The 57,064-nt window shown below is 60.4% G+C and carries 53 protein-coding genes, 1 tRNA gene and 1 pseudogene (1 of these 55 cut by a window edge); 29 read left to right on the top strand and 26 right to left on the bottom strand.

All coding sequences use genetic code 11. From position 1 onward, the window contains the following. Both cimA and rarD read left to right on the top strand, forming a co-directional pair. A protein-coding gene (gene cimA / locus QD409_RS19000) for a citramalate synthase (RefSeq protein ID WP_092851512.1) crosses the window boundary here: on the top strand, nt 1-931 show its 3' portion. Its footprint begins 686 nt before the window's first position; the window shows 931 of its 1,617 coding nt (coding positions 687-1,617); the start codon falls outside the window, past its left edge; it ends in the stop codon at nt 929-931. 108 nt (nt 932-1,039) lie between these two features. Beyond that, nucleotides 1,040-1,951, top strand: a complete 912-nt coding sequence (gene rarD, locus QD409_RS18995; protein ID WP_092851509.1) for an EamA family transporter RarD — start codon at nt 1,040-1,042, stop codon at nt 1,949-1,951. Between the two features lie 131 nt (nt 1,952-2,082). On the opposite strand, the gene QD409_RS18990 is transcribed toward rarD, so the two are convergent. Next, nucleotides 2,083-2,706 carry a TIGR00730 family Rossman fold protein gene (locus QD409_RS18990; RefSeq protein ID WP_092851641.1) on the bottom strand — a complete coding sequence of 208 codons (624 nt, stop codon included), beginning with the start codon at nt 2,704-2,706 and terminating at the stop codon, nt 2,083-2,085. 155 nt (nt 2,707-2,861) lie between these two features. On the opposite strand from QD409_RS18990, the gene QD409_RS18985 reads away from it, so the two are divergent. The 6 genes from QD409_RS18985 (at nt 2,862) to QD409_RS18960 (ending at nt 10,168) form a co-directional block, all read left to right on the top strand. Next, entirely contained in the window at nt 2,862-4,877 is a 2,016-nt protein-coding gene (locus QD409_RS18985; protein ID WP_430763353.1) for a LysM peptidoglycan-binding domain-containing protein, read from the top strand. A 212-nt stretch (nt 4,878-5,089) separates the two neighbouring features. Next, complete coding sequence (locus QD409_RS18980) at nt 5,090-6,976, top strand: ABCB family ABC transporter ATP-binding protein/permease (RefSeq protein WP_092851503.1); 1,887 nt, start codon at nt 5,090-5,092, stop codon at nt 6,974-6,976. Nucleotides 6,977-7,111: 135 nt separating this feature from the next. After that, nucleotides 7,112-7,810, top strand: coding sequence for an acid phosphatase (locus tag QD409_RS18975; protein ID WP_092851501.1), 699 nt, complete (start codon nt 7,112-7,114; stop codon nt 7,808-7,810). Nucleotides 7,811-8,116: 306 nt separating this feature from the next. After that, the gene (locus QD409_RS18970) at nt 8,117-8,815 is read left to right on the top strand and encodes a phosphatidylserine decarboxylase (protein ID WP_092851499.1); all 699 of its coding nucleotides are present in this window, start codon (nt 8,117-8,119) and stop codon (nt 8,813-8,815) included. Nucleotides 8,816-8,835: 20 nt separating this feature from the next. Further along, on the top strand, nt 8,836-9,696 hold the full coding sequence (gene pssA, locus QD409_RS18965) for a CDP-diacylglycerol--serine O-phosphatidyltransferase (RefSeq protein WP_092851498.1): 861 nt from the start codon (nt 8,836-8,838) through the stop codon (nt 9,694-9,696). A 328-nt stretch (nt 9,697-10,024) separates the two neighbouring features. Then, entirely contained in the window at nt 10,025-10,168 is a 144-nt protein-coding gene (locus QD409_RS18960) for a hypothetical protein (RefSeq protein ID WP_167668007.1), read from the top strand. Nucleotides 10,169-10,246: 78 nt separating this feature from the next. Here QD409_RS18960 and QD409_RS18955 read toward each other — a convergent pair whose 3' ends face one another. Together QD409_RS18955 and QD409_RS18950 are read right to left on the bottom strand one after the other, a co-directional pair. Then, nucleotides 10,247-11,011: an SOS response-associated peptidase gene (locus tag QD409_RS18955; RefSeq protein WP_092851497.1), complete on the bottom strand. Its 765-nt coding sequence runs from the start codon at nt 11,009-11,011 to the stop codon at nt 10,247-10,249. A gap of 43 nt (nt 11,012-11,054) precedes the next feature. Continuing rightward, the gene (locus QD409_RS18950; protein ID WP_092851494.1) at nt 11,055-11,375 is read right to left on the bottom strand and encodes a YnfA family protein; all 321 of its coding nucleotides are present in this window, start codon (nt 11,373-11,375) and stop codon (nt 11,055-11,057) included. A 160-nt stretch (nt 11,376-11,535) separates the two neighbouring features. On the opposite strand from QD409_RS18950, the gene QD409_RS18945 reads away from it, so the two are divergent. From QD409_RS18945 to QD409_RS18915, 7 genes are all read left to right on the top strand, one after another. Then, nucleotides 11,536-11,949 (top strand): NUDIX hydrolase, encoded by a 414-nt coding sequence (locus QD409_RS18945; protein ID WP_092851488.1) that lies wholly within the window; start codon nt 11,536-11,538, stop codon nt 11,947-11,949. 101 nt (nt 11,950-12,050) lie between these two features. Beyond that, entirely contained in the window at nt 12,051-12,485 is a 435-nt protein-coding gene (locus tag QD409_RS18940) for a TIGR02301 family protein (protein WP_092851639.1), read from the top strand. 104 nt (nt 12,486-12,589) lie between these two features. Then, nucleotides 12,590-12,847, top strand: coding sequence for a hypothetical protein (locus QD409_RS18935; RefSeq protein WP_092851483.1), 258 nt, complete (start codon nt 12,590-12,592; stop codon nt 12,845-12,847). A 16-nt stretch (nt 12,848-12,863) separates the two neighbouring features. Further along, nucleotides 12,864-13,622 (top strand): hypothetical protein, encoded by a 759-nt coding sequence (locus tag QD409_RS18930; protein WP_092851478.1) that lies wholly within the window; start codon nt 12,864-12,866, stop codon nt 13,620-13,622. A 177-nt stretch (nt 13,623-13,799) separates the two neighbouring features. After that, nucleotides 13,800-14,639, top strand: coding sequence for a YgfZ/GcvT domain-containing protein (locus QD409_RS18925; RefSeq protein WP_092851476.1), 840 nt, complete (start codon nt 13,800-13,802; stop codon nt 14,637-14,639). Beyond that, nucleotides 14,636-15,253: a YfbR-like 5'-deoxynucleotidase gene (locus QD409_RS18920; RefSeq protein ID WP_092851474.1), complete on the top strand. Its 618-nt coding sequence runs from the start codon at nt 14,636-14,638 to the stop codon at nt 15,251-15,253. The genes QD409_RS18925 and QD409_RS18920 overlap by 4 nt, the downstream gene beginning before the upstream one ends. Beyond that, on the top strand, nt 15,250-15,783 hold the full coding sequence (locus tag QD409_RS18915; protein ID WP_092851469.1) for a tyrosine phosphatase family protein: 534 nt from the start codon (nt 15,250-15,252) through the stop codon (nt 15,781-15,783). The genes QD409_RS18920 and QD409_RS18915 overlap by 4 nt, the downstream gene beginning before the upstream one ends. Before the next feature lie 61 nt (nt 15,784-15,844). On the opposite strand, the gene QD409_RS18910 is transcribed toward QD409_RS18915, so the two are convergent. From QD409_RS18910 to QD409_RS18900, 3 genes are all read right to left on the bottom strand, one after another. After that, nucleotides 15,845-16,471: an EF-hand domain-containing protein gene (locus QD409_RS18910; protein WP_245298043.1), complete on the bottom strand. Its 627-nt coding sequence runs from the start codon at nt 16,469-16,471 to the stop codon at nt 15,845-15,847. Between the two features lie 260 nt (nt 16,472-16,731). Beyond that, on the bottom strand, nt 16,732-17,241 hold the full coding sequence (locus QD409_RS18905) for a superoxide dismutase family protein (protein WP_092851461.1): 510 nt from the start codon (nt 17,239-17,241) through the stop codon (nt 16,732-16,734). Between the two features lie 148 nt (nt 17,242-17,389). Continuing rightward, nucleotides 17,390-17,716 (bottom strand): hypothetical protein, encoded by a 327-nt coding sequence (locus QD409_RS18900; RefSeq protein WP_092851456.1) that lies wholly within the window; start codon nt 17,714-17,716, stop codon nt 17,390-17,392. 294 nt (nt 17,717-18,010) lie between these two features. Here QD409_RS18900 and QD409_RS18895 point away from each other — a divergent pair, with 294 nt between their 5' ends. The 5 genes from QD409_RS18895 to QD409_RS18875 all read left to right on the top strand — a co-directional run bounded on the left by QD409_RS18895 (nt 18,011) and on the right by QD409_RS18875 (nt 26,484). Then, nucleotides 18,011-20,782, top strand: coding sequence for a DUF2339 domain-containing protein (locus QD409_RS18895; RefSeq protein ID WP_092851453.1), 2,772 nt, complete (start codon nt 18,011-18,013; stop codon nt 20,780-20,782). 68 nt (nt 20,783-20,850) lie between these two features. Then, nucleotides 20,851-21,504, top strand: coding sequence for an HD domain-containing protein (locus tag QD409_RS18890; protein ID WP_430763352.1), 654 nt, complete (start codon nt 20,851-20,853; stop codon nt 21,502-21,504). 9 nt (nt 21,505-21,513) lie between these two features. Next, nucleotides 21,514-22,362 (top strand): MOSC domain-containing protein, encoded by an 849-nt coding sequence (locus tag QD409_RS18885; RefSeq protein ID WP_092851451.1) that lies wholly within the window; start codon nt 21,514-21,516, stop codon nt 22,360-22,362. A gap of 122 nt (nt 22,363-22,484) precedes the next feature. Further along, on the top strand, nt 22,485-25,730 hold the full coding sequence (locus QD409_RS18880) for an adenylate/guanylate cyclase domain-containing protein (protein WP_092851450.1): 3,246 nt from the start codon (nt 22,485-22,487) through the stop codon (nt 25,728-25,730). A 73-nt stretch (nt 25,731-25,803) separates the two neighbouring features. Beyond that, on the top strand, nt 25,804-26,484 hold the full coding sequence (locus QD409_RS18875; RefSeq protein WP_092851448.1) for a peroxiredoxin-like family protein: 681 nt from the start codon (nt 25,804-25,806) through the stop codon (nt 26,482-26,484). 73 nt (nt 26,485-26,557) lie between these two features. On the opposite strand, the gene recO is transcribed toward QD409_RS18875, so the two are convergent. The 11 genes and pseudogenes from recO to rpoZ all read right to left on the bottom strand — a co-directional run bounded on the left by recO (nt 26,558) and on the right by rpoZ (nt 35,958). Then, the gene (recO, locus tag QD409_RS18870) at nt 26,558-27,337 is read right to left on the bottom strand and encodes a DNA repair protein RecO (protein WP_092851445.1); all 780 of its coding nucleotides are present in this window, start codon (nt 27,335-27,337) and stop codon (nt 26,558-26,560) included. A 60-nt stretch (nt 27,338-27,397) separates the two neighbouring features. Continuing rightward, the gene (locus tag QD409_RS18865) at nt 27,398-27,853 is read right to left on the bottom strand and encodes a response regulator (RefSeq protein WP_245298041.1); all 456 of its coding nucleotides are present in this window, start codon (nt 27,851-27,853) and stop codon (nt 27,398-27,400) included. A gap of 261 nt (nt 27,854-28,114) precedes the next feature. Continuing rightward, nucleotides 28,115-28,843: pseudogene (locus QD409_RS18860) on the bottom strand (Crp/Fnr family transcriptional regulator); the annotation flags it as partial. Nucleotides 28,844-28,928: 85 nt separating this feature from the next. After that, the gene (gene era, locus QD409_RS18855) at nt 28,929-29,873 is read right to left on the bottom strand and encodes a GTPase Era (protein ID WP_092851443.1); all 945 of its coding nucleotides are present in this window, start codon (nt 29,871-29,873) and stop codon (nt 28,929-28,931) included. Nucleotides 29,874-30,058: 185 nt separating this feature from the next. After that, the gene (rnc, locus tag QD409_RS18850; RefSeq protein ID WP_092851440.1) at nt 30,059-30,778 is read right to left on the bottom strand and encodes a ribonuclease III; all 720 of its coding nucleotides are present in this window, start codon (nt 30,776-30,778) and stop codon (nt 30,059-30,061) included. Beyond that, entirely contained in the window at nt 30,775-31,521 is a 747-nt protein-coding gene (lepB, locus tag QD409_RS18845) for a signal peptidase I (RefSeq protein ID WP_092851435.1), read from the bottom strand. Before lepB ends, rnc begins: the two co-directional genes overlap by 4 nt. Nucleotides 31,522-31,636: 115 nt before the next feature. Next, a complete protein-coding gene (gene acpS, locus QD409_RS18840; RefSeq protein ID WP_092851430.1) occupies nt 31,637-32,041 on the bottom strand; it encodes a holo-ACP synthase in 405 nt (134 codons plus the stop codon). A gap of 39 nt (nt 32,042-32,080) precedes the next feature. Continuing rightward, nucleotides 32,081-32,671, bottom strand: a complete 591-nt coding sequence (locus QD409_RS18835; RefSeq protein WP_092851429.1) for a DUF2062 domain-containing protein — start codon at nt 32,669-32,671, stop codon at nt 32,081-32,083. 220 nt (nt 32,672-32,891) lie between these two features. Beyond that, complete coding sequence (locus QD409_RS18830) at nt 32,892-33,041, bottom strand: DUF3563 family protein (RefSeq protein WP_081615336.1); 150 nt, start codon at nt 33,039-33,041, stop codon at nt 32,892-32,894. A gap of 192 nt (nt 33,042-33,233) precedes the next feature. Beyond that, nucleotides 33,234-35,456, bottom strand: a complete 2,223-nt coding sequence (locus QD409_RS18825; protein WP_092851427.1) for a RelA/SpoT family protein — start codon at nt 35,454-35,456, stop codon at nt 33,234-33,236. 100 nt (nt 35,457-35,556) lie between these two features. Next, a complete protein-coding gene (gene rpoZ / locus QD409_RS18820; protein WP_092851424.1) occupies nt 35,557-35,958 on the bottom strand; it encodes a DNA-directed RNA polymerase subunit omega in 402 nt (133 codons plus the stop codon). A gap of 311 nt (nt 35,959-36,269) precedes the next feature. Here rpoZ and QD409_RS18815 point away from each other — a divergent pair, with 311 nt between their 5' ends. Then, complete coding sequence (locus QD409_RS18815; protein ID WP_092851418.1) at nt 36,270-36,854, top strand: NYN domain-containing protein; 585 nt, start codon at nt 36,270-36,272, stop codon at nt 36,852-36,854. Between the two features lie 133 nt (nt 36,855-36,987). Here QD409_RS18815 and smpB read toward each other — a convergent pair whose 3' ends face one another. Both smpB and dapA read right to left on the bottom strand, forming a co-directional pair. Then, nucleotides 36,988-37,467, bottom strand: coding sequence for an SsrA-binding protein SmpB (gene smpB, locus QD409_RS18810; RefSeq protein WP_092851412.1), 480 nt, complete (start codon nt 37,465-37,467; stop codon nt 36,988-36,990). 133 nt (nt 37,468-37,600) lie between these two features. Continuing rightward, nucleotides 37,601-38,485, bottom strand: coding sequence for a 4-hydroxy-tetrahydrodipicolinate synthase (dapA, locus tag QD409_RS18805; RefSeq protein ID WP_092851407.1), 885 nt, complete (start codon nt 38,483-38,485; stop codon nt 37,601-37,603). A 331-nt stretch (nt 38,486-38,816) separates the two neighbouring features. Between dapA and QD409_RS18800 the strand changes: the two genes are divergently transcribed. Both QD409_RS18800 and QD409_RS18795 read left to right on the top strand, forming a co-directional pair. Beyond that, nucleotides 38,817-40,757, top strand: a complete 1,941-nt coding sequence (locus QD409_RS18800) for a lytic transglycosylase domain-containing protein (RefSeq protein ID WP_430763379.1) — start codon at nt 38,817-38,819, stop codon at nt 40,755-40,757. 81 nt (nt 40,758-40,838) lie between these two features. Further along, nucleotides 40,839-41,732, top strand: a complete 894-nt coding sequence (locus QD409_RS18795) for an alpha/beta fold hydrolase (protein ID WP_092851399.1) — start codon at nt 40,839-40,841, stop codon at nt 41,730-41,732. Between the two features lie 125 nt (nt 41,733-41,857). On the opposite strand, the gene QD409_RS18790 is transcribed toward QD409_RS18795, so the two are convergent. The 3 genes from QD409_RS18790 to QD409_RS18780 form a co-directional block, all read right to left on the bottom strand. Next, nucleotides 41,858-42,946, bottom strand: coding sequence for a porin (locus QD409_RS18790; RefSeq protein WP_092851396.1), 1,089 nt, complete (start codon nt 42,944-42,946; stop codon nt 41,858-41,860). Between the two features lie 454 nt (nt 42,947-43,400). After that, nucleotides 43,401-44,462 carry a porin gene (locus QD409_RS18785; RefSeq protein ID WP_092851391.1) on the bottom strand — a complete coding sequence of 354 codons (1,062 nt, stop codon included), beginning with the start codon at nt 44,460-44,462 and terminating at the stop codon, nt 43,401-43,403. A 490-nt stretch (nt 44,463-44,952) separates the two neighbouring features. Continuing rightward, nucleotides 44,953-45,876 carry a LysR family transcriptional regulator gene (locus QD409_RS18780; RefSeq protein WP_092851386.1) on the bottom strand — a complete coding sequence of 308 codons (924 nt, stop codon included), beginning with the start codon at nt 45,874-45,876 and terminating at the stop codon, nt 44,953-44,955. A 74-nt stretch (nt 45,877-45,950) separates the two neighbouring features. On the opposite strand from QD409_RS18780, the gene QD409_RS18775 reads away from it, so the two are divergent. Continuing rightward, entirely contained in the window at nt 45,951-46,913 is a 963-nt protein-coding gene (locus tag QD409_RS18775; protein WP_245298040.1) for an NAD-dependent epimerase/dehydratase family protein, read from the top strand. A gap of 130 nt (nt 46,914-47,043) precedes the next feature. On the opposite strand, the gene QD409_RS18770 is transcribed toward QD409_RS18775, so the two are convergent. The 3 genes from QD409_RS18770 to QD409_RS18760 all read right to left on the bottom strand — a co-directional run bounded on the left by QD409_RS18770 (nt 47,044) and on the right by QD409_RS18760 (nt 49,774). Continuing rightward, nucleotides 47,044-47,133 (bottom strand) — tRNA-Ser (locus QD409_RS18770). Between the two features lie 105 nt (nt 47,134-47,238). After that, complete coding sequence (locus QD409_RS18765; RefSeq protein ID WP_092851631.1) at nt 47,239-48,456, bottom strand: NAD(P)/FAD-dependent oxidoreductase; 1,218 nt, start codon at nt 48,454-48,456, stop codon at nt 47,239-47,241. A 202-nt stretch (nt 48,457-48,658) separates the two neighbouring features. Continuing rightward, nucleotides 48,659-49,774, bottom strand: coding sequence for a Gfo/Idh/MocA family protein (locus tag QD409_RS18760; RefSeq protein ID WP_092851384.1), 1,116 nt, complete (start codon nt 49,772-49,774; stop codon nt 48,659-48,661). A gap of 228 nt (nt 49,775-50,002) precedes the next feature. Between QD409_RS18760 and QD409_RS18755 the strand changes: the two genes are divergently transcribed. From QD409_RS18755 to iolB, 5 genes are all read left to right on the top strand, one after another. Next, entirely contained in the window at nt 50,003-50,875 is an 873-nt protein-coding gene (locus QD409_RS18755; protein WP_092851383.1) for a MurR/RpiR family transcriptional regulator, read from the top strand. Between the two features lie 176 nt (nt 50,876-51,051). Continuing rightward, nucleotides 51,052-52,986: a bifunctional 5-dehydro-2-deoxygluconokinase/5-dehydro-2-deoxyphosphogluconate aldolase gene (locus tag QD409_RS18750; RefSeq protein ID WP_092851381.1), complete on the top strand. Its 1,935-nt coding sequence runs from the start codon at nt 51,052-51,054 to the stop codon at nt 52,984-52,986. Between the two features lie 89 nt (nt 52,987-53,075). Beyond that, the gene (iolD, locus tag QD409_RS18745; RefSeq protein WP_092851379.1) at nt 53,076-54,926 is read left to right on the top strand and encodes a 3D-(3,5/4)-trihydroxycyclohexane-1,2-dione acylhydrolase (decyclizing); all 1,851 of its coding nucleotides are present in this window, start codon (nt 53,076-53,078) and stop codon (nt 54,924-54,926) included. 67 nt (nt 54,927-54,993) lie between these two features. After that, nucleotides 54,994-55,911, top strand: a complete 918-nt coding sequence (iolE, locus tag QD409_RS18740; RefSeq protein ID WP_092851377.1) for a myo-inosose-2 dehydratase — start codon at nt 54,994-54,996, stop codon at nt 55,909-55,911. 72 nt (nt 55,912-55,983) lie between these two features. Further along, on the top strand, nt 55,984-56,781 hold the full coding sequence (gene iolB / locus QD409_RS18735) for a 5-deoxy-glucuronate isomerase (protein WP_092851375.1): 798 nt from the start codon (nt 55,984-55,986) through the stop codon (nt 56,779-56,781). Between the two features lie 16 nt (nt 56,782-56,797). Here iolB and QD409_RS18730 read toward each other — a convergent pair. After that, nucleotides 56,798-57,064 (bottom strand): hypothetical protein (locus QD409_RS18730; RefSeq protein ID WP_430763380.1); only part of this gene is annotated, 267 nt, incomplete at its 5' end.

Here is a 57,064-nt window from a genome sequence, read left to right as displayed (position 1 = left end):
CCAGGGCACGCTGAACGGCATCGGCGAACGCTGCGGCAATGCCAACCTGATCACGCTGATCCCGACGCTGGCGTTGAAGCGGGCCTATAGCGAACGCTTCGAAACGACGATCGATACCGAGCGGCTGGTGGGCTTGACCGGCCTTTCGCACGCCTTTGACGAGTTGCTGAACCGCTCGCCCGACCACCAGGCGCCCTATGTCGGCGCATCCGCCTTCGCGACCAAGGCCGGCATTCATGCGTCTGCGCTGCTCAAGGACCCCCGCACATACGAGCATGTGACGCCGGAAAGCGTCGGTAATTTCCGTAAGGTCATGGTTTCCGACCAAGGCGGAAAGTCGAACTTCATCAACGCGCTGAAGCGGCGCGGCATCGAGGTCGGCAAGGACGATCCCAAGCTCGATCAGCTCATCCAGATCGTCAAGGAGCGCGAAGCGACGGGCTATGCCTATGAAGGCGCGGATGCGAGCTTCGAGCTGCTGGCGCGCCGCACGCTCGGCACCATCCCCGAATTCTTTGCGATCGACGGCTTCCGCGTCATGGTCGAGCGCCGCTTCGATTCCCATGGCCGGGTGAAGATCGTCTCGGAAGCGGTGGTCAAGATCATCATCGACGGCCAGACCATCATGTCGGTTGCCGAAGGGGATGGCCCGGTCAACGCGCTCGACCTGGCGCTGCGCAAGAATTTCGGCAAGTACCAGCACGAGATCGACGATCTGGAACTGGCCGACTTCAAGGTGCGCATCCTCAACGGCGGCACCGAGGCCATAACCCGCGTCCTTATCGAGTCCACCGATAGCGACGGCGTGCGCTGGTGGACGGTCGGCGTGTCCGAAAACATCATCGATGCGTCGTTCCAGGCGCTGATGGATTCCGTCATCTACAAGCTGATGAAGAACCGGCATATGGCGGGCAAGATCGCGGCGGAGTGATCCGCCGGCTATCAAAAAGCTTGACGATGCCGTCAAGGAAATGAATTGGCCATGCGACGCGCGTTGGAGTAATCCCGTCTCAAATAACAAGGAATGACGGGAAAATTCATGGCCACCGATGCGGTCACACCGGAAATCAAGAACAACGACGGCATCCGTGGCTTCGGCTACGCGATGACGGCCTACCTCTTCTGGGGTATCCTGCCGCTCTACATGAAAGCCCTGGCGCATATTCCGGCCATGGAAGTCATCGCTCACCGCATCTTCTGGTCCGTCCCGGTTGCCGGCGCCGTGCTGCTGGCCCTTGGCGGCATGCGTGACGTGAGGGCGGCGTTTCGCAATCCGCGCACGATTGCCATGGCGTCGCTGACCGCGACGCTCGTCACGATCAATTGGGGAACCTATGTCTGGGCGATCGGCGCCGGACATTCACTGGATGCGGCGCTCGGCTACTTCATCAATCCGCTGTTCAGCATCGCGCTCGGCGCCCTACTCCTGAAGGAAAGACTGGCGCCGGTGCAGATCGTCGCGATCGGCCTTGCCGCGGTTGCGGTCGTCATCCTGACCATCAAAGCCGGCACCCTGCCCTGGGTCGCGCTGTCGCTGACCTTCTCCTGGGGCTTCTACGCCTTTTTCCGCAAGACACTGCCCGTCGGCGCCAATCAGGGCTTCTTCATCGAGGTGCTGCTGCTCTGCATTCCCGCAACGCTCTATATCATCTACCTGGAGATGCGCGGCGAAGGCCATCTGTATCAGACCGGCCTGTCGGATACCGCCCTTCTCCTTGGCTGCGGGCTGGTGACGGCGCTGCCGCTGATGATTTTTGCGAACGGCGCAAAGCTCCTCAGATTGTCGACCATCGGCATCATGCAGTACATCGTGCCGACGATGGTCTTCCTGATTGCCGTCTTCCTGTTCAAGGAACCCTTCGGATCGACGCAGATGATCGCTTTTTCGCTGATCTGGGCCGGGCTCGTGCTCTACAGCTGGTCGATGCTGCGTCAGAGCAAAGACCGCTAACGGACCGATATGGTTATCAAATCGCTAAAGCGCATCGCGATCTTTCAGAGTCGCTTCGCGCGCTCGGCTGTTTAGTTCTGCACATGTCGTTATCGCAAGACCGCTGCACGGTTCTGCGCGACATGTATTAATCAGAGTTTGGAAATGACGGCTTCTTCGCCGCCGCGGTCGCCGCGCGCCTCAGCGGCGTGCTTGCGGATGGCCGGGATGATATCGTCCACCTTGTCGATGACCAGCGGCTGGACGCGATGGGCCGTGTGAACAAAGCCCTCTTCCGTCATGTGACGGATGAGTTCCATCATCGGGTCCCAGAAGCCGTTGATATTGGCGAAGACCATCGGCTTCTCATGACGGCCGAGTTGACCCCAGGTCATGATCTCGACGATCTCCTCCAGCGTGCCGATGCCGCCCGGCATCGCCACGAAAGCATCTGCGCGCTCGAACATGCCGTGTTTGCGCGCATGCATATCAGGCGTTATGATGAGCTCGTCCAATTGACCGAGCGAATGGCGCGTCGCTTCCATATCGACGAGAAACTCCGGGATGATGCCGGTGACCTGGCCGCCATGTGAGAGCACGCCGCTTGCGACAGCGCCCATGATGCCCTTGGTCCCGCCGCCATAGATCAGGCGCAAGCCGTTCTCGGCTATGCTTTTGCCCAGCTCGCGGCCGGCAGCCATGTAGGAAGAATCGCGCCCCGGCCTTGAGCCGCAATAAACGCAGATGGATCGAATTGGCGCAGAATCGTCAGTCATGAAAGCAAACAACTATGCTGCAGATGCTCAGTCAAGAATTTTCGAAGGAAAACTTGTGCCCGAACATGCGAAAATGGCTGAGAAAGCTTGTAAAAGCAGGCGAAATCGCTAGCAATTTCAGGAGTTGCGACGACTGCGCCGCGTGGAGATGAATGATGATGAAGAACCGTGCCGGTTGGCTGGCTCTGTTGGTGTTGGTAATTGCCACCGTGTTGATGGTCTTTTTCGTGATGCCGCGCATCAACGGCAGCAAGAACCCGATCGGCGATGTCGTCAATCAAGCCGGCAATACGGTGAAAAACACCATCGAGGAGAATGCGCAGAAGGCTGGCGAGACGGCGCAGAAGTCGACCCAGGCAACGCAGAATGCCGTATCGAATGCGGTCAATACCGCTGATCTTGCCAAGAAGCTGACCGATCTGACCGGCGCGGCGGCAACATCGCTCGTCGATCTCAAGGCGCTGTTCAAGGATGGCAGCACGCCGAGCCAGGATGTTTTCGCGGCCGCGAAGACGAAGGCGATCACGGCACTGCAATCGATCGCCGCCTTTGCGCTTCCCGAGGGAACCGATGCCACGGCAACGGGCCTCGTGAAGAAGGTGCAGGACGGCGCAGGCAAGGCGCTTGCCATTGTTCAATCCCTGCCCGACAACGCAGCCGACGCAAGCAGCGCGATCGACAAGGCATTGGCGGCGCTGACCGGCCAAACGGCACCGCAGACCGCGGCAGCAAGGTCTTCCATCCCTTCATTTGACGTGCTGCGCGTGGAACCGAACGGCTCCACCGTGATTGCCGGCACGGCCGAACCGAATGCCAAGCTTGAGATCGTCGACGGCGAAAAGGTCGTTACCACGATCAAGGTCGGCCCCAGCGGCGACTTCGCTGCCGTGCTCGACAACCCTTTGCCGCCCGGCGATCATGAGCTGGTGCTGCGCGCCACCGGCAAGGACGGCAAGGTCGTCAACTCCGAGGATGTCGCCACCATCTCGGTGCCGAAAGACGATTCCACACAGCTTCTTGCCATGGTCTCGAAGCCGGGCGCTGCGAGCCGCATCATTGCCGCGCCCTCGGCCAAGCAGAGCCGCGTAACCTCCGCTGAAGAGAACGCACCGGCAGCCAACGCTCAGGGCAATGCTGCATCGGCCTCCGACGCCAAGACGCAGCAACAGGGTTCAGTCGTTGCATCCGCAAACCCTGCCGTCACTACGAAGACGGACGAACAGCCGGAAGTCATGGTCAATGCCGTTGAAATCGAAGGAGACCATATCTTCGTCGCCGGCACCACGAGGCCGAATGCCACTGTACGCGGCTATGCCGACGACAAGCTGATCGGTGAGGCCGCTGCCGGCGCAGACGGCCATTTCGTCGTCGACGGCGTGATGCCTCTCAGCGTTGGCGACCACAAGATCCGCGTCGACGTGCTCGATGATGCAGGAAAGGTCATCGTGCGCGCCAACGTCAACTTCACGCGTCCGGAGGGCAACCAGGTGACGGTTGCCGCGCAGACGCCGGCCGCCAACGCGCAAACGCAATCGGCATCAGCGAACATGGTGCCGCTGGACGAAGGCGAACTTGCCAAGCTGAGGGAAAGTGCCGGCAGGGCCTTCGCGCTGCTGAAGGGTCTCTTCACCGACGGCAAACAGCCGAATGCGGAACAGCTTGCCGCCGCCCGGTCCGGCACCGAAATCGCGCTGAAATCGCTTTCGGAGTTCCGCCCGTCGATCAATGCGACTGCCGAGCTGAAGAAGGCCGCGGCCGACGCCGGAAGGGCTGCCGCCAAGGCGCTGAGCGCGCTGCAGGCTCTGCCGAGGGATGCAAAATCGGTCGGAGCTGCACTGCCTGGCCTCGAAGAATTGATCGCGGCGGTCACCGCGCCAGCACAGCCGAACACGGAGGTCTCGTCCAAGGATAACGCCCCGAAGACGCTGGAGCAGGCGCCGCTGGCGCGGGATGCCAATGCGGTGATCATCCGTCGCGGCGATACGCTCTGGCAGATTTCACGCCGCATCTATGGCGCCGGCGTGCGCTACACGACGATCTATCTTGCCAACGAGGACAAGATCAACAATCCGGACCGAATCCTGCCTGGACAGGTGTTCGGCCTGCCAAAGGACGCGCTGCCGAATGCCGAGGAGCTGCACCGCAAGCGGCTTTCGGGCGAACACCTCTAGGCTGCACACCATTCCTCGATAAGATTATGCACCGGCCGGGCGCGACCAACGCCTGGCCGATGCTTTTATGCGGGATAAAAATAGTATAAGCGTCGCACAACCCTCATCGCCTTCACGCAACGGCCGTACCTCTATGCGTGGAGGCTTTTCCAGCCGGACCAACCCAGCGGGTGTCAACGCCCGGCTGCCTCTATTATTCGCCGGAGACGGACATGGCAGAGCCCAAGAAAACCATATCGGCGGATTCCAGCAATCCCTTGAACACGATCGTCAATCTCTGGCCGTATATGTGGCCCGCCGGCCGTATGGACCTGAAGATGCGGGTCGTCTGGGCGACCGTCTTCCTGCTGGTCTCGAAATTCTTCCTGCTTCTGGTCCCCTATTTCTTCAAATGGTCCGTCGACGCGCTGAACGGCAAGCTCGACATGCAGGGCATCCTGCCGGCCTTCATGGTCGGCGCCATCGCCTTGATCGTCGCCACGAACCTCACCCGCCTGATCCAGCTCGGCCTCAACCAGCTTCGCGATGCGCTCTTTGCAAGTGTCGGCCAGCACGCGGTTCGCCAGCTCGCCTATCGGACCTTCGTGCACATGCACGAACTGTCCCTGCGCTTCCATCTGGAGCGCAAGACCGGCGGCCTCTCGCGCATCATCGAGCGCGGCACCAAGGGCATCGAGACGATCGTCCGCTTCACCATCCTCAACACCTTTCCGACCTTCATCGAATTCCTGCTGACCGCCATCATCTTCTGGCGCGGCTATGGCTTCTCCTACCTCGCAGTGACGGCCGTCACGGTCTGGCTCTACATCTGGTTCACCGTGAAGGCGAGCGACTGGCGCATTTCCATCCGCCGCACGATGAACAACAGCGACACCGACGCCAATACCAAGGCGATCGATTCGCTCCTGAACTTCGAGACGGTCAAATATTTCGGCAATGAAGAGATGGAAGCCAAGCGCTTCGATCAATCGATGGCGCGCTATGAGAAGGCCGCCACCAGCGTCTGGACCTCGCTCGGCTGGCTGAACTTCGGCCAGGGCGTGATCTTCGGCCTCGGCACCACAGTCATGCTGGTCATCTCCGGCTGGTCCGTCCTCAACGGTCACCAGACCGTCGGCGACTTCGTCTTCATCAATGCCATGCTGCTGCAGCTCTCCGTACCACTGAACTTCATCGGTTTCGTCTACCGCGAAATCCGCCAGGGCCTGACTGATATCGAAGAGATGTTCGACCTGCTGGAAGTGAAGCCCGAAGTGGTCGACGCACCCGACGCCAAGCAACTTGTCATCGGCAACGGCGCCATTTCTTTCAAGGACGTGCACTTCGCCTATGATCCGGCCCGGCCGATCCTGAAGGGCATTTCCTTCGAAGTCCCAGCCGGTAAGACGGTTGCCGTCGTAGGCCCGTCGGGGGCGGGAAAATCGACCCTCTCGCGCCTCCTCTATCGCTTCTACGACGTGCAGAGCGGCACGATTACCATCGACGATCAGGATCTGCGCACAGTGACGCAGAAAAGTCTGCGCAAGGTGATCGGCATGGTGCCGCAGGATACTGTGCTCTTCAACGACACCATCGCCTACAATATCCGCTACGGCCGGCCGGGCGCGAGCGAGGGCGAGGTAACGGCCGCAGCCGAGATCGCGCAGATCAGCGAGTTCATCCGCCATCTGCCCGAGGGTTTCGAAACGAAAGTCGGGGAGCGTGGCCTCAAGCTGTCAGGCGGTGAGAAGCAGCGCGTCGCGATCGCCCGAACCGTTCTGAAAGCTCCGCCGGTGCTGATCCTCGACGAGGCGACATCGGCACTGGACACGACAACCGAGCGCGAAATACAGGCGGCTCTCGACATCGTTTCCAAGAACCGCACGACGCTGGTCATCGCCCATCGCCTTTCGACCGTGATCGGCGCCGACGAGATCATCGTGCTGAAAAGCGGCGTGATCGCCGAACGCGGCACGCATGCGAACCTGCTTGCGCAGAACGGGCTTTACGCATCCATGTGGAACCGTCAGCGTGAGGCAACGCAGGCCGAAGAGCATCTGAAGCAGGTACGCGAAAACGACGATCTCGGCGTGGTCAACCGGCTGGCGCCCGCAAACTGAGCAGCGGCGGCATTTTCGACGCCGTGCACGGTTCTTGCGGGCAGATGTTGCGCAGAAGCGTTGTGCACTTCAACTGTCACGAGCTTGAGATAACAGCTTGATAGGTACGGGTTTCACTTAAAAGGGAGCCCCGAAATGCGCACTTTTGCCAAAGCTTTAAGCCTATTGCTCGTCGTCGGCCTCGCCTCGCCGGTTTTCGCCGAGGATGCCAAGCCCTTCAGCGACTCCAAGGAGATCAATCTCCTCAATCTGCTGCCGCCGCCGCCCGCCAATGATTCGGCGCAGATGAAGGCCGAGCTGGGCGAAATCCTGACGATCCAGGTCACCCGCACCCCGGAAATGGCGGCACGCGCCGTTGCCGATGCGGAAGAGAATGTCTGGCGCTTCTCCGATGTCATCGACAATCCAAAGTTCACCAAGGAAAGCCTGCCGAAGTTCTCGGCATTCTTCGATCGCGTCGTCGAGACCGAAGGCGCAGTAGTCGATCCGGCCAAGGATGTCTGGAAGCGCCCGCGTCCGCATCTCTACAGTGATCTCGTAAAGCCGATCGTTCCGCTCTCCAAGTCCGGCTCGTACCCGTCCGGCCACACCACGGTCGGCACGCTGATGGGCGTCGTGTTGGCGAACATGGTGCCGGAGAAGCGTACCGCCATCATGGCTCGCGCATGGGAATACGGCCATAACCGTATCGTCGGCGGCATCCACTATGCATCCGACATCGAAGCCGGTCGCATCGCCGGCATGGTCATCGCTGAAACCATCACCACGCATGACGACTACAAGACCGAATACGAAGGCGCCAAGGCTGAATTGCGCGCCGCCCTCGGTCTCTGATTCCATCCGGTTATTGCGGAATATGAAAGGCCGCCGCCTCATCGGCGGCCTTTCTGTTGCACCCTGCCGGAATTCCGGTGGACTACGCCTCTGAAAACCGAAGATCGTTGACATCCTGTGCCTGCGCGGATTGCGCTGGGGGCGAGCATGCGAGAGCATTGCCCATGACGGCGTTTGCCTGTAGTCACGCTCGTCTGGTAATCAGAGCAAGACCGCTTATCTTGTTCTCATCTTTTGATTGGCAGCGTCTCGCTCGGCAACCGAGGTTCGGTTTTCGCGAGAATGCCCTAACGGAGTAGGCTGTAGATGAGCTTGTTCAACAGCGTGCGCAACGTCATCGTTCCAGTGCATAAGGAAGGCTATCCCTTCGTCGCAGGTTTCTTCGTCGCTTCGCTGGTGCTCGGCTGGATCTTCAAGCCGCTCTTCTGGATCGGCCTGATCCTCACACTCTGGTGTGCCTATTTCTTCCGCGATCCCGAGCGCATGACGCCGCAAGACGATGATCTGGCGATCTCGCCGGCCGACGGCAAGGTTTCCGGCGTGCAGATGGTCACGCCGCCGGCGGAGCTCAACCTCGGCAGCCAGCCGATGCTGCGCATCTCGGTTTTCATGAACGTGTTCGATTGCCATGTGAACCGCTCGCCGATGCGCGGACGCATCACCAACATCGCCTACCGCCAGGGCAGCTTCCTCAATGCGGAGCTGGACAAGGCCAGCGAGCAGAACGAGCGCAACGGCCTCGTCATCGAGACGAAGCATGGCGAGATCGGCGTTGTGCAGATCGCCGGGCTCGTCGCGCGCCGCATCCTCTGCTTCGTCAACCCGAACGAGCCGCTTGACGCCGGCGAGCGCATCGGCCTGATCCGCTTCGGCTCGCGCCTCGATATCTTCCTGCCGGAAGGCGCGTCGCCGCGCGTTACCATCGGCCAGCGCGCGATCGCCGGCGAAACCGTCATTGCCGAATTCGGCTCGGCAAAGGGCCCAACCGTTAGCCGCCGCAGCTGACCCCTAGGAACACGAGCGAGATGAAGACGCCTTTTCCGCCTTTCGAGCCGCATGGACCCAATGACGAAGCGCGCGGGCCGCGCCTCCGGGAAATCCCGCTGCGGCTGATCGTGCCGAACATGATCACCGTGCTGGCGATCTGCGCGGGATTGACGGGTATTCGCCTCGCTTTCGAAAGCCGCTACGAGCTTGCCGTCGCGGCCGTGCTCGTCGCAGCCTTCCTCGACGGCATCGACGGGCGCGTCGCGCGGCTGATGAAGGCCACCTCGAAATTCGGCGCGCAGATGGATTCGCTCGCCGATATCGTCAATTTCGGTGTCGCTCCGGCGCTGGTGGTCTACGTCTTCCTGCTCGACCAGGCCCGCTCGCTCGGATGGATTGCCGCATTGATCTACACGATCGCGGCTGGCCTGCGGCTCGCCCGCTTCAACGTCATGGCCGAGCGGGAGCACAAGGCTTCCTGGCAGTCGGAATATTTCGTCGGCGTGCCGGCGCCAGCCGGTGCCATGCTGGTGCTGCTGCCGGTCTATCTCGGCTTTCTCGGGCTGACGCCGGACCGCACCTTCGCCTATTGGGGTGCCGCCTACACGGTTCTTATCGGCTTTCTGCTGGTGAGCCGCCTCCCCGTCTGGTCCGGCAAATCGGAAGGCAACGGTGTACGGCGCGACCTGGTTCTGCCCATCATGCTTGGCGTCGTCGTCTATGTCGCGCTGCTGATGAGCTACACCTGGCATGTCATGGTCGTGACCGTCGCCGCCTATCTTTTGTCCCTGCCGTTCGGCGCACGCTCCTGGGCGAAGAAATATGGCACCTACACCATCAACGGCCCTGCCGACCCCAATGTCGACGATTCCAACGACGACATCGGTCGGCACATCTAAGGCCGGCTTATCTCGTGCTATTCGACAGGCTCCCGGCTGCATCGTCCCGCTGCAACCGCAAGTCTGTAAGTCTCCCTTATCAATTAGGGACATGACGATGAGCTGTCGGCCGAATGACAAGCCGCTTCCGCCCGGATTTTTTAGCAGATTCAAACGTTGCGGCAGTGCGTATTCTACACGAGGTTTCGGTGCTAATCTCTCGAAATATGGTCGTTGTTTACAAAAGCTGATTGGAAAACGCCTTCGATTTGTCATGATTTACGACAAAAAGCACTGTTCGACAGTGAATCGAAAAGTGCTCCCGCAGGAGCATGGTGAGGAGTAAATCATGACGCAGAAGAAAGAAACGGCGGCACAACCGCAGGCAAAAATCGACCCCAGCAAACACTATCGCCCTCTGGGCCTGAAAGCCGTTCTGGCGGCTCATCTGATGCTGAAGTCCAAGCCGCCGCTCAAGAAGAAACTCGCCTAAATCCGAGGGCGCTGGCCGGCTGTACGGCAGCTGAGGCGCCCACAATCGCATCGATGCCGGCCGCCGGATGGCGGTTGCTCAGAGAAGGCTTAGCTGGCCGTCGTCTGGTTCTGCTTTCTTCGACGGTTTCCTGAGAGGCTCGATCGCTACCGGTGTCTGCAGATCCGGCCCCATGTTAGCGACCTTGTTAACGCGATCCGAGACCGGGATCGCCTCGAAAAAATCTTCCTGTACCGGTGCCATCAGATCGAGGACCTCGCGCGGCTCCTGGGTCTTGCAATCGAGCCAGCGCGCAAAATCTTCCGGCTGGATGACGACTGGCATGCGATCGTGAATGGATCGGATCGCGCTATTTGCCGCAGTCGTCAGGATCGCCCCCGTATCGACTTCAGAACCGTCTGCCGACGACCAGGTCTCCATCAGTCCGGCAAAGGCGATGACGCCGCCTCGACGCGGACGGATCCAATAGGCCTGCGGCTTCTCGCCGCTTTCTTTCGATGGCCTGTGCCATTCGTAAAAGCCTGATGCCGGAATAAGAATGCGGCGGTGGCGCATGGCGGCGCGGAAGGACGCCTTGCCGATCGCCGTTTCGGCACGCGCATTGATCAGAAGCGGAAACTCCTTCGGATCCTTCACCCAGGACGGCGTGAAGCCCCAACGCACCAGAAGGGCGCGGCGATCCGGCAGGTTACTGCCGGGCTGCTGCCGGTCGCCGGATATGACAACAAGGATCGGCTGCGTCGGTGCGATATTATAGCGCGCGGGAAAGCCGTCACGCAGCAGGACGCCGAGTGCTTCTCCCACATAGTCCGCCGTCGATGTCAGAGCAAAGCGTCCACACATGGGGCTTGTTTTGCACCGGTAAAGCGCCGGGTCAAGCGGAAGCTCAGCCGCGTGGGCCAAAGAGAATGACGGCCGCTCCAACCAGGCAGATGGCGGCGCCGGAGATATCCCAACGATCCGGCAATCGCCCTTCCGCCAGCCAGAGCCAGAGGATCGAGGCAACGATATAGACGCCGCCATAGGCAGCAAACGTGCGCCCGGCCGCCTCGCTCGGCACCAGTGCCAGCAGCCATGCAAAGAGCGCCAGTGAGATCAGGCCGGGCGCCAGCCACCAGATCGGCTTTGCCAGTCGGAGCCAGGCCCAGAAGGCGAAGCAGCCGGCAATTTCGGCCAGGGCCGCAAGAGCATATAGTCCGTAGATCATCCAGGCGCCCGCCCATTCGGCGCATACGAATCGCCGTTCCGTCGGCAGCGAGTTAAGGGGCTTTCCCGGAGGACAGCAAGGGTCGTTTCCTGTAGAGATCGTGAACCGATGGCTTCATGTCATTACCTTCCAGTCTCATCATGCGAATGCGAAACGACCGATGAATTCCATTCCCCGCCCCGCCTCCTCCGCCATTCTCGAACGCGATGGCCGCTTTCTATTGGTCTTGCGCAGCAATCCGCCATCGGCCGACATGTATGCTTTTCCGGGCGGCAGGGCGGAAGCGGGCGAAACGCCTGCGGAAGCGGCACTTCGAGAATTCGAGGAAGAAACCGGCATAAGGGCGCGCAATCCGCGCCTGTTCGAGACCTATGATTTGCGGTCCCATGCAGCAGATGGAACACTCACGAGCCATTTCCTGCTCTCGGTCTTCCTGGTCGACGCCGAAAGGGACGCTGTCGCGGTGGCGGCCGACGATGCCGCCGAGATCGGCTGGTATTCGCTGGAGGAGATTCGCGCCCTGCCCGTGCCAGCCAGCGTACTCGAATGCGTGGAGAGAATTGCCGCCGCCTGAACGGCGGCCGGGCGGCCATATTAACGATACCGGACAATAACGAGGTGAAAAGCAGGCCTGGTGCCTTGTTCCCGTCATGCTTGTCCGGTCAACATGGTTACATGATTCATAACCACCTAGGCCGACCGCTTCTGACTTGCATCGCGCTGGCCACCGCTTTTCCGGCGGTCGCACAGCCGGCTGCGACCACAGTGCAAGTACAGACGCCCAGCACCACGGACGCCGAACGACCGACGCCTTATGATGAGAGGCTTTCACGCCTCGCCGAAATTCTGGGCTCGATCGATTATCTGCGCAATCTCTGCAGCCCGGCGCGGGAGGACGGATGGCGCGGCGATATGCAGCAATTGCTCGACACCGAGACGAAGGGCGAGCCGAAGCGCAAGGAGAAGCTGACCGCCGCGTTCAACCGTGGGTATAGGTCGTTTGCGTCGGTTTATGCAAATTGCACGCGTCAGGCTCTCGTCGCCGAAGAGCGATACCGTAACGAAGGTGCAACACTGGCTACAGAAATCACCGCGCGCTTTGGAAATTAACGGTTTATTAACCCCTTTTCGTACCGAGCCGTGTCGTTTTAGGAAAAGGCTGATAAAGTTGTTAAGCAAGTGGTAAGGACATGAACGTCTCGAGGAAAGAAGCAATGGAAACCAGCCTGAATGAAATCGACGACATGATCGTCCATGAAAAGATGCAGGCAGCGCTGGAATACCAGAACGAAGCTTGGGCCGACGGCATGGCTGATGGTATCGAGCCCGAAATCATTGCCGATGCTGCGATTGCTCACGCGATTCGCGAGACGATTCGCAATCGAGGCGAACAGGGAGCGGAAGCCTTGCTTGAATCGCTTCGCGAACGCATGCTCGCCGGCGAGTTTTCTCCGACCCGAACCCTGCAATAGAAAACAGAGATTGCTCATGCGTATCTTCCCAGGCAATGAGTTCCGCTGTTCCATTGCCTCGCTTGCCGCTGCAGCTCTGCTTTTGAGCGGCACCGCCTTGCCGCTGCCAGCCCTCGCCTTCTCCGAGCTCAATCCTCCGGCGCAGCTGCCGGGCGCCGCCGGTACATCCGGCCAGCAAAAGAACGCCAAGCCTGTCGAGCAGGCGCTGGAAGCGCCTGCCAACAACGCGCTGCCGATGCCGGATCCGCTGATCAACAAGCAAGCCAGCCAGAACGGTGGCGATGCGTCGAGTGCAAACAAATCGGTCGAATTCCTCTTCGACATCGACAAGGCGCCGGAGCCGGTCAAGAAGCTCCGCGCGGCGATCGTCGAGGCTGCGGCTTCGGGCGATCTCGAGCGCCTACGTCCGCTGATGAACGTCGGTGCCGGCCTGAAGCAGACTCAGGTCACCGCCGACGACCCCGGTGAGGATCCGATCAAGACCCTCCATGATCTCTCGGGCGATCCGGACGGCATCGAAATCCTGTCCATCCTGCTCGATATCATGTCGACGGGCTTTGCCCATGTCGGCCAGGGCACGCCAGACGAAATGTATGTCTGGCCCTATTTCGCCCAGAAGGACATCAAGACGCTCTCCACGCCGGAGAAGGTCGACCTGATGCGCATCGTGACGGCGGGCGATTATGCCGACATGCTGGAATTTGGCGGCTATAATTTTTATCGCGTCGGCATCACACCGGACGGCCGATGGAAATTCTTTACCTCGGGCGAATGATCCAGCCGGGGAACTTGCGGTTCTGCGCCGCAGGCCCTACCTCTTGATGATGAAGCATGTCGCGCAAAAGTGCGCAGCGGTTTTGCGGCAACGACATGCGCAAAATCAAGAGCTTAAAGCGCACGTAGCGAATCTGGAAGATCGCGGCGCGCTTTAAGCCAAATCAGCGGATCCAACATGCCAGCCGTATTCCTGAAAAATCGCTCCTTCATCCGCATTGCCGGCGCGGAAGCGGAGGCGTTTCTGCACAATCTTATCACCACCGACCTCGTCTCGCTCGAGACGGACCAAGTGCGCCCCGGTGCATTGCTGACGCCGCAGGGCAAGATCCTGTTTGACTTCATGATCCGGCGAGACGACCCGGGCTTTCTGATCGAGACCGATGCGACACTGCAAGATGGCCTGTTGAAGCGCCTGACCATGTATCGGCTGCGCGCCAAGGTCGACTTTAGCGTCGAGGATGTTCAGGGCGTTACGGTGGCATGGGCCGACGAAGTGGGCGAAGGCCCACGCGACAGCCGTTTCCTCAAGGCCGACATCGCGCTGACGCGCACGCCTGGCCAACATGGTCAAGATGCAGAAGCGCTTTACGACGAACTGCGTATTGCCAACGGCGTCGCCATTTCCGGCCGCGATTTCGTGCTGCAGGATGCATTTCCGCATGATGTGATGATGGATCTCAACGGCGGGCTGGGCTTCCGCAAGGGCTGCTATATCGGCCAGGAAGTGGTTTCCCGCATGCATCATCGCGGCACGGCGCGCAGGCGCGTCGTCATCGTCGATGGCACCGCGGATCTGCCCGTTTCCGGGACCGAGCTGACCGCCGGCGGCAAGCCGATGGGGTCGCTGGGATCGACCGCCGGCCGCAAGGGCCTTGCCGTTATCCGTATCGATCGCGCAGGCGAAGCCATTGCGACGGGAACGCCGATCCTGGCTGGCGGGGTCGAGGTCTCGGTGTCGCTGCCCGCATGGTCCGGCCTCACCTTCCCCGCCCCCGCCGATGAGGCTTCGGCATGAACTCGGCCAAGACGCCGCGCGCCTGGCAGCGCATGTTGTCCGGGCGCAGGCTCGATCTGCTGGACCCATCGCCGCTCGACGTCGAGATCGGCGACATCGCGCACGGGCTTGCCCGCGTCGCGCGCTGGAATGGTCAAACCTCGGGCGATCACGCCTTCTCCGTCGCGCAGCATAGCCTTGTCGTGGAGGCTATCTTTCGCCATCTCAATCCGTCCAGCCCGGATGAGTGGCTCGCCGCGCTGCTGCATGATGCGCCGGAATATGTGATCGGCGACATGATTTCGCCGTTCAAGTCCGTCGTCGGTGGTGGCTATAAAGAGGTGGAGAAGCGGCTCGAAGCAGCGATCTATCGTCGCTTTGCCCTGCCGCCGCATTGCGCGCCGCAATTAAAGGACAGGATCAAGAAGGCAGATACGGTCTCTGCCTATTTCGAGGCGACGTTGCTTGCCGGCTTCACGCCGGAAGAAGGACGCAAATTCTTCGGCCAGCCCCGCGACATCACCCGGGAGATGCTGCCGATCGATCCCGTGCCGGCGGTCGAGGCGCAGCGATTGTTCCTACAGCGCTTCGAGGAGATCGAGGCCGAGCGTGCGGCAATGAGGGTCGGTGCGTGACTGATATCGTGATATCGCCACTGGCGCGCATCGCCGAGATGGCCGTTCGCCATGGTGCACGCGAAATGATCAGCCTGATGGCCAAGGAGCAGGCTTTTCATCGACCTGCCGTCATCAAGGCGGACCGGCACCTGCTGCTCAGCATGAACGACATCAGCTTTGCAGGCACCGGCGATCTCATCGCTCCCCAGGAGACGCATGTCCGCGCGATCATCAATTTTGCGACGCAGTGGGATCGTACATCGCCTCTGCTGATCCATTGCTGGATGGGGGTTTCGCGCTCGCCGGCCGCAGCACTGATCGCTGCTCTTGCCGTTCATCCGGAACAGGATGACCTAGCCCTCGTTCGCCGCCTGCGCGCGGCTTCCCCCTTCGCAACGCCAAATACCCGGCTGATCGCGATCGGAGATGACATGCTTGGACGCAATGGCCGGCTTGTCGCGGCGCTCAAAGAGATCGGCCGTGGTGCGGATGCTGACGGCAATGCGCCATTCGTGCTGCCATTGGCAGAACTGAGCAATACGCCATAAACAAAACGGAGGCCGGTTTGTGCAGCCTCCGTTCGTTTCACGACAATCGGTTGCCCGCGGGTCAGGCGGAGACGCCGCCCGACTGCTCAGGGTCGTACTGACCATAGGTATTCTGATAGAGGGCCGACGGATTCTGCATTTCGCTCAGCAAAACGTCCAGCGCTTGGTTCTGGGCTGCCGTATCCGAATTCGCATTGCTGCTATCCGACGATGGTTCCAAAGACAGCATGTCGGCGGCAGAGGCGTCCGATGATTTGAGCGCATCGAGACCCCCCGCGAACTGATCCTTGGTCAGCGAGCCGGAGTTTTGCCTATCGATGCTCTTGAAGAGGTTCTCCGCATCGCTTTCGCTCATGTCCTTCGGCCGTCCGGCGACGAACTCACTCTGCGTGATCTTGCCATCCTGATTGGTATCGAGGCGGGCGAATAGTTGATCCATCGGCGACTGATCCGTAGAGCTGCTCGACGTCGAAGAGCCCGATTGGCCGGCTTGCTGCATCTGCAGCAGCATCGACGCCAGGTTGCCGGAGAAAATGTCCGTGGCGCTTGGATCGCTGCTGCTGTCACTGTCCTCATCCTTGAGAAGGCTTGCCGACAGAAGGCCCGATTGAGCGGCCTGCTGCAATTCCTGAGCATCCACAACGCCGTCCTGGTTCTTGTCAAGCGGACTGTACGAGGCAGCCGTCATGCTGCTTCCAATTGAAGAAACGCCACTCATCCAAATCTCCTAAGCAAACGCCATTGGCGTGTTCGACTGCCCCCCGACACGCTTAGTCATCTGCCGCGAGAATAGGTCGATTTGGCCGGGCTGAGATAGATGGGTGTTAATTCATCATTAACCATAATTGACAGGCATCGAATCCCATTGCTGGTGGGCGCCCACTGCGCGGAAACAACCGGCACTTGGCACAGCCTCGCGCAAGGATTCGAATCGCCTGTTGGTTGGGCCTACTGGATGACCGCACACGCCAGACGCTTGCCGGCGCCGCCGACCGGCTGGCTGCGATAATCATCCGATTCTTCATGGATCATCAGCGTGCGGCCACGGATACCGTTCTTGCCGTTGAGCGATACCAAGCCGTTGAATACCTGGGCCCGCAGCTTTCCATCCTGATCGACATACTGGTTGGGCATGTCGCCCGCATGCGGTCCCTTTGCGGCGAGAAAGCCGTGCTCAGCCTTCGTCGGATTGAAATGCCCGCCGGCGGATTCGAAGCCATGCGTATGGTCGCACCGGCTGCTTTCGTGGATATGAAACGCGACCCAGCGATTGGCCGGCAGACCCGAGACTTCCATCTCGATCAGCACGCCCGACTTGCCCTCGGTCAGGGTCGCCCGCCCTGCCTGCTTGCCGTCAAGCCCGACGAAATCGGCGGTCGCCGTCCTCTGGTCTTGAGCCGCCGCAGGCATGGCCGCAGCTAGAGCAAGAATTGCAGCCATCATCATCGTCCGCCTCATGGAACGGTACTCCCTCTTTGGTGATCACTGTCCAACGCATTGCGGGCATGAGTGTTCCGCCGAGAGGAAAATGAATTGCATCAAACAGATAAAGCGACCCACCGTCGTCCGGCAGGTCGCTGAAACAATCCGACGAAACCAGCTATTGTCAGGCCGCGATGCTACCCACGTCGTACTGGCCGTAGGTGCTGTTGTAGGCATCCATCGGCGAGAACAAATCCGTATGGAGTTCCGGCAGCTTGGCTCTGGAGGCGACATCGGCGCTGGGCAATTGCATGAGCTTGGCCATCAGGTCGCTCATGGCGCTGCTTGAACTATCCGAAGTGCTATTGTCGGCATTCTCCTGGAGAATGCCGGGACGCTCGCCAGCCTCACGCTCCTGACCGCTGAGCAGACCGTCCCCATTGGCATCGAGGCGCGAAAGCGTGCCGCGATAGGGATAAGAGCTATTGGATATGGAAGATACATGGGACATTCAAATCTCCTTTGGAAGGAGCCGCCTCATGCGACGTCGTTTGCCCTCAATACATTCAGGACTGGACCATGAGCCCTTGATAAGCTGCTTCGCTCTATCAGTAAATACGAATTGTTAATGAGTATTAACTATAATTTTCAAAAGGTAAATCGGAACCAGCTAATACCTCGTCGGCTCGGCTTTGCCGTATTGCTCGGTATAATCCACTGGAATCATAGGCGAATTTGACTGCTAACCCTTACCGTTCAGTCCAATTGGTATATTGTGCGGACGATTGCTCACGGAGAGGCCTTGATGGAACTGCTGCCGCTTGTCGTCGTGATCGCCGGCATTTTCATACTGCGGGGATACAACCAGCGGATAAAAAGGCTGGAGGCTCGCGTTCAAGAGCTGCAGAATGTCATCGCGGGCAAGGTGCTTCCGGCAGATATGGCCGAATCGATTCCCGCGGAAAGGCCGCAAACGAGTGATGCTCTGCTGCACGCTGAGCACGACGACGAGACACCGATAGCCGAAGCCGCAATCCCAGGCCCCTCTCGGGTCGATATCGAAGAGGCTGATATCGCCGCACGCGGCACGGCTGACATGTTCACCGATGGCGGCCCGGATATCGCAACGCCGGCAGTGATGAAGCCGAAAGAAAGCCTGGAAAGCACGATCGGCGCACGCTGGGCGGTGTGGGTCGGTGGCATCGCGCTGGCCCTCGGCGGCATCTTCATGGTCAAATATTCGATCGAGAGCGGTCTGTTGAGCCCAGGCGTCCGGCTGGTGCTTGCGGCGATCTTCGGCCTGATCCTCGTTGCCGCGGGCGAAGTCATCCGCCGCCGTTCGGCGCCTGTTTCCGGCAGTGCCTTTCAAAATGCGATGGTTCCCGGTGTGCTGACGGCCGCCGGCGTCGTCGCGCTATTCGGCTCGACCTACGCAGCGCATGGCATCTACGGCTTCATCGGGCCTGCCACGGCTTTCGTTCTCCTCGCGCTGATCTCGCTTGCTACTCTTGCCCTGTCGCTCTTGCATGGACAGGCGCTGGCGGGCCTCGGCCTGCTTGCCTCCATGGTCACCCCCGCCCTGATCGCATCGACGGCACCGCGACCCTGGATCCTCTTCGGCTACCTCGTCCTGACATGGCTCGCAACGCTGCTTGCGTCACGGCTGCGTCGCTGGCTGATTGCGCCGTCGCTTGCCAATGCGCTGCTCAGCCTTTGGCCCCTGCTCTACATCTCTTACAGCTCGGTCGTCGATTTCACGCCGGTTACGCTTTCGATGCTCGCCATGATCGGCGGCACCATCTTCCTTTGGCCCGGGCGCTACCAGGCTGCCGCGAAGGCGGTAGATGACGCGACAACCGGGCCGGAGACCAATCCGCTCCAACTTCGGAGCGCCGGTGGCTGGGGCGCTTTCCTTGCCCGACCGCCGCTGGGCATGACACTGACGGCAACGATCGGCGCCCTTGTCGTGTCTCTCTCCTTGCTGGCCGACAGCCTCCGCTATGGCTATCCCATCGTCGACGCCGTGTTCATGTTCGCGGCGATCGTCGCGGTAGTGGCCGCCTTCGGCGCGGGCCGGCTGCATGCGGCCTGGGCGGCGATCCTGTCTGCCGTTATCGCGGTCGTCGGCGTCGGCGGTCTCATGACGAACTGGATCTATGGCCTCGATCCCAGCATCGTCGATGCGATGGCGGCGATGCAGAGCGTAGTTCTCTATGAAGTGCTCGGCCTCGGAGCAATCTTCGTGCTGATCGGCACCTTCTTTCTTCAGCGGTATGCAGAGGGCGAGAAACCCTTTGCCGCGCTTTGGGGCCTGATCATGGTCGTCGTACCGCTGGCGATCGCCGCAATCAGTTTCGTCAATTTCGGCAACTGGACGCTCGACTGGCTGCATGGTCTCTATGGCCTCGGCCTGGGTATCGCGCTGATGGCGCTTGCCGAATGGCAATATCGCCGCTCGGGCGACGGCTGGAACCTGCCGACCAACATTCTCGCCGCCGCCTCCTTCGCGGCCATGGTCTTCGCTCTGCATGTGCTTGCGCATCATGCCGTGCCCACCATATTGCTGCCGGTCCTCGGCATTGCCTATCTGTCGATGGGGAGTGCACGCGATTGGCCGGTCCTGCCGTGGACAATGGTCGCTGCGTTGATCATCGCCATGGGGCGCATCGCCTGGCAGCCGACCATCGTCGATCCGTCCGAGCTCGGCAGGATACCGGTCTTCAATATGCTGCTTGCAGGCTACGGCATTCCGGCAGCCCTCGCCGCAGCGGCAGCTTTCATGGTCCGCCAATCTCCTAGTATCCGGCTGCGCAGCGCACTCCAGGCATTGGCCTCCTTCCTCGTCCTGCTGACGATCGCCATTCTGGTGCGCCATGCCATGAATGGCGGCGTCCTGAACGACGCTGTCCCGACGCTCGGCGAGCAATCGATCTATACCCTGCTGGCTATCGGCGCCTCCGCGACGCTCATGGCCCTCGACCTTAGCGCCGCGAGCCCCCTCTTCCGCTATGGCAGCATGGTGCTCGGCACGCTCTCGGTCATCATGATCCTGACACTGCATCTGCTGGGACTGAACCCGTTCATCACGGGCGAAAGCACCGGCCGGATCCCGTTGTTCAACCTGCTGTTGCTGGGGTATCTCGTGCCTGCCGCCGCCTATGGCGGACTGGCGCTTTTCGCGCGCAACCGGCGGCCCCTGCCCTATGTCGCCATGCTGGCCGTTGCCGGCGCGATCATGGCCTTTGCCTGGGCGACGCTGACGGTGCGCCGCTTCTGGCAAGGGGAGTACATTCCCTTCTGGAACGACTTCATCCAGGGCGAGCTCTATTCCTATTCCGTCGTCTGGCTGCTGATCGGTATCGCCCTTCTCGGGCTTGGCGCCCGTTTTGAAGCGCGGAGCCTGCGCATCGCCTCGGCGGTGCTGGTCTTCATCGCCGTCGTCAAGGCTTTCCTGATCGATATGGCAAACCTCGAAGGCTTCCTGCGCGCCCTCTCCTTCATCGGCCTCGGCGCCGTCCTGATCGGTATCGGTCTGTTCTATCAGAAGATCCTGACGCGCAAGAAAGCCACGGAATGATTGCGGCGAATCCTTTCGCCCGGTAGGAGAAAGCTCTGCCGACAGATCATTCCGGAGCGAGTGCGACAATGGACACCAACAGGATGGCGCGAGCCTTTGCCCCGTTCGAAACGCTGGCTGCGGATCTCATTCCGCACGCTGCCGATGGCGATGATGGTTCGCACGATATCGCCCATATCCTCCGGGTTTTCAGGAATGCCATGGCCATTCAAGCCGCGGAGGGCGGCAATGCCCGAATTCTCGCGGCCGCCGTGCTGCTGCATGATTGCGTTGCCGTGGAAAAGAATTCGCCGCATCGCGCGCAGGCCTCGCGGCTGGCTGCGGAGAAAGCATCGGGCATTCTACAGGAACTCGGTTGGGCGGATGAGGATATTGCGGCGGCCGCGCATGCGATCACCACGCACAGCTTCTCCGCCAATCTTCCGCCCGAAACCCTGGAAGCGAAGATGTTGCAGGACGCCGACCGGCTGGATGCGATCGGCATGGTCGGCGCGGCGCGCTGCTTCTATATTGCCGGCCGCCTCGGTTCCGGTCTCTACGATCCCTTCGATCCGCTTGCGTCCGAGCGGCCGCTCGACGACAAGCGCTTCGCCATTGACCATTTCGAGACAAAGCTGTTCAAACTGGCGGACGGTTTCCAGACCGAGACCGGACGCAAGTTTGCCGAAGCGCGCCACGACCGGCTGAAGACCGTGCTGGCAATGTTCATCGACGAAATCTGAGGGCTATCCATGCGCGTCAGCGATCTTTTCATCTACCCGCTCAAGAGCGCACGCGGCATCGCCATTCCGTCGGCTGCCATCGACGCCTTTGGTCTGGCCGGCGATCGCCGAGCCATGCTGGTCGATCCTTCCGGTCAGTTCATCACCCAGCGTGAATTGCAGGCGCTGGCGCAGATCGATATCGAGCCCGGCCCTTCCTATCTGCGCCTGAAGATGGAGGGCAAGCCCGACATCATCGTGCCGCCGCCGCATCCCGACAACCGCATGGATGTCGTCGTGTGGAAATCCGAGGTCAGCGCCTCCGTTGCCGATGAGGAGACCAACAAGGCCCTGTCCGGCTGGCTTGGCCGTGAGGTCAGGATGGTTTTCTTCGACAGGCTAGCCAAGCGCCTCGCGAGCCCGGAATGGGCGGGAGAGGATTCGACCGTCACCTTCGTCGACGGCTATCAGATCCTCGTCACCACAACCGGCTCGCTGAAGGCGCTCAACGCCAATCTCGCCGCTCATGGCGAAGGCGCTGTCGGCATGGAGCGCTTCCGGCCCAATATCGTCATCGATATCGATGAGGATTGGCCGGAGGACCGCTGGGCGGCAATTGAGGTCGGAGGCATCCGCCTCGATCTGGTCAAGCCCTGCTCGCGCTGCATCATGACGACACAGGACCAGAAGACCGGCTCGCGCGACGTGCCGAATCCGATGCTGGCCATGGGCCGCATCCGCATGTCGGCGGACCGTCGCGTTCCCGGCCCGCTCTTCGGCTGGAACGCGGTGCCGCGCGGCGATGGCTCGGTCAAGATCGGCGATACGGTCACCGTGCTCGAGGAACGGCCGGAGGGCTGGGCTCTCAAGCGGCGCTAGTCGTTCCGCCGTTTGTTTAGCTTGCGGACCTAACGCAGCAGGCGCATGCTTATCGCTCATTTTGAACCCGTCGGTTGCGGCTAAGATAGCCATGGCGCACGGGCTTTGGCGAGGTGCGTCCGATGGAGTGCGCCGGCTGCGGTTTCGATATTCAGAGCGGCTTTGCTTTCTGTCCGCGATGCGGGGCAAGGCAGCCTATCGCTTGCGCCGCATGCGGCTATCCCCGCCAGCCTGATTTTGCCTTCTGTCCCCAATGCGGCGCCGCGATTTCCGACAAAGTCCTACCCGCTGCCAAGCCCAACATCGAGACTACACCGACAAAATCTGACGGCGATGCCGACCGGCGGCCGGTAACCGTGCTTTTTGCGGATCTCTGCGGCTTCACGACATTGAGCGAGCAGATCGATCCGGAAGTCATGCGGGTGTTGCAGAACGACTTGTTCGAGGAAATGACGCAGGCCGTCGAGGCTTATGGCGGCTTCGTCGACAAGTTCGTCGGCGATGCGCTGCTGGCTCTGTTCGGCGCGCCGGTTGCTCATGAAGACGATCCGGTGCGGGCACTGAACGCAGCACTCGATATGATCGATCGGGCGACGCGGGTGGGCGAGCGCTGGCAACCCCGTGCCGGCGTGCCGCTGCGTCTGCATGTCGGCATCAACAGCGGCCCCGTCGTCACCGGCGGCTTCGGTGCCGTCAGCACAAAATCCTATTCCGTGACCGGCGACACGGTGAATACTGCCCAACGCCTGCAATCCATGGCAGGCGAAAACGATATTCTCGTCGGGCCGCTGACCTATCGCCTTACCCGCCATGCCTTCGCCTTCGAAAATCTCGGCGCCCAAGCCTTACGCGGCAAAAGCGGCAATGTGCTTGTCCATCGGCTGACGGGACCGCTGGAAGCGCCGCATACGGCACGCGGCCTCGAGAGTTTCGGCCTTCAGGCACCGATGATCGGACGGGATACGGAATTGTCGCGACTGCTGGCCTGCCTCGACCTTGCCTGCGACGGTGCGGCACAACTCGTCCGCCTCATCGGCGACGCAGGTATCGGCAAGTCGCGGCTGGTCAACGAGTTCATTAGAATTGCCGGCAATGCGGAGCGCTTTCAGGGTCTTGCCATCCGCAAAGCGACCTGCTCGCCTCTCGGCGAACAGTCTTATGGGACGCTTGCCGCGGTCGTGCGCAGTGCCTACGGCATTGGCGAGCGCGACAATCTCGACAGGACACGGCAATTGCTGGCGACGGGGTTCCGCGCGCTCGATCTCACGCAGGAAGATGTCGACGGGCTTTTGCCGCTCTTTCTGCATGTCCTCGGTCTCGGCGATCCGAGCGGAGCGCTGCGGCACATCGAGCCGGAGCAATTGCGCCGGCAGATCTTCTATGCGGTGCGCACCGTCTTCGAGCGGCGGCTGGCGCAAGGTCCGCTGCTGCTTGTCATCGAGGATCTGCATTGGGCTGATGCCGCCTCGCTGGAAGTGCTTCGCTTCATGATGGATCGGCTGGAGCGCAGCCGGCTGATGCTACTTGCGATCTACCGGCCGACATCGCAGATCGATCCGCTGGACTCCAACCGCGTCAGCGTTACCGTGCAGCGTCTCGGTCCGCTCATCGCAGCCGACGGGCAGAAGCTGCTCGCTGCCTTTTTCGGCGGGAGCCATGGCAAGCTGCCGGCCGCGATGGGTAAGCGCATCCTTGATCGTGCCGGTGGCAATCCGCTCTTCATCGAAGAGATCCTTCGGGGATTGATCGACATGGGCAGATTGCACAATGACGGCCTGCGTTGGGAAATCGCGGCGGAAGAGACGGATGTCGATATTCCGGTCAATCTGCAGGCCCTATTGCTCGCCCGTGTCGATCGTCTTCCGCAGGAGATCAGACGGCTGGCGCAGGAGGCGGCGGTGGTCGGCCCGAAGTTCGACACCGCTCTACTGCGCAGTGTCGTCACCGAACCGGCTGCCATCGACGCCGCGTTGGACTATCTCTGCGATGCCGATATCATCGAGGAATTACGCGGGCCGGATGCCGGTGCTTCTCCCACCTACCGCTTCAGCCAGTCCTTGCTGCACGACGTCATCTACCATAATCTCCTGCTGCAACGGCGCATGGAGCTGCATCACCGGATCGGCCGGGTTCTGGAACGCCAATATGGCGCGGTGCCGGACCGGCCCGAGCATCTGGCGCAACTCGGCCATCACTTCAGCCTGACCACCGAGAAGACGAAGGGGGCCGCCTATCTGATGGCGGCCGGCGATCTCGCACGCAAGACCTACGCCAATGACGACGCGATGCGCCTTTACCGCCAGGCGCTCGCAGCCTTCGAAAACGAGCCGGAGGTGGCACCGGAACAATTGGCGCTGCTGGAGCGTCTGGGCGATCTCTGCGGCCCCGCCGGCCGCCGCGACGCCGCGTTGAACCATTATCAGCGAGCGCTAGCGATCTATCGCACAGGAGACGATCGGATCGCGACAGCGAGGATATTGCGCAAAATCGGCCGGCTGCATCTCGAGGCGGGGCGTCGCGATCAAGCGGAGGCGCATTGCGCCGAGGCGGAAGCCATGATTGCAACGATCGATGCGCCGGTCGAACACGCGCATCTCCTGCAGGAGCGCGGCCATCTTGCCTTCCGCATGGGCGACCAGGCGGCAGCAGCAGAATGGGCGACGCAGGCCCTACAACGCCTGCAAACGCTCCCCCTTGACGGAACGACCGAGTCCGGACGAGAGGCGGCGCGCGCCATGGCGGAGGCCCTGAACACCAAGGGCGTAGCGCTTGCGCGGCTTGGCCGCCGCCGCGATGCCGTGCAGGAAGTGGAGCACAGCCTCACCGTCGCCGAAAAGGCCGATCTCCAAAGTGCCGCCTGTCGCGCCTATTCCAATCTCGGCGTGCTCTACACTATTGTGGATCCAGCCAACGCCATCAGGATCTGCCGGCGCGGGCTGGAGGTCGCGACCCGCATCGGCGATCTCGGCTTCCAGGCGCGTCTCCTCGCCAACCTCGCCGTTTCCTGCTGTACCTTTACCGACCGCTGCGCCGCCGAGGGTGTGCCGGCAGCCGAGAAAGCGGTGGAAATAGACCGGGCGCTCGATCAGCGCGACCACCTTTCAGTCCCCTTGATCGTTCTCGGCCAGATCCATCAATGTCACGGGCAGCCGAAGCTCGCGCGCAAATATTATGAAGAAGCCCTTGAGGTTGCGAAGGAAATCGATGAACCGCAACTGCTGTTTCCATGCTATGATGGCTTGGCGACACTAAGCCTGGAACATGACGACCTGGCCGAGGCGGAGCGATTCTTCACGCTGGCGCAGGATGTATGCGTGCGCCACAACCTCGATCCAGGCACGCTCGTCGTCTTGCCGTTTCTCGACTGACTGTCCTCGTTGTGACGGTCGCCGGAGATCTGTTGGGAGAACCAATTCAAGCACATAAAGGGAGGAACGAAACATGCAGGAGAACCACACCGAAAGACCATTGCAGCCGGGAGATCGCGCGCCGAATGTCGTGCTGGATGCGATCACTCGCCAGGGCAAGATCGCCATCGACGATTTTCGCGGCCAGAGGCCGGTGCTTGTGGGATTGTTTCGAGGACTGCATTGTCCCTTCTGCCGCCGTCAGATCGCCGCGATGTCCGAACTCACGGGTGCCCTGCAGGAGAAAGGCATCGACAGCCTGACCGTCGTCAACACACCGATCGAACGCGCCCGGCTTTACTTTCGGTACCATCCGCTTCCCAATCTGCTGGCCGCTTCCGATCCGGAGCGGGTATCGCACAGGGCCTTCGGCCTGCCGAATGTCCAGTTCACCGAGGATGAGACCGACTGGCCGCGTAAGGTCGGCATAAGTGCCGTGCGGTCGATGCGCCTCGACATGCCGGGCGAACTTCCCCAGCCTATGGATCCGATGACAGCGATGGAGTTCCTCGACAAGGCGGACGGCTATGAAATCACGGAGGACGACAAACATATGGTTGCCACAGGCGAAGGCCAGCTCGTCGGCGAATTCCTGCTCGATCGGGATGGCGTCATCCGCTGGTGCTTCACCGAGGCCGAAGAGGCCGGTCGTCATATGTTCGGCATTCCCGCCCCACGGGAGGTGATGTCGGCGGCGTCGAACATGGCTGTTTGAAGCGAGCGGTCTTTCCGCTTGGAATCATGCCTTGAGCATGATCTTGCCCGCTGCGCACTTACGGGATCATGCTCTATATTTTGGCGGCAGCGGCCGGCCGCTCCTGCGGCATTTCCAGGGATGCCGCATTCAACGCTTTCAATGCCGCCTGAATAAAGCCATCGCGCGCCGCGGCGATCTGAATGCCGCGAGGCTCGTAGACATGGCGATGCAGGAAGAAGCCCGTCAGCCGGAAGGCCGCTGAAAGGCTTTCGCTATCGGCCGCGACCACGGCTCCGGCCACAAGGAAAGGCGGCAAGGCCAACATCTTGTCGGCCCATGGCGCACCCGCCGCACGGCAGACGGCCCGCCCGGTCTTTGGCGAGACGAATGCAAGGTCTTCGCGTATGCCTGTCGCCGCACACTCGGTCAGGTCGAGGCCGAAGCCGAGATCGTTCAGCACGGCGAGTTCGAAGCGCACGAAGAGTTCACCGGCATCCGCCGGGTTCTGCAGATTTTCAAGGATGACATCGAGCGCATCGTAAAGATGCGGGTGCGGATCGCGCTCCGGCAGCAGCCGCAGAAGCGCGCCCATTGCCTGCACGCCATAGACAGCAGTCGCAGTCTCCATCAGCCGCGCCGCTCGCAGCGCGACTGGCTCCATACGGAATTCGCCAAGATGCTCATGCAGCCTCGCACGCCAGGTCACCTCGACCAGATTGCCGGCCTGCAGCACCGGTTGCATGGAGCGAGATCGCCCTCCTCGCACCATGCCCATATGCCGGCCCCGCGCCCGCGTCATCACCTCGGCGATGACGCTGGTTTCTCCAAGGCGCTTGACGCCCAAGATGATCGCGTGGTCCTGCCACTGCATCGGCTGGTCTGCCTCAAGAGGATTGTCGCGATTCGAGTTTAGGACAAATGGCAGCGGCTGTCACATGGCTGAGGATTTGCCGGCCTCCGCCAGCGCCTGAACAAAGAGGCGCATGGACTGCTCGTCGAAAGGCTTGTTCAAAAGCGGCACATGCTGCAGGTCCGGCGGGAAATCGAGTGTGTCGGGGTAGCCGCTGACGAAGCCGAAGGCGATGCCCCGATCCATCAGCAGACGGGCAAAGCCAAAGCTTGTCGACTCCCCGAGATTGACGTCCAGCATCGCAAAATCATAGTTATCGGAATGAATGGCGTTGACCGCCTGTTCCAGATTCGAGGCGATCTCGACTTGCCCAATCCCGACAAGACGCAGTATTTCCTCCGCCTCCATCGCAATAATGAGATTGTCTTCGAGAATTAGGACCCGTTGAAACGTCATTTCAACGCCATCCATGCATGCGTGCGCCGAGCGGTGCGCTCCATTAAGAAATTCCACATCTATCCCTCCGGCGCCGATCATCGGCCCGTATTGAATGGATGGTTTTCTCCCATCCGTTCTGGCTCGGTCTGCTATGACATGACTTCGCCGACAACCCGCTTCGCACTTTTTACAATGCGGGACTATGGGCTCGTCATCGTGCTCCCATCGCTTTTGCCGCCGGGGTTAGTAAAGGGTGAAACTGGTCGAAAAGTGACGGCAATAGTAATCTAAGCTGATACAGTTGAGGCCGATATTAAAAAAAGACATGTCGCCGGTAACAATAATTGTCATCAAATGAAGGGGGCGCTTGCCCGAATCAAGTCCGTCCCAGCCCGCCATATCTGCGAGACCTTTCGCATCCAGAACGCCGCAACCGCGCTCCTGCCAGAGAATCAGTCCTCGGTCAGCCAACTTTTTCAATGTCTTATTGGTATGAACGACGGAGAGACCGAGCGTATCGGCAACATGCCGCTGCGTGATCGGAATGATCTTGCTGCCTTTGAGCAGGCGAAGTGCGCTGGCGCGCTGATAGAGATAGGCAATGAGATAGGTTGCCCGTTCGTGAGCCGATCGGCGCTCGATGCTCATCTAATATCCGTTCTTCGCGCGCCGCAATCCAAGTGAGGTCGAATGCAAGTGACGGATAGGAATTGTAAAGCGTCATCAATTCCGTGCGCTCGAAAACGCAGAGCAAAACCGGCGAGAGCGCTTCCGTCGAATGACGCATCTCCCCCATGATCGAGCCTTGCAACCCGATCAGATCGCCAGGCATCACATAGTTCAGAACCTGCCGGCGGCCGTCCTCAAGCGTCTTATAGCGAAAGCCCCAGCGGGACAGGATGGTGAAGAGATGGGCGCTATGTGCACCCTCGAGGAAGATCGTGGCGCTGCATCGACAAGCAGCTCGCCCTTCTAGAAACCGCTGACGAAATTGAGCTCATCGCGTTCGAATTCCCGGAAATGCGGGAGAGATCGCAACGGACATTGCTCGCATGGCGGTCGCGACGCATACGTCGCCGCTTTCGCCATGAAACGCTCCACTGAGTTGCATCAGCTCAGGCAATGTGCCCGATAAACTGTTGCAATATAAAGCATTCAGCGAAGCGAAGTTCCATCAGCGAGGGAAGTCGAGGCCCATTTCCCGGAAGCGCTCGGGATCGTCTCCCCAATTCTCGCGTACCTTGACGAAGAGAAAGAGATGCACAGGCTGCTCCAATATCTCGGAGAGCTCCTTGCGCGATGCGGTCGAGATCGATTTGATCGCCTCACCGCCCTTGCCCAGCGCAATCTTCTTCTGGCTCTCGCGCTCGACATAGATGACCTGCTCGATCCGAACGGAGCCATCCTTGCGCTCTTCCCACTTTTCCGTCTCGACATGCGAGGAATATGGAAGTTCCTGATGCAGGCGCAGGAACAGCTTTTCGCGCGTGATTTCGGCGGCGAGCTGCCGCATCGGCAGATCGGAGATCTGGTCTTCGGGATAATACCAGGGGCCTTCCGGCAAGGTCTTTGCCAGATAATCCATGACGTCGTCGCAGCCGGAGCCGTTCTCGGCTGAGATCATGAAGGTCTGGTCGAAGGCGACCTTCTCATTGGCAGCGGCGGCGAGCGCGAGCAGATCCTCGCGGCGAACGCGGTCGATCTTGTTGAGGACGAGGATTTTCGGCTGCGGGACTTCCTTCAGCCCTTCCAGGATGGCTTCGGCATCACCGCGCAAACCACGCTCGCTATCGATGAGCAGCATGATGAGATCGGCATCCTTGGCGCCGCCCCAGGCAGAGGTCACCATGGCGCGGTCGAGCCGGCGGCGCGGCTTGAAGATGCCGGGCGTATCCATGAAAACGATCTGCGCATTGTTGTGGATGGCGATGCCGCGGACGATTGCGCGCGTCGTCTGCACCTTGTGGCTGACGATCGAAACCTTGGCACCCACGAGCCGGTTGACCAAGGTCGACTTGCCGGCGTTGGTCGGGCCGATGAGAGCCACGAAGCCGGAATGCGTCGGGCCGATATGTTCAACCGCACCATCATCGGCGGGCGTATCTTGCTGATTGGTCATCTTTTCCGTCGTTTCTAGAGCCTTTCCGCTTTTCTTCGAATCGCGAAAAAACTCTATCTTCTTGTTTCTTTACGCATTCCGGATGGAAACCGCTGCGCCCTTTTCCTGGAAATGCTCTGTTCTTGTTCTTTCCGCATTCCGGACGGAAAACCGCTACGCACTTTTCCTGGAAATGCTCTAGGCAGTCATTTCTCAGTCGACTGAGACTGCCATACACCTTCGCGCTCCAAAATCCGCGTCGCCGCCACCTGTTCGGCCGCACGCTTGGAGCGTTCAATTCCTGTTTCGGGCGCGGTTCCCGCCACTTCCACGGTCACCGTGAAGCGGGGATCATGATCCGGTCCGCTGCGATCATCAACCCTGTAGACCGGGGTGACGCCGAATTTCGCATGCGCCCATTCCTGCAATTCCGTCTTCGCGTCGCGCCTTGCGCCATCGGGCCGAACCGCCCGACGCTCCCAATAACGCAGAATGAAGGTGCGGGCCACTTCGAGGCCGCCATCCAGATAAAGGGCTGCGATCAGGCTTTCGACGACATCGGCGCGCACGTTGAGCATGCGCTTGCCGGTCAGCTTCTTCACGTCGGCGCCGGTACGGATATAAAGATGCAGCTGCATCTCGTCGGCGACCTCGGCGCAGGTCTCGGCGCTGACCAGCTGGTTCAATCGGACGGAAAGCTCCCCTTCGGTCGCCGTCCCGAAGGTCCGGAACAGAAGTTCGGCGATGCACAGGCCGAGAACCCGGTCGCCGAGAAACTCCAGTCGTTCGTAATTGCTCGTCTTGTGCGTGCGGGCGCTGGCGTGCGTCAGCGCCCAATGGAGACGATCCTTCTCGGCGAACTCGTGGCCTATCACAGCTTCAAGCTTAGCACGATCCGCCTGCGAGAGGGCCTGCACTTTCGTCATTCGACAACCTTGAAGAGGCGATCCCAACGCATGTTGGTCGGCCATTTCCAGATTTCCCGGAACGACGTATCGTGACCGAGCGAGAAGAAGATGACGCTGGCGCGACCGATCAGGTTCTCAGCCGGCACATAACCGACATCGAAACGGCTGTCGTCGGAATTGTCGCGGTTGTCGCCCATCATGAAATAATGTCCCGCCGGAACAACATATTCCTGCGTGTTGTCGCCGCGCGAATTCGGCGAAAGATCCAGCGTGTCGTAGACCTTGCCGGTGTCCGCCAACCGCTCGCTATAGACCGGGATGTGATCGCCCGGCTCCTGGCTGTAATCCGACGAGAAGGTGCCATGTGGCTCGCGCGGGACGGCCTGGCCGTTGATATAGAGAATATCGTTCTTCACCTGGATGCGATCGCCAGGCAGGCCCATGACGCGCTTGATGTAGTCGACATCGGGATTCGGCGGGAAGCGGAAGACGACGACGTCGCCGCGCTTCGGCTCGCTGCTGAAGATGCGGCCGCTGAAGAGGTTCGGCGAGAACGGCAGCGAGTACTTCGAGTAGCCATAGGCGAACTTATTGACGAAGATATAGTCGCCGACAAGAAGCGTCGGCATCATCGAGCCGGACGGAATGGTGAATGGCTGAAAGAGAACGGTGCGGATGACCATGGCCAGGACGAGCGCCTGAACGATGACCTTGATGTTCTCCCACAGGGCGTTCTGCTGTTTAACGGCTTTCTCGGACACGCAGTCTTGTTCCTTTTTCGCACCCCACCGGCGCAACTTGCATTGAGGCACTCTCTACTCGCTTCATATCACGGCGGCAATGGCACTGGCGCCAAAAGCAACATCTAGCAGCGATTCAACCCTCTATCGGCAGCGCCTCAATGATTACGAAGGCCTGAGCAAGAGGGAAATCATCCGTTATCGTCAAATGAATGGCGGCACGATGATTTTTGGGCAGCATGGCAGCCAGCCTTTCGGCCGCGCCACCGGTCAATTGCATGGTGGGCTTGCCGCTCGGTAGATTGACGACGCCCATGTCGCGCCAGAAGACGCCCTGCGCCAATCCGGTGCCCAAAGCCTTGGAGCAGGCCTCCTTGGCGGCAAAGCGCTTGGCATAGGATGCCGCCTTGTTCTTGCGCCGCTCGGACTTGGCACGTTCTATGTCGGTGAAACAGCGCTCGGTGAAGCGAGCGCCGAAACGCTCCATCGTCTTTTCGACGCGGCGGATGTCGATGAGATCGCTACCAATACCGATGATCATGATACGGCCCTCCCGGCGGCCTGGACGATGTCAGGCTCGTCAGACGCTCGACGCGTTGTCGGCAAGCGCCATGCGCTCACGCGCGCGCTCCATCAGCCGTTCCTTGCGGCGCGTTTTGAAAGTCTTCACGCCGTAATAGGTGAGCGCATAGACGATGACGCCTGAGACAATCGCCGGCGGAATACCGCCGATCAGCATCGGCTTCAAAACCGGATCCCAAATCTGCAGGAGATCGCCCTTGTGCCACAGCGCCGGCAGATCGATGCCGGTAGCGCCGCTGCCGCCGCTGTCGCGCGCCAGGATCAGATGGCCGATTTCCCACGTGAAAGCCCAGATGAAGGGATAGGTAATGGGATTGCCGGCGGCCAGACAGCCGAGCGCGGAAGCGATGACATTACCGCCGACCAGATAGGCGATGATGATCGCCATCACGAAATGCACGCCGATGAACGGCGTCCAGGACACGACGATACCCGCGGCAAATCCGGCCGCAATTGAATGCGGCGAAGCAGCAAGGCGAACGAGGCGCTTGCCGAAATATTGGAATGAGCGAACGAAACCCTTGCGGGGCCAAAGGTGCTCCCGCAGTTTTTCCTTGAATGTCAGTGGTTTTCGGCGACGAAATAACATGCGGTTTATCTAGTGCAATGGGGGCCGTCGTGACAAGACCGGCCAGCGGATCACGCACTGATTAAGAACCGAAAGTGCGGCCCTTTTTGGGAACGTCGCCCGCTTGCGCTGCAGAAAGCCGGACGCTCTCTCATTTTACAGGAAGCAATCCCGCAGTATCGGGATGCTCCAAGGGCGCAACAGCGACGCGCCCTCCTGGTCTTATAAGTATTGGCAGCGATTAACGCTGGCGGAACAGACCGCGGTCGACCTGACGCTGACGATATTCAAGATCGAAACGGTCGTGCGAGCCATTCAGATATGCCATTTCACGTTCTTCAACACTCGGAACGCGCAGGGCACGGGCGATTTTCTTGATCGGGCTAAACATTGTCTTCTCTCATCTCTGTTTCATTTCTTCGATGACCAGAAGATAGGCGCGACCGAGGTTAATTACCACCTCTCTAAAATAGACGCAGCCATGCGCTCTATGCACATCTATCCGGAAAGCTGCTCGTTTCTGGTCATAAAATGATCACAAAATATGCAGCCTGCACCGGATCGAGCGCGACGCCGCGCGGCGTCAGTCGTAAAGACGCTTTACCGTCGCGATGCAATCGAGCTCCTTGAGCTGCACCAGAAGCTGGTTCAGCTGGCGCAGATCCCAGACTTCGACGTCCAGCGCCATCTCAGTGAAATCGGCAGCAACGCGAACCGTGTTGAGAACGCGGATATTGACGTCGACATCGGCAACGGTCTGCGCCACCTTGGCCAGGGTGCCGGGTTCGTTCAGCGCGTTGATCAGGACGCGAGCGGCAAAACGGGACTTGTTGGCCTCGTCCAGATCCCAGCGCACATCGATCCAGCGTTCGGGCTCGTCGTCGAACCGCTGCAGGATCGGCGACTGGATCGGATATATGGTGATGCCCTTGCCCTTTTCCATGATGCCGACGATGCGATCGCCGGGGACGGCGCCCGTCGGTGCGAAATGCACCTCGACATTGGCCGCGAGACCACGGATCGGCGGCGCCTCGACACCATCAGCGAGATCGGCCTTGTTCTTACCGGGGATCTTGAAAATCATGCCGGAAGCGCTGTGGACATTGAACCAGCCTTCGTCGCCAGCCGGCTTGACGGTTACCCGCTCGTCCTGGTGGTCGGGGTAAACGGCGCGCAGCACATCGAGCGACGACATCTCCCCTCGCCCGACGGCGGCGATGGCGTCTTCCACATCCTTCTGACCGAGGCGATGCAGGGCAGGCTTCAAGGCATCCCGCGAGAAGACCTTGCCGGCACGCTCGAAGGTGCGCTCGAGAATGCGGTGGCCGAGGCCGGCATATTGCTTGCGGATGGCAAGCCGGGTCGCACGGCGAATGGCCGCGCGCGCCTTGCCGGTCACGACGATCTCCTCCCAGGCAGCCGGCGGCACCTGCACGCCGGATCGGATGATCTCCACCTCGTCGCCATTGGTCAGCCGCGTTACCAGCGGCATGATGCGGCCGTTGATCTTCGCGCCGACTGTGGTGTCGCCGATATTCGTATGGACGGCATAGGCAAAATCGATCGGTGTGGCGCCGCGCGGCAGCGCGATCAGCTTGCCTTTGGGCGTGAAGCAGAAGACCTGATCCTGGAACAGCTCGAGCTTGGTATGTTCGAGGAATTCTTCCGGGCTATCGCCCTCGGCCAGCGCTTCGATCGTATGCCGCAGCCAGGAATAGGCGCTGCTTTCCCGCGACAAAAGCTCGCCGTCGCCATTGCCGTTGCCGTTCGTGCCGTCCTTGTAGAGCGTATGGGCTGCGATGCCGAATTCGGCGATCTCGTGCATGCGCTTCGTTCGGATCTGCAGTTCGATGCGCTGGCTGGAAGGGCCGACGATCGTCGTGTGCAGAGAGCGATAGTCGTTCTGCTTCGGTGTCGAAATATAGTCCTTGAAGCGGCCGGGAACGACGCGCCAGCGGGTGTGCACGATGCCGAGCGCCCGGTAGCAGGACGGTATGTCGTCGACGAGAAGACGGAAGCCGTAAATATCCGAAAGCTGCTCGAAGGAGAGCGATTTCGACTGCATCTTGCGGAAGACCGAGTAAGGCTTCTTCAGCCGGCCTTTGACCATGGCATTGGCAAGGCCGTTTGCGACCAGCAGGTCGCGCAGCTCGGTCTCAATCTTCTTGACGAGACCCTCGTTGCGCCGCGACAGCTCTTCCAGCCGCTTGGTGACGGTATCGTGTGCCTCGGGATTGATGTGGCGGAAGGAGAGCTCTTCAAGCTCCTCGCGCATGTCCTGCATGCCCATGCGGCCGGCAAGCGGCGCATAGATTTCCATCGTCTCTTCGGAAATGCGGGCGCGCTTTTCCGGCGACATGTGGTCAAGCGTGCGCATGTTGTGCAGACGGTCGGCGAGCTTCACCAGAAGCACGCGGACATCGTCGGAAATTGCGAGCAGCAGCTTGCGGAGATTTTCCGCCTGCTTCGCCTTCTTGGTGACGAGATCGAGCTTCTTGATCTTGGTCAGCCCTTCGACCAGGCGACCGATGTCCTCGCCGAACAATTCGTCGATCTCGGCGCGCGTCGCCGTCGTATCCTCGATCGTGTCGTGGAGAAGAGCGACCGCGATGGTCGATTCGTCCAGACGCATATCGGTCAGAATGGCGGCAACTTCGAGAGGATGGGAAATATAGGGGTCGCCGCTGGCGCGTTTCTGCTGACCATGCTTCTGCATCGCATAGACGTAGGCCTTGTTGAGCAGCGCTTCGTTGGCATCGGGCTTGTACTTCTGCACCCGCTCAACAAGCTCATATTGCCGCATCATTCCAAGGCTACTCCCGCAAAAACAAAAGCGCGCCAGTCATATGACCGGCGCACGCATCCCCTCATCATATCGCTCCTGCCCGGAGCATCAAGATCGACGATCAGTAATCGTCGCTTTTTTCCGGCGGAACAAGGCCTTCGATGCCGGCCAGCAGTTCTTCTTCCGACATCTGGTCGAAAGTCACGGCTTCCGGGGCGTCTTCTTCCTCTTCGCTAGAAGCGGAAGCACCACCGGTTGCCAGCAGGTTTGCCGGATCGGGCTCGGGCTCATCCACTTCGACGTGCTTCTGCAGCGAGTGGATCAGGTCTTCCTTGAGGTCATCAGGCGACAGCGTCTCGTCGGCGATTTCGCGCAGGGCAACGACCGGGTTCTTGTCGTTGTCGCGGTCGATCGTGATCGAGGAGCCCTGCGAAATCAGGCGAGCGCGATGGCTGGCAAGCAGCACGAGCTCGAACCGGTTCTCTACTTTATCAATGCAATCTTCAACTGTGACACGGGCCATTGCCTGTCCTTTGCGGTCGTGATGTCTTCATCATGTCTCGGAGTAGCACGCCGATACAAGCAAACGATGGCAAATTCAAGTTTTTCCTGTTTGAGCCCCTTCGCACCATCCCATAAAGTGCTAAAATTCTCCTAGACAAATGGTGCATTCCACCTAAGATTGCTTGGAATATCGCGTGGCGTGCCCTAAATCTCGATTATATGAATAATTCATAAAGTAATTCGAATTATTCTCGGACGCTGTACAAGGCCTTGTTTTAGCTTACCTTTGAATAAAAAGATTACGTTTTTGTAACAGTGGATATGTAAGCGATGTTTGACCCACGCGAGAAAATCGCACTTTTTATAGACGGCGCCAATCTCTACGCTGCATCCAAGAGCCTCGGCTTCGATATCGACTACCGCAAGCTCCTGAAGGCGTTTCAGAAACGTGGATACCTGCTGCGCGCCTATTACTACACTGCCCTTATCGAGGATCAGGAATATTCCTCCATCCGTCCGCTGATCGATTGGCTCGATTACAACGGCTACAAGGTCGTTACCAAGCCGGCGAAGGAATTCACCGACTCCATGGGGCGCCGCAAGATCAAGGGCAACATGGATATCGAACTGGCGATCGACGCCATGGAACAATCCGAAACCGTCGATCATCTGGTGATCTTCTCCGGTGACGGCGATTTCACGACGCTGGTAGAGGCTCTGCAGCGTCGCGGCCGCAAGGTTTCGGTCATTTCGACCATGGCGACCCAGCCGCCCATGATCGCCGACGATCTACGTCGTCAGGCAGATCACTTCATCGACCTCGTCTCGCTGAAGGCGGAAATCGGACGCGAACCCTCCGAGCGCCCGCACCGCGCCGCAGAGGTTACTCATGCAGAAGCAGATGCCGAGCAATAAAGCTGGGGAATTCCTGACCTCTGGCGTTCGAACTCCTGCGCTATCGCGCTTGAGCCTTAGCTTTGTCCCCACCCCGGTGGTTCTTGGCTAAACGCGGATCGGCAGTGCGCGCTCGATCAACTCCGCGTCAGGCTTAGCCATTGTCCTTCAACAGGCGGCTCTTCTGCCGGTTCCAATCGCGTTCCTTTTCGGTTTCGCGCTTGTCGTGCAGCTTCTTACCCTTGGCCAGAGCCAGTTCCAGCTTCGCGCGACCGTTATCATTGAAATAGATCTTCAACGGCACCAGCGTCATGCCCTCGCGATTGATGGCAGAGCGCAAGCGGCCGATTTCACGGCCGGAAAGCAGCAATTTGCGGCGACGGCGCGGCTCGTGATTAAAGCGGTTCGCCTGCAGGTATTCAGGCAAATAGGAATTGATGAGCCAAATCTCGCCGTCTTCATCGGAAGCGTAGGATTCCGCAATATTGGCCTTGCCCTCGCGCAGGGACTTGACCTCGGTGCCCTTCAGCACGAGACCGGCCTCATAGGTATCGATGATCTCGTAGTTGAAGCGTGCCTTGCGGTTCTCCGCCACGATCTTCTTCACTACGCGCTGGCTGCCTTTGGGGGCCATGATTCTTCTTCTTTTCTTACATCATTCAGGCTGCAGCCATCGGCGCGCCAAGTTCCTGCACCCTAGATAAGCGAGGCCGCCCCCTTTGTGAAGAGAGCGGCCTGACAGAGCTTCGGTCTTGCGCGCGTTGCCGTCAGTTCAGAAGGCCCGCATGGCGCATGGCCGCGTCGATCGCAGCTTCCGTCGCAGGCTCCAATGTCGGCAGCAGCGGCGAGCGGACGTTACGGCTCATGCGGCCGAGGCGCGAAAGGCCGTATTTGGCGCCACAAACGCCAGGCTCCATAAAGATCGCCTTGTGCAGCGGCATCAGACGATCCTGATACTCGAGGGCCTTGGCATAATCGCCGGCAAGCGTCGCCGCCTGAAATTCGGCGCAAAGGCGCGGCGCGATATTGGCCGTCACGGAAATGCAGCCGACGCCGCCATGGGCGTTGAAGCCGAGCGCCGTTGCGTCCTCGCCGGAAAGCTGGCGAAAATCGGTGCCACAGGCGATGCGCTGCTCGGAGACGCGCTCGATCTTGCCAGTCGCGTCCTTCACGCCAACGATGTTGCCATAGGCCTTGACGAGTGCGCCCATCGTTTCCGGCGTCATGTCGACGACCGAGCGGCCAGGAATATTGTAGATATAGATCGGCAGCTTCACCGCTTCCGCGACGGCGGCGAAATGTGCGTACAGGCCCTTCTGCGTCGGCTTGTTGTAATAGGGCGTGACGACGAGAACCGCATTGGCACCGACCTTCTCGGCATGCTGAGCAAGCTCGATCGCCTCGCGCGTGTTGTTCGAGCCTGCGCCGGCCATGACGGGAACACGCTTGTTCGCCACTTCGATGCAAAGCTCGACGACGCGCTTGTGCTCATCATGCGACAAAGTCGGCGATTCGCCCGTCGTGCCCACGGGCACCAAGCCGCGGCTACCCTCTTTTATCTGCCACTCGACATGGGAGGCGAAGGAAGCCTCATCAAACTTGCCGGCGTCAGTAAAGGGTGTAACGAGTGCGGGAATGGACCCCTGGAACATACAAGTCTCCTAGCGGCGCTGCCTTCATGCTTAAGCCGCAATCCATGGTTATGAATCTGCGCACCATAGAGTGCCGGCTTGTTGGGGACAAGCGCGCTTTGATTGGTTTGGAGCAGTTTCCGATATCATAATTGATTGAAATTCGCGCCGCCGGTAAGGTTTCGTTAATATACCATTGGGCAAATGGAAGGGGCCTGATTGTTTTGTGAGTAGCCGGATGAAAAGACCCGCGATGATCTGGACCGCCGTAGGCTTGGCGGTCGCATGGAGCGCTTTTGCGTCTCAGATTTCCGGCCAGCAGACATTGACCGGCAATCGCTCCGACGTTGCGATGACAATGCCGGATCCAATGAGCACCGCCTCCATACCGCGCGGCGGCCCCATCGCCCCGATCAATGGCGACCTGAAGGCCGGCCTCGACGCACTTTCCAATAAAAACCCGATGCAGGCGCTGGCCATCCGCAACGGCATGAGCCAAGGCACGCTCGATCGCCATATTCTGACCTGGGCGATTGCCACCTCCGGCCAACCGGGCACTCCTTCCGGGGAGATTGCCTCAGCTGCGCGCGAATTGGTGGGCTGGCCGGGCCTCGGCAGCCTGAGGGCAAACTCGGAACGGGCGCTCTACGCCGAAAATCCATCGACTGATCAAATCCTTGCCGCCTTCGGCAGCACGCAGCCCGAAACCGTGGAAGGCTCGGTGATCCTGTCGCGCGCCCTCATGGCACGCGGCTCGTCGGCGCAGGCTGCAAAATTGATCCGCAAGATCTGGCGCAATGAAACGCTGGACAAGTCTTTCGAGGACAAGATCCTCGCAGAATTCTCCGGACTATTGTCACCGGCCGATCATAAGGCGCGGATGGACTATCTGCTTTACCGCGACCGCACCGCCCAGGCGAAGCGCTTCGGCGATCTCGGGAAAGCACAGTCGCTCTACAAAGCCTGGGCTGCGGTCAACGAACACTCAAGCAAAGCCGACGGGCTGATTGCCGGCATTGACGCCCAATGGCGCAAGGATCCCGCCTATCTCTTCATGCGGATCGAAAACCTGCGCCGCCAGAACAAATATGACGATGCCGCCAATCTGCTGGCTCAGATGCCGCGCGATCGCAGCGTGCTCGTCAATCCCGACCAATGGTGGAACGAGCAGCGCATCGTCAGCCGTGGACTGGTGGACCAGGGCGATTTCAAGAACGCCTATCGCATCGTCGACGCCAGCGTCGCGGAAAGTCCGCAAGACGTCGGTGAAGCCGAGTTCCATGCAGGGTGGTACGCTCTGCGCGGCCTGCAGGACGGCCTGGGCGCAGCGACCCATTTCCGCAAGATCCTGCAGGTATCGAACGGGCCGATCTCGCAATCACGCGGCTGGTACTGGCTGGGTCGCGCCGCCGAGGCTGGCGGCCCCGGCAAGGCAGCCGATTTCTATGCCAAGGCGGCCTCCTATCCGAGCACGTTCTACGGCCAGCTTGCCGCCGAAAAGCTTGGCCGCCGCACGCTGAATGTCACCTACCCCGCGCCCGCGCCTGCCGATCGCCAGGGCTTCCAGGGGCGCGAAGCGGTGCAGGCCATCTCGCGGCTCGAAGCGGCGGGACATGGCTGGCGTGCTGAGGCGCTCTATCGCGCGCTGGCGAAACAGCTGGCGAGCCCGGGCGAGATCGCCTTGCTGACGGCCCAAGCCGAGCGCTCCGGCAACCATCAGCTCTCGCTGCAGATCGGAAAGATCGCCTATGGACGCGGCATCGACGTGGCGGCCTTGGCCTTCCCGATTGGCGTCATTCCGCAGAATGCGAATATCTCCGGCTCCGGCAAAGCGCTTGCCTATGCCATTGCCCGGCAGGAAAGCGCCTTCAACCCGGCGGCGATCTCCTCGGCCAATGCACGCGGCCTGCTGCAATTGCTGCCGAAGACGGCCAAGGCGGTCGCAGGCCGGCATGGCATAGCCTATTCCGCCGACAAACTGACGCAGGATGCCGGCTACAACGCGACGCTCGGCGCCCACTATCTCGGCGAACAGATCGACACCTTTGGCGGCTCCTACATCCTCACCTTCATCGCCTACAATGCCGGGCCGAACAAAGTGCCGGAATGGATCAGCCGCTATGGGGACCCGCGCGGCAAGTCGCTTGACGACGTGATTGACTGGATCGAGCGCATTCCCTTCCCCGAGACACGCAACTATGTTCAGCGCGTCATGGAAAACTATCAGGTTTACAAAGCACGGCTCGGGCAGAAGACCGACATTGTGCAGGACCTTGTCAACGGGCGCGGCTAAATGGCCCGCAAGGGCGCGGTTGTGAAAGCCGTCGAAATCGCGTTACATCCCTCGTCATATCCCAAGCACGAGGCATGATGCATGCGCAGCGACGATGAAAGCGGCTTCCTTGCTCGAACGATATCCACCCAGGATGGCCTGAAGCTCTATGTTCGAGACTATATGGGCGATGCATCGGCAACGCGGGCGCGGCCGCCCGTCATCTGCCTGCCGGGCCTGACCCGCAATTCGCGGGACTTCCACCAATTGGCGCTGCTTTTGGCGCAGCATCCGACCGCTCCCTACAGGGTGATCACGCTCGATGCCCGCGGACGCGGCCAATCCGAACGCGATGCTGACAAATCCCACTACAATCTTGCCGTCGAAGCGCAGGACGTCCTGACCGTCTGTGCCGCCCTCGCTATCCCGCAAGCAGTCTTCATCGGCACGTCACGCGGCGGTCTCGTGATGCATCTGCTCGCAGCCAGTCGTCCGGACATCCTGAAAGCAGCCATTCTCAATGATATTGGTCCTGCGCTTGAGAAACCCGGTCTGGCTGATATTCGCGACTACCTCAATCGTGACAGGAAGCCCATCGACCGAGACGATGCCGTTGCAATCCTGCGCGAGAATCACGGGGCCGCCTTTACTGTTCTCAGCGATGACGACTGGCAGGACATGGCTGACGCGATCTATGCCTTCACCGATGGCAAACCCGTGGCTGATTACGACTTGGCCATCGCTGAACAGCTGCAATCGCTTGACCTCGAGGCCCCTCTTGCGGATCTGTGGCCGCAATTCGAGGGATTCAACGGCATTCCCTTGATGGTGATTCGCGGCGGGAACTCCAGGCTGCTGAGCACAGTCGTCACCGAAGAAATGGCACGCCGTCATCAGGGCACAATCATCAAGACGGTGGCCGGCCAGGGCCACGCCCCTATCCTGCATCTCGGCGATGTTCCGGAGGCAATCCGGAGCTTTCTATCGGCGGTTTGACAACAGCCCCGATCGTTTCTGGGGACAGCACGCAATGAAAAGGCCCGGTTGGGAAAACCGGGCCTGTCCTTTTCTGATCGGAGGTCAGATCAGAAAATTTGTCGATGTCGATTCGGCGGACCGAATTAGAAGCTGCGCTGGAAGCGGAGGATACCAGCCCACTGATCCTGGTTCACAGAATCGAAGTTGGTGTAGGTAACTTCCGGCTCGACGAGCAGGTTCTTAACCGGGTTCCACTTGACGTTCGTGGTTGCTTCGAAGATCTTGCTGTCGGTGTAGGCGAGCTGGACGTTCCACTTCAGCTTCTCGTTGATCGGAACGCTGACGCCGCCCCAAACTGCCCAGTCGCCCCAGCCGCAGAGATCGCCACGGCCAACCGGGCAAGCAGATGCGTTCAGGTTCGAACCGGCATACTGGTTCAGCTTGCCGCCGTCGGTGTTCCAGCCGCCCATCAAGAAGGCCTTGAAGACGCCGAAGTCGGCATCGACGCGAGCCTTGATGGCGCCTTCTTCGACGATCGAGTCGTAACCGCCGACGACCTTGAAGCCGAAGTTGCCAACCTTGTAGCCGATACCGGCAACGGCGTTCGGAGCGTACTGGTTAGTCTTCGCCTGAACCCAAGCGCCGCCGTAGGAAGAGGTATCAGCACCGGAGTTGCTGTCTTCGACCGAGACCACAGCCGTGAAGCCGTTGCCGGCGTCGTAGTTGTAGCTGATCTGGTTGAGTTCGTACGGGCCGTCATAGACCACGTCGTCGTTGATGACGTCGCCAGCATAACCGGTGAAGACGTTGTACTGCGAGTCAGCCTTACCGACGAGGAAGCCACCGAGGCTGATGTTAGCCCAGAGCAGCTTGGTGGCAGTGCTGTTGCCTTCCTGCCAATCCCAACGGATAACTGTGTTGGTCTTCAGCGGACCGTATTCCGTGTCCGATGCAGTGTCGAGGCTCAGCTGAGCGCGGGTATGCCAGAGAGTGCCGTTGTGGCTATTCGGGTTGTAGGCATCGTACCACTTGCCTTCGGTACGAACCATACCGCCGACCTTGAGGCAGGTTTCGGTGCCCGGAATGAAGAAGTAGCCTGCACCGTATGCGTCGCAGATGCGAACGTATTCCAGCGGCTCCGGCTCGGCAGCAACGATAGCGTCGGCTGCGTGAGCACCGGATACTGCTGCCAGCGCAGCAGCGGAGCCGAGAAGAAGGCTCTTGATGTTCATAGTAACTCCAGTTTTAATATCAATTAGGTACGAGAAATCACGCCGAGAAAATCGACGTGCCCCACCCCCACCTAAGTTTTTTCAAAGTTGACCCCTGATCTGGGAGAACCAAGACAATAAGCCTTGCTTCCGATTTGGACCCTACAGATCGTTTTTTTCAGAGCAATATCAGATACAAACTATCGGCATTTATGACGCGCGTTTCAAAGAACGCGTTGCACAAAGATCACGTCGCAAAATCGTCACATTACCGACGCGTCCAAATCAAATTCTGCTTAAAATTACATGGGAAAGCATTCAACCCGCGGGAAAAGTGTGCCGCGCCAAAACAGTCGGCCTGATCTTTCCAATATCGGAAAGAAATGCTGCGACAGGCAACGCAAAAAGCCCGGCCTTTCGACCGGGCTTCTCCTCACCGAAGTGAGAAATCTCAGATGACCGAAGTCAAATCAGATTAGAACGAACGCTGGAAGCGGAGGATACCAGCCCACTGGTCCTGATTGATGGAGTCCCAGTTGGTGTAAGAAACTTCCGGCTCGATGAGCAGGTTCTTAACCGGGTTCCACTTGACGTTCGTCGTAGCGGCGAAAATCTTGGAGTCGGTGTAGGCGAGCTGAACGTTCCACTTCAGCTTTTCGTTGATCGGAACGCTAGCGCCGCCCCACAGAGCCCAGTCACCCCAGCCGATCGGAGCAGCAGCGCCGCCGCCGTTCGAACCAGCGTACTTGTTCAGCTTGCTGCCGTCGGTGTTCCAGCCGCCCATCAAGAAGGCCGAGAATGCGCCGAAGTCAGCGTCTACACGAGCCTTGATAGCGCCTTCTTCGACGATCGAGTCGTAACCGCCGACGACCTTGAAGCCGAAGTTGCCAACCTTGTAGCCAACACCGGCAACAGCGTCAGGAGCGTAGTGGTTGTGGCTGTCTTCGCCGTTGGCGCCGGTAGCACCCGTGCCAGAGTTGCTGTCTTCGACCGAGACCACAGCCGTGAAGCCGTTGCCGGCATCGTAGTTGTAGGTGATCTGGTTCAGCTCGTACGGGCCGTCATAGACCACGTCGTCGTTGATGACGTCGCCGGCATAACCGGTGAAGACGTTGAACTGCGAGTCTTCCTTACCGACGGTGAAGCCGCCGAGGCTGATGCTGGCGTGCAGCAGGTTGGTACCCGTTGCGTTACCTTCCTGCCAGTCCCAACGAATTTCAGTGTTGGTCTTCAGCGGGCCGTATTCGGTGTCCGAAGCCGTCTGCAGCTGCAGCTCAGCGCGGGTGTGCCACTTGGTGCCGAAGTGAGTGTTCGGGTTGTAGGCGTCGTACCATTCACCTTCAGTACGAACCTTACCACCGATCTTGAGGCAGGTTTCGGTGCCTGGGATGAAGAAGTAGCCAGCGCCGTAGGCGTCGCAGATGCGGACGTACTCAAGCGGCTCCGGCTCGGCAGCAACGATGGCGTCTGCTGCGTGAGCACCGGATACTGCTGCGAGGGCAGCAGCGGAGCCGAGAAGAAGGCTCTTGATGTTCATATTGACCTCCAGTCAAAGTTTTAAGCGAAAATGAAAACTACCCGAAGGTATTCCCTGTCCCATCTTCGTGTTTCAAGAAGTGGACGATCAATCGCCCTCGCTTCCGAGAGTGAAAATACAAGACGCGCTCTGTCACGCAATCGACATCTTGCCGGAAAGGGTGATTTGCGTAAGCCTTCCCTGAGCCCTGTTGCCGAAAGGACACAAAACGGCCAACCGGCGGCAATAAAGGTTTAGACTTTGTTAAGAAAATCCTTAATCTGCGGGGGGTTATAGGGGCCGCCCAAATATTGGCAAAGAATTGAAATGGGCGCTCGGATGGCCATCACATGGCAATTTGAGGGGTTTTGCGACGCTCCGCAGGCCCATTGCGACATTAGTCGAGCCTTCGACCAATGACGAACGGCCACCGCCTCAGTCCGCTGGTCGTCCCGAAACGATGCACATACCCAAATGATTCCCATCGGCTGCGATTCGGCAGCGGGCGTGCCTATCGATAAACCGTTGATGCGACGTCACGCATCAGTTCGCGGAACCAGACGAGAGCCGGATCGGCGGAGCGTAGGCGGTCCCAAACCAGCGTAACGGAAAACGGTTCTGGAATTAGTGGCGATGGCCTCATCGCAAGCCCGAACATGTCGCCGAAGCGGCGGCTCAGCGCTTCCGATAGCGTGGTGACGTAGTCCGTCGCCGCCACCACCGCGAGTGCGACGGCAAAATGCGGCGTCGCCAGAGCGATCGTCCGCGACAGCCCACGCGCCGCCAGCGCCGCATCGATCTCCGACTGGCCATCGCCAAAGATGGTGATGGCGGCATGGGAGAAGCGGGCATAGTCTTCCGCCGATACCGGCCCGGCAGCCAAGGGATGGCCGCGGCGCGTCACGAGCATCAGCCGGTCGACACCCAGCACCATGCTCTCTGCGCCCGGCGGTAAGGGCGAAGATGCCAAAGCAAAGGCAAAATCGATTCGCCCCTGCTGTATGTGGCGGACCGTCTCGGGGCCGTAGCTCTCCACTGCGACGCGGAAGCCCGGCGCATCATGCGACACCCTGCGCATCACTTCCGGCATCAGCAGCAGCGTCTGGGCGTCGGCGGCAGCGATCCGCACCGTGCGCTGCTCTATCGCCGGATCGAACGGCGCATCACGGAACAACGCGCCCAACTGCGCGAGCGCGGCCGCGACCTGCGGCGCCAGCCGCTCAGCCTTTGGCGTCAGTGTGAAGCCACCCGCCTGGCGCACTAGGAGCGGATCGCCGAACAGTGATCGCAGCCGGTTGAGGGCACGGCTCATCGCGGGCTGGCTCAACCCCACGTCGCGTCCGGCATGGGTGACATTGCGCCGCAGCAGCAGCGCATCGAGTACCGGCAGGAGATCGAGATCTATTCCGGAAAGATGCTTGTTTGATATACTCATTATGGCAACAATGCATTGTGTGCATGGTTCAGTCCAGTGCTATCCTGCCGGAAGTGATAGGATCGGAAGGGCGCATGATGGACAGACAGGACGTGATCTTCGGCTACGGTGCGGCAGGCCGGGCCATTGCGGAAAGGCTCGCGGCGGCGGGACGCGCGGTTCTTATCGCGCAGCGTTCGCGCCCGGACGATCTTCCTGCCGGCATGGAGTTCATCCGCTGCGACGTGCTCGACCGTGCTGCTGTCGTGAACGCCGCGGCTGGCGCGGCGCGGATCGTCATCGCCACCGGCTTTACCTATGACACCACGGTCTGGGAAAGATGCTGGCCGCAGGCGATGGCGAATTTCCTAGCAGCCGCCGAGGCGACCGGCGCACCGACCCTGTTCTTCGACAACTTATATATGTATGGCCCGCAGGAGGGGCCGATCCGCGAAAGCACGCCCTTCACGCCCTGGGGCGGCAAGCCGGCCGTGCGGCGGGCGATCAGCGAGATGTGGCAGGAGGCGTCAAACCAGGGGCGCGTCCGCATGAGCGCCCTGCGCGTCAGCGATTTCTATGGGCCTGGCGTGACGAACAGTCATCTGGGCGAGTCGCTGTTCGGCCGGCTGGCAGCCGGCAAGGCGGTGCAATTCGCGATGCCGATCGATCATCCGCACGACGTCGCCTATCTTCCCGATGCTGCCCGCGCGGCACAGCAACTGCTCGATGCACCCGAGGATGCCTGGGGCCAGGTATGGCACATGCCCTGCGCCAAGACGCGAACGCTCAGGGAGATCGTGATCATTGCGGCGGCGGCGATGGGCCGGACGCCGCGCATCCAGACGATCCCGGCTATCCTTCAGCCGGTGTTACGGATGGCGGTGCCGATCCTGCGCGAGGTGCATGACATACGCTTCCTCTTCGACCGCCCCTACCAAATCGATGCGACGAAGTTTACGGCCCGCTTTTCGCTGGACGTGACGCCAATCGATGTGGGGGTCGCCGAAACGGCCCGTCATTTCCTGAGCGTCGCTAACCCACAGGCTGATGCTGCTTGAGCCGATACGCGACCGAAAGGGGGCAATTTGAAAAGAGAGAAGACGGCAATCGGAAGGTGAGGTGATCGCCAGGTCGACCATTCGGCACCCAGCCTGAGAGAGATGTCTTCGGGTATGGGCGAGGTCATCATGGCGGAGAAGATGGGATTCGAACCCACGATACCATTTCTGGTATACTCCCTTAGCAGGGGAGCGCCTTCGACCACTCGGCCACCTCTCCGGTGCGGCCCTGATAGGGCCATTCATTTATCGACGCAAGCGCTTTTTCGCCTCCACCCACGTTCTTTCCGAGATTCGGCGATAGCCGGCTGTCGAATGTGGCGCGTCAGGCCAATAGTTGCTTGAGGTCAGCAGCCGGGTCGGAAAGAATCGCTTTGGACGGATTGACGCCGCTTTCCAGCAGCTTCTTGCCGGTAACATAGGCCTTTGCATCGTTTACGGCATCGACGGCAATGAAGCGGCCCTGCTTGAAATACCAGACAGAGGCAGCGCCCTCACGCGCGCCGGGACGCAGCAGCGTCTCGTCATAGCCAAGATTGAAGCCGGCAATCTGCAGCTTGACGTCATACTGATCCGACCAGAACCAAGGTTTCGGATCGTAGGCCTTATCGCCGCCGGCAATGATCTCGGCAGCAGCATCCGCCTGGTCGACCGCGTTCTGAACTGATTCGAGCCGGATCCGCGTGCCGTCCCATGGCAATTCGACGCAGTCGCCCATAGCGAAGATCGACGGATCGGAGGTGCGGGCGAACGAATCGACGACAATCCCATTGCCGACCTCCAGGCCTGCTTCCTTGGCGAGCCTGTCGTTCGGGGCGACGCCGATACCGACGACAACGAAGTCTATATCTATAGTGGTCCCGTCGGAAAGCTCCGCGGCGGCGACATGACCATTCCTGCCGACGAGCTGCTTCAGCCCGGTCTTCTCGCGAATGACAACATCATGTTTCTGGTGGATCGACCTGAAGATATCGGCCGTTTCCTTGGCCGCGACCCGTTGCAGGATTCGGTCGCCCATTTCAATCAGGGTGACCTCGAGGCCGCGATGGCGAGCGACGGCTGCAGCTTCCAGCCCGATATATCCGCCTCCGATGATGAGGACCCGGCGTCCGGGGCGCATCTCGCCCGCAAGCAGATCCGCATCGCGCTTGTCACGAGCAACATAGACGCCTTCGAGCGCGCCACCGACGGATGGCGGAAGCCGGCGCGGCGTGGAGCCGGTGGCAAGCGCCAGCGTCTCATAATCCAGCCTCGAGCCATCCTGCATGACGATCTGCTTTGCAGCGCGGTCGATCTGCTCGACCCAGGTGGACAGGCGAATCTCGACATTGTTGTCGGCATACCAATGTTCCGGGCGGAACAGCAGGCGATCGAAGCTCATCTCGCCAAGGAGATATTTTTTGGTCAATGGCGGCCGCTGGTATGGGAGACTCTCTTCTGCGCCCACAATGGTAATCGGCCTCGAATCACCAAGCATCCGCAACTTGGCGGCAAGAGCAAAACCCGCCTGCCCGGCCCCGACAATGACCAACCTGCCCGTCACGATCCGTACTCCATTGTTATTATGGCGATCCAATCCGCGCGAATGCGGGAGGATGCGCTTCGGCTTCAGGGGTAGCGCTTGCGCCGGCAAGCGTCAATCATGACTGACCCTGCGCCCCGGATCGGGAGAAAGTTAGGCCACCACGTTTTTCTCCGGCCGCATTTCTGCGATGCCGGGCGGGGGTGCGCCTGGCCGCAATGATCTAGGCGATTTCGATCCATCGCCGCTCGTGGAAGGATTGCGCCATGGCGTGCACCGATTTCTCGATACGCAGGCCATCATTGAAAGCCACGACTGACGCAGCCTCCCCGGAGATGGCGCGGATCAGCTCGCGGCACTCGATGATCTTCAGATCGTTGAAGCCGAGGCCATGGCCCGGCGCGGGGATGAAGCGGTCATAGGGTTTATGAGCAGGAGCGGCGAGAATCTTGCGGAACCCCTGTTCCGTATCCCTGCCCGCGGCCTGATAAAGCTCGAATTCGTTCATGCGCTCCTGATCGTAGGAGATCGAGCCCTTTGAGCCGAAGATCTGCAGGGCGATCCGTCCCTTGCGTCCCCAGGCCGACCGGTTGGCCATGAGCACGGCGGAAAGGCCGCCGCCAAGCCGCATCAGCACGTTGGCCAGATCGTGGTTTTCGACGGCACGGCTGCCGCCGTCCTTCAATGGCCGCTCGGCATAGGGCTTTACCATATCGGTGATGACGGCCTCCACATGGCCGAAGAGAAACCAGAGCAGCGAGAGCGGATGCACGGCAAAATCGTCCAAAGCGCCGTAGCCGGAGGCAAGCTCGCTCTTCCAGTAGAACAAGCCGTTCGGATCGGCCATGAAATCCTCATCCATCTCGACGCGGACATGATTGACCGTACCGATCGCGCCCTCTTCGATTAGCGACTTGATGTGCCGCATCACAGGGTTCTGGATATAATTGTAGCCGAGAATGGCGATCTTGCCGGAAACCTTGGCCGCCGCCAGCATGCGTTCGGCATCATCATAAACCGGCGCCATGGGCTTTTCACACCAGACGTGCTTGCCAGCCTCAAGGGCCGCGATCGCCATTTCCGGGTGGAACTGGTTGGGTGTCGTGACGGAAACGACGTCGACATCGGGATCCGCAATGAGATCGCGCCAGTCGGCCGTCGCCTTCTCGAAGCCGAACTCATCGCCCCGCGTCTTCGCCAGATCGGCATTCGCTTCGGCCAGATGGACGAGACGAGGTCGCGCCACATCGCCGAACACGGTCTTGACCGCATTCCACGCGAGCGCGTGGCATTTGCCCATGTAGCCCGTACCGATCAGTCCAACGCCCAACGGTTTCATTTGCCTGTCCTCCTCCGCTTCCTCTCGAAGCTGGTTCATTTTTGGAATGTTTAGACCGTTTTGGCAAGCGCACATTTCGTGCCGCCGACATGAGACTTCGACGGACATCTAAATTACACGTTTAAAATCATTAGCTTAAAAATATTCGTGCCGATTAAATCGAAATCCGCTATCTTTGCAAATATGGAATACTTATTCCATCATGGGCATGAATGGCGGAAGGCAGGCATGGATAACAGTATCGACACGCAGACAAGGGTGCCGCGCGACTTCGAAAGCTTGCGCAGCAACATCATAGAGCGCAAGAATGCCATGCCGAAGCGACTGGCGCAGGTTGCCGCCTTCGCGCTTGGCAATCCCGATGAAATTGCCTTCGGCACTACGGCGAGCATCGCGGCCGCCGCCGAAGTCCAGCCTTCAACGCTGGTACGTCTTGCCCACCACCTCGGCTATGAAGGCTTTTCCGATCTGCAAAGCATCTTCCGCGAGAGGCTGCGCGACCGGACGCTCAGCTATGAAGAGCGGTTGGTGACGCTGGAACGCTCCGGCATCGAGAATGAGGAGGCCAGCATTCTCTCCGGCTTCCTGTCTGCCGCAAGCCAGTCGGTCAACAAGCTGGCCGCGACCATCGAGACGGAGACTTTCGCCAAGGCGGTCGACGTGCTTGCCGCCGCCGAGACCATCTATCTTATTGCCAAGCGCCGCTCCTATCCGCTCACCGCCCATATGGCTTACGCCTTTTCCAAGCTGAACATACGCCATCAGATCGTCGCCTCGCCGAATGGCATCGATAGCGAGATCGCCCGCTTCGCCACGGAGAAGGATGCTGCGATCGCTGCGAGCTTTTCTCCCTATGCCGCCGAGAGCCTAGCACAGGCGCAGGATCTCGCCTCGCGCAATGTGCCGGTCATTGCCATTACCGATTCGGCCTTCTCGCCGCTCACCGCCTGTGCGACCCATTGGTTCGAGGTCGCAGAGACCGATTTTGCCGGCTTCCGCTCCATGTCGGCATCGATGGCGCTCGTCATGGCCTTCCCCGTTGCCATTGCCGAGCGGCGAAGAAAAGGTGCGGCAAAAGCAGATAAAACGAAAATGGAATAAATATTCCGAATTGACAAAATCTCGGAACCAATGTTTCACTATAGCTGAGATCGGGGTGCGAGAAATGAGCGCCGATCCACCGCAACCGGGACGAAACGAATACCGGCACCTTTAATGACGCGTGATCTCGGCGCAAGCTGAAAAGCCGGAGGATCAGGCACGGACGGGAGGACATCATGGCACACGACAATCCTGGCGCTCAGCCGGAGGCGAAACTCGATGTGATCACCATCGGCAGGTCCTCCGTCGATCTTTACGGCCAGCAGATCGGCTCGAAGCTCGAGGACATCGCCTCTTTCGCCAAATCGGTCGGCGGCTGCCCGGCCAATATCGCCATCGGCACCGCCCGGCTTGGCCTCAAATCCGGCCTCATCACCCGCGTCGGCGACGAGCAGATGGGCCGCTTCATTCGCGAACAGGCGGCACGCGAGGGTGTTGCCGTCGACGGGATCGCCACGGACAAGGAACGCCTGACGGCGCTGGTGCTCTTGGCGGTCGAGGCCGAGGGCGTCTCGCCGATGATCTTCTATCGGTCCGACTGCGCCGACATGGCACTCAACGAAGACGACATCGACGAGAACTTCATCAAGTCCTCCGGCGCCGTTCTGGTGTCCGGCACGCATTTTTCCAAGCCCAATACCGAAGCGGCACAGCGCAAGGCGATCCGCATCGCCAAGGCGAACGGCCGCAAGGTGATCTTCGACATCGATTATCGACCGAACCTCTGGGGCCTTGCCGGTCATGCCGAAGGCTTCGAGCGCTATGTGAAGTCGGACCGCGTGTCCGCCAAGATGAAGGAGACACTGCCGGATTGCGACCTGATCGTCGGGACGGAAGAAGAGATCATGATCGCCTCCGGTGCCGACGACGTGCTCGGCGCCTTGAAGGAAATCCGCCGTCTCTCATCGGCAGTCATCGTGCTGAAGCGCGGCGCCATGGGCTGCATCGTCTATGAAGGCCCGATCTCGGACGATCTGGAAGCCGGCATCGTCGGCCAGGGTTTCCCGATCGAGGTATTCAACGTTCTCGGCGCGGGCGACGCCTTCATGTCCGGATTCCTGCGCGGCTATCTGCGCGGCGAGCCCTTGAAGACCTGCGCCACCTGGGCCAATGCCTGCGGCGCCTTTGCCGTCTCGCGCCTCCTCTGCTCGCCGGAATATCCGACCTGGGCCGAGCTCGATTTCTTCCTGAAGACGGGCAGCAAGCACCGGGCGCTGCGCAAGGACGAAGCGATCAACCATATTCATTGGGCGACGACCCGCCGCGGCGACGAGATCCCTTTGCTGATGGCGCTTGCCATCGATCATCGCTCGCAGCTCGTCAGCGTCGCCGACGAACTGGGCATCGGCCACGAGAAGATCGTCGCCTTCAAGCGGCTTGCCGTCGAGGCGGCAGCACGGGTGGCCGACGGCCGGCCCGGCTACGGCATGCTGATCGACGAGCGTTTCGGACGCGACGCCTTTTTCGATGCGGCCACCAAGGACTTCTCCTGGATCGGACGCCCGGTCGAACTGCCGGGATCGAAGCCGCTGAAATTCGAGTTCAGCCAGGACATCGGCTCGCAGCTCGTCGAATGGCCGCTTAACCACTGTATCAAATGCCTGTGCTTCTACCATCCGGACGATCCGAAGGAATTGAAGGCGGAGCAGCAGGAGAAGTTGCGGACGCTGTTCGAAGCCGCCCGCAAGGTTGGCCGCGAGCTTCTGGTCGAGATCATTGCCAGCAAGAACGGGCCGCTGACCGACGACACGATCCCGACAGCGATGGAAGAACTCTACGCGCTCGGCATCAAACCGGACTGGTGGAAGCTGGAGCCGCAGGAATCGACGACTGCCTGGAAAAAAATCGATGCCGTGATCGCCAAAAATGATCCATTGTGCCGCGGTATCGTGCTGCTCGGCCTGGAGGCGCCGGCTGAGGAACTGATCCGCAGCTTCGAGGCGACGCTGGCAGCGCCTTCGGTGAAGGGTTTCGCCGTCGGGCGGACCATCTTCTCCGATGCGGCCCGTGCCTGGTTGTCAGGCGCCATGAACGACGAGGAAGCGATTGCCGACATGGCCGGCCGCTTCCGGCAATTGACGGCAGCGTGGCTCAAAACCCGCGGCCTGTGAAATTCTGGAGCAATTCCGGCAAAAGTGCATAGCGGTTTTGCGTCCGGAATTGCTTGAAACAAAGAGATACGGCATTTGGGAGGCGCCCGATGGGCAAGACGATCCGATTGACGATGGCACAGGCCGTCGCGCATTTCCTCAAGAAGCAGATGACCATCATCGACGGGCAGAAGCAGCCGATCTTCGGCGGCGTCTGGGCGATCTTCGGTCACGGCAACGTCGCCGGCATCGGCGAGGCGCTCTATCAGGTGCGCGAGGAGCTTCCGACCTTCCGCGCCCACAATGAACAGGGCATGGCCCATGCCGCCATCGCCTATGCCAAGGCGAGCTTCCGTCAGCGCTTCATGGCCTGCACGACGTCGATCGGCCCCGGCGCCCTTAACATGGTGACGGCGGCCGGCGTCGCCCACGTCAACCGCATCCCCGTTCTCTTCCTTCCCGGCGACGTCTTCGCCAGCCGCGCGCCCGATCCGGTGCTGCAGCAGATCGAGGATTTCGGCGACGGCACCGTTTCCGCCAACGACGCCTTCCGCCCCGTCTCCCGCTATTTCGACCGTATCACCCGCCCGGAGCAGATCATGACGGCGCTAAAGCGCGCCATGCAGGTACTGACCGATCCGCTCGATTGCGGCCCGGTGACGCTCTCGCTGTGCCAGGATGTGCAAGCCGAAGCCTTCGACTATCCGGAGAGCTTCTTTGAGGAGCATGTCTGGACCCAGCGCCGCCCACAGCCGGATGCGGACGAGCTTGCCAATGCCATCGCGCTGATCCGCAAATCGGAAAAACCAGTCATTCTCGCCGGCGGCGGCGTGCTCTATTCGCAAGCGACGAAGGAGCTGGCTGCGTTTGCCGAAGCACATGACATTCCCGTCGTCGTCACCCAGGCAGGCAAGTCGGCCATCGACGAGACGCATCCCTTAGCGCTCGGCTCGGTCGGCGTGACGGGCACGTCTGCGGCCAATGCCATTGCCGAGGATACCGATCTGGTGATCGCGGTCGGCACGCGCTGCCAAGACTTCACCACCGGCTCCTGGGCGCTGTTCAAGAACGAGAAGATGGCCATGATCGGCCTCAACATCGCGGCCTACGACGCGTTGAAGCACGACAGTCACCCACTGGTGACGGATGCGCGCGAAGGTCTGAAGGCACTGGGTTCTGGCCTTGCCGGCTGGAAAGCTCCGGCAGCACTTGCCGAGAAGGCAACGCGGGAAAAGAAGATCTGGATGGAAGCCGCCGCCAAGGCGATGGCGGCCACCAATGCCGCCCTGCCCTCCGACGCCCAGGTGATCGGTGCGGTCACTCGCACGATCGGCGGCGAGAAGACCATCGTGCTTTGCGCCGCCGGCGGCCTGCCGGGTGAGCTGCACAAGCTCTGGCCGGCGACAGTGCCCGGCAGCTACCACATGGAATACGGCTTCTCCTGCATGGGTTACGAGATAGCCGGCGGGCTCGGCGCGAAGATGGCCCATCCGGAAAAGGAAGTCGTCGTCATGGTCGGCGATGGCTCCTACATGATGCTGAATTCCGAACTGGCGACCTCGGTCATGCTCGGCCTGAAGATCACCGTCGTTCTGCTCGACAATCGCGGCTACGGCTGCATCAACCGCCTGCAGATGGCGACCGGCGGCGCAAACTTCAACAATCTGCTGAAGGACTCGCGCTTCGAAGTGATGCCGGAGATCGACTTCCGGGCACATGCCGAAAGCATGGGCGCGATTGCCGTGAAGGTTTCCTCCATCACCGAGCTGGAGCAGGCCATCGAAGCTTCGAAAAAGAACGACCGCAGCTCGGTCATCGTCATCGACACGGATCCGCTGATCACCACGGACGAAGGCGGCCATTGGTGGGATGTCGCCGTTCCCGAGGTCAGCCCGCGCGCCGAGGTCAACAAGGCCCGCGCCGCCTATGAGAAAGCCCGCGCCTCCCAGCGCATCGGCTGATCGATTTCCGACACTTTTCTGGAGGAGCTGAGACGCTCCTCCAACACCATTTTCAAGGAGACTATTGATGAAGGCCAAACTCGGCATGTCGCCCATCGCCTGGTGGAACGACGATCTTCCGGAGCTGAGCGACGACGTATCGCTCGAAGAATGCCTGCGCCAGTCGCGTGGTGCCGGCTTCACAGGTATGGAACAAGGCCGGCGCTTCCCCAGCAATCCCGATGAAATGCTGCCGATCCTGCGCGCCGCCGACGTGACGCTTTGCGGCGGCTGGTTCTCGGGCACGCTCGTCAATGAGGAGCTGGCGGCAAACAAGGACCGTATCGCGCCGATGATCGAGCTGTTCAAGGCGGTTAATGCGCCCTGCATCGTCTATGGCGAAGTCGGCCGCTCCATCCAGGGCGACCGCTCCAAGCCGCTCGCTACCAAGCCGCGCCTCTCGGATGACGAGATGAAGGCATATGCCCGTCGCGTCACCGAGTTTGGCGAATGGTGCGCCGCGCAGGGCATGCCGCTCTCCTACCATCATCATATGGCAGCCGTCGTCGAAACCGAGCCGGAACTCGCCGCCTTCATGCTCAATTCCGGCGAAGGCATTCCGCTGCTGCTCGATGCCGGTCATCTCGCCTTTGCCGGCGGCGATGTGCTGCGCGCCATCGACAACCACCACGCCCGCATCAATCACGTCCACGTCAAGGATATCCGCAAGTCCGTCGTCGATGGCCTGGATCGCAGCCGGCAGTCCTTCCTCGATGCCGTAGCGCTCGGCGCGTTCACGGTGCCGGGCGACGGCTCGCTCGATTTCGGCGCCATCGTCAAGCGCTTCGCCGATTACGGCTATGAGGGCTGGTTCGTGGTCGAGGCCGAACAGGATCCGCGCAAGGCTCCGCCGCAGAAGATGGCCGAGATCGGTCATGCCGAGCTGATGCGCGTCATGACGGCAGCGGGTTACACGGTGGAAACCGAAGGCTTTCCCAAGGGATAGCTAGAGATGAGCGCCCCTCACCCGATCGAAGGATGGCGAGGGGTGTTTTTCCAAGCAATGGAGGAAAAACCCATGCCAAATCTCAAGGTCAAACCTGACGGCTCCCATGGCCGCGTCACCCATGTCACGCCCGAAAGCGCCGGCTGGACCTATGTCGGCTTCGACCTCCATCGCCTGAAGCCGGGCGAAACGGCTTCGGCTGAAACCGGCGACCGCGAGGTCTGCCTCGTATGGGTCAGCGGCAAGGGACGCGCCAAGGCGGGTACTAAGGATTTCGGCTTGCTCGGCGGCCGCATGAGCCCCTTCGAGGGCGCACCGCATGCGCTCTATATTCCCGCCGGTTCAAGCTGGTCGGTGACTGCGGACACCGATCTGGAACTCGCCGTCTGCTCGGCACCGGGCGGTGGCTCCTATGAGGCGCGCGCCATTCCGCCGGGCACCCATCCGGCCCTGACACGTGGCAAGGGCACGAATGTCCGCCACGTCAACAATATCATGCCGGAAGACGATGGCGCGGCGCATTCGCTGCTGGTCGTGGAAGTGATCACGCCGGGCGGACATACCTCGTCCTATCCTCCCCATAAGCACGATCAGGACGATCTCCCGAACGAGAGCTTCCTGGAGGAGACCTACTACCACCGCCTCAACCCGCCGCAAGGCTTCGGCTTCCAGCGCGTCTATACCGACGATCGCTCGCTGGACGAAGTCATGGTGCTGGAGGATGGCGACGTGACGCTGGTGCCGAAGGGTTATCATCCTTGCGCCGCCTGCCACGGCTATGATCTCTACTACCTCAACGTCATGGCCGGCCCGAAGCGCATCTGGAAATTCCACAATGCCGTGGAGCACGAATGGCTCCTCAAGTCCTGAGCGGCGCCTGCACAGCTCATAACGAAAAAGGCCGCGCCTGAGAGCGCGGCCTCAGACCGCTGACAAACCCGTCGATATTTTCGGCGGGTTTTGTGTTTGCGGATTGATGCTTTTGAGAAGGTGGCGTTTCGATTTTGTTGAAACGGCCTGATCTGCTCAGGCCATGCTTGGCTTTGGCGCCTTTGTGAGGGCCATTGCGATCTTCTTGATGTTCTGGGCGGCGGCAGCCAGCAGGCACTGGCATCTGACGCACACGAGACTTCGGAAGCGGGCGTATCGGTGA

Source organism: Rhizobium sp. BR 315, assembly GCF_050577975.1.
Lineage (GTDB): Bacteria > Pseudomonadota > Alphaproteobacteria > Rhizobiales > Rhizobiaceae > Rhizobium > Rhizobium miluonense.
Note: the sequence above shows the minus strand (reverse complement) of the source record. Positions and strands in the feature narration are given on the sequence as shown.

Excerpts from the sequence above, each read along its gene's own strand:
- QD409_RS18970 (WP_092851499.1), top strand. The coding sequence starts at position 8,117 with ATGAGCTTGTTCAACAGCGTGCGCAACGTCATCGTTCCAGTGCATAAG.
- QD409_RS18865 (WP_245298041.1), bottom strand. The coding sequence starts at position 27,853 with ATGATCGGCGCCGGAGGGATAGATGTGGAATTTCTTAATGGAGCGCAC.
- QD409_RS18760 (WP_092851384.1), bottom strand. The coding sequence starts at position 49,774 with ATGAAACCGTTGGGCGTTGGACTGATCGGTACGGGCTACATGGGCAAA.
- QD409_RS18790 (WP_092851396.1), bottom strand. The coding sequence starts at position 42,946 with ATGAACATCAAGAGCCTTCTTCTCGGCTCCGCTGCTGCGCTGGCAGCA.
- rnc (WP_092851440.1), bottom strand. The coding sequence starts at position 30,778 with ATGACGAAAGTGCAGGCCCTCTCGCAGGCGGATCGTGCTAAGCTTGAA.
- QD409_RS18900 (WP_092851456.1), bottom strand. The coding sequence starts at position 17,716 with ATGTCCCATGTATCTTCCATATCCAATAGCTCTTATCCCTATCGCGGC.
- QD409_RS18795 (WP_092851399.1), top strand. The coding sequence starts at position 40,839 with ATGCGCAGCGACGATGAAAGCGGCTTCCTTGCTCGAACGATATCCACC.
- QD409_RS18990 (WP_092851641.1), bottom strand. The coding sequence starts at position 2,706 with ATGACTGACGATTCTGCGCCAATTCGATCCATCTGCGTTTATTGCGGC.
- QD409_RS18800 (WP_430763379.1), top strand. The coding sequence starts at position 38,817 with ATGACAATGCCGGATCCAATGAGCACCGCCTCCATACCGCGCGGCGGC.
- QD409_RS18985 (WP_430763353.1), top strand. The coding sequence starts at position 2,862 with ATGATGAAGAACCGTGCCGGTTGGCTGGCTCTGTTGGTGTTGGTAATT.
- QD409_RS18905 (WP_092851461.1), bottom strand. The coding sequence starts at position 17,241 with ATGAGGCGGACGATGATGATGGCTGCAATTCTTGCTCTAGCTGCGGCC.
- QD409_RS18880 (WP_092851450.1), top strand. The coding sequence starts at position 22,485 with ATGGAGTGCGCCGGCTGCGGTTTCGATATTCAGAGCGGCTTTGCTTTC.
- QD409_RS18815 (WP_092851418.1), top strand. The coding sequence starts at position 36,270 with ATGTTTGACCCACGCGAGAAAATCGCACTTTTTATAGACGGCGCCAAT.
- QD409_RS18755 (WP_092851383.1), top strand. The coding sequence starts at position 50,003 with ATGGATAACAGTATCGACACGCAGACAAGGGTGCCGCGCGACTTCGAA.
- QD409_RS18950 (WP_092851494.1), bottom strand. The coding sequence starts at position 11,375 with ATGATCTACGGACTATATGCTCTTGCGGCCCTGGCCGAAATTGCCGGC.
- QD409_RS18960 (WP_167668007.1), top strand. The coding sequence starts at position 10,025 with ATGACGCAGAAGAAAGAAACGGCGGCACAACCGCAGGCAAAAATCGAC.
- era (WP_092851443.1), bottom strand. The coding sequence starts at position 29,873 with ATGACCAATCAGCAAGATACGCCCGCCGATGATGGTGCGGTTGAACAT.
- QD409_RS18955 (WP_092851497.1), bottom strand. The coding sequence starts at position 11,011 with ATGTGTGGACGCTTTGCTCTGACATCGACGGCGGACTATGTGGGAGAA.
- rarD (WP_092851509.1), top strand. The coding sequence starts at position 1,040 with ATGGCCACCGATGCGGTCACACCGGAAATCAAGAACAACGACGGCATC.
- QD409_RS18885 (WP_092851451.1), top strand. The coding sequence starts at position 21,514 with ATGCGCGTCAGCGATCTTTTCATCTACCCGCTCAAGAGCGCACGCGGC.
- QD409_RS18830 (WP_081615336.1), bottom strand. The coding sequence starts at position 33,041 with ATGTTTAGCCCGATCAAGAAAATCGCCCGTGCCCTGCGCGTTCCGAGT.
- acpS (WP_092851430.1), bottom strand. The coding sequence starts at position 32,041 with ATGATCATCGGTATTGGTAGCGATCTCATCGACATCCGCCGCGTCGAA.
- QD409_RS18890 (WP_430763352.1), top strand. The coding sequence starts at position 20,851 with ATGGACACCAACAGGATGGCGCGAGCCTTTGCCCCGTTCGAAACGCTG.
- iolB (WP_092851375.1), top strand. The coding sequence starts at position 55,984 with ATGCCAAATCTCAAGGTCAAACCTGACGGCTCCCATGGCCGCGTCACC.
- QD409_RS18930 (WP_092851478.1), top strand. The coding sequence starts at position 12,864 with ATGCGTATCTTCCCAGGCAATGAGTTCCGCTGTTCCATTGCCTCGCTT.
- QD409_RS18785 (WP_092851391.1), bottom strand. The coding sequence starts at position 44,462 with ATGAACATCAAGAGCCTTCTTCTCGGCTCCGCTGCTGCCCTCGCAGCA.
- QD409_RS18775 (WP_245298040.1), top strand. The coding sequence starts at position 45,951 with ATGATGGACAGACAGGACGTGATCTTCGGCTACGGTGCGGCAGGCCGG.
- QD409_RS18835 (WP_092851429.1), bottom strand. The coding sequence starts at position 32,671 with ATGTTATTTCGTCGCCGAAAACCACTGACATTCAAGGAAAAACTGCGG.
- QD409_RS18920 (WP_092851474.1), top strand. The coding sequence starts at position 14,636 with ATGAACTCGGCCAAGACGCCGCGCGCCTGGCAGCGCATGTTGTCCGGG.
- QD409_RS18750 (WP_092851381.1), top strand. The coding sequence starts at position 51,052 with ATGGCACACGACAATCCTGGCGCTCAGCCGGAGGCGAAACTCGATGTG.
- dapA (WP_092851407.1), bottom strand. The coding sequence starts at position 38,485 with ATGTTCCAGGGGTCCATTCCCGCACTCGTTACACCCTTTACTGACGCC.
- QD409_RS18935 (WP_092851483.1), top strand. The coding sequence starts at position 12,590 with ATGGAAACCAGCCTGAATGAAATCGACGACATGATCGTCCATGAAAAG.
- pssA (WP_092851498.1), top strand. The coding sequence starts at position 8,836 with ATGAAGACGCCTTTTCCGCCTTTCGAGCCGCATGGACCCAATGACGAA.
- QD409_RS18780 (WP_092851386.1), bottom strand. The coding sequence starts at position 45,876 with ATGAGTATATCAAACAAGCATCTTTCCGGAATAGATCTCGATCTCCTG.
- iolE (WP_092851377.1), top strand. The coding sequence starts at position 54,994 with ATGAAGGCCAAACTCGGCATGTCGCCCATCGCCTGGTGGAACGACGAT.
- QD409_RS18910 (WP_245298043.1), bottom strand. The coding sequence starts at position 16,471 with ATGACGGCTGCCTCGTACAGTCCGCTTGACAAGAACCAGGACGGCGTT.
- QD409_RS18980 (WP_092851503.1), top strand. The coding sequence starts at position 5,090 with ATGGCAGAGCCCAAGAAAACCATATCGGCGGATTCCAGCAATCCCTTG.
- iolD (WP_092851379.1), top strand. The coding sequence starts at position 53,076 with ATGGGCAAGACGATCCGATTGACGATGGCACAGGCCGTCGCGCATTTC.
- QD409_RS18875 (WP_092851448.1), top strand. The coding sequence starts at position 25,804 with ATGCAGGAGAACCACACCGAAAGACCATTGCAGCCGGGAGATCGCGCG.
- rpoZ (WP_092851424.1), bottom strand. The coding sequence starts at position 35,958 with ATGGCCCGTGTCACAGTTGAAGATTGCATTGATAAAGTAGAGAACCGG.
- QD409_RS18975 (WP_092851501.1), top strand. The coding sequence starts at position 7,112 with ATGCGCACTTTTGCCAAAGCTTTAAGCCTATTGCTCGTCGTCGGCCTC.
- smpB (WP_092851412.1), bottom strand. The coding sequence starts at position 37,467 with ATGGCCCCCAAAGGCAGCCAGCGCGTAGTGAAGAAGATCGTGGCGGAG.
- QD409_RS18925 (WP_092851476.1), top strand. The coding sequence starts at position 13,800 with ATGCCAGCCGTATTCCTGAAAAATCGCTCCTTCATCCGCATTGCCGGC.
- QD409_RS18895 (WP_092851453.1), top strand. The coding sequence starts at position 18,011 with ATGGAACTGCTGCCGCTTGTCGTCGTGATCGCCGGCATTTTCATACTG.
- recO (WP_092851445.1), bottom strand. The coding sequence starts at position 27,337 with ATGCAGTGGCAGGACCACGCGATCATCTTGGGCGTCAAGCGCCTTGGA.
- QD409_RS18940 (WP_092851639.1), top strand. The coding sequence starts at position 12,051 with ATGATTCATAACCACCTAGGCCGACCGCTTCTGACTTGCATCGCGCTG.
- QD409_RS18945 (WP_092851488.1), top strand. The coding sequence starts at position 11,536 with ATGAATTCCATTCCCCGCCCCGCCTCCTCCGCCATTCTCGAACGCGAT.
- QD409_RS18825 (WP_092851427.1), bottom strand. The coding sequence starts at position 35,456 with ATGATGCGGCAATATGAGCTTGTTGAGCGGGTGCAGAAGTACAAGCCC.